This window comes from Dyella sp. 05T440 (genome assembly GCF_056395965.1).
This window is the reverse complement of record NZ_JBFTKN010000014.1, coordinates 57,397-115,067: the sequence shown is the minus strand read 5'-3', so window position 1 is coordinate 115,067 and position 57,671 is coordinate 57,397. Positions and strand designations below refer to the sequence as shown.

General features: G+C 64.7%; 45 protein-coding genes (2 of these 45 only partly in view). 14 read left to right on the top strand and 31 right to left on the bottom strand.

The window, feature by feature from the left end; translation table 11 throughout:
• From AC1DE1_RS17305 to AC1DE1_RS17280, 6 genes are all read right to left on the bottom strand, one after another.
• Positions 1–94: the beginning of an FUSC family protein gene (locus tag AC1DE1_RS17305; RefSeq protein ID WP_441604851.1), read on the bottom strand. Its footprint begins 476 nt before the window's first position; 94 of the gene's 570 nt are visible here — the first part of the coding sequence; it begins with the start codon at positions 92–94; its stop codon lies off the left edge, out of view.
• 8 nt (positions 95–102) lie between these two features.
• Positions 103–2,298: a DNA helicase II gene (gene uvrD / locus AC1DE1_RS17300; protein ID WP_441604850.1), complete on the bottom strand. Its 2,196-nt coding sequence runs from the start codon at positions 2,296–2,298 to the stop codon at positions 103–105.
• A 58-nt stretch (positions 2,299–2,356) separates the two neighbouring features.
• Entirely contained in the window at positions 2,357–4,312 is a 1,956-nt protein-coding gene (locus AC1DE1_RS17295; protein WP_477179159.1) for a serine hydrolase domain-containing protein, read from the bottom strand.
• 118 nt (positions 4,313–4,430) lie between these two features.
• Positions 4,431–5,603, bottom strand: a complete 1,173-nt coding sequence (locus AC1DE1_RS17290; RefSeq protein ID WP_441604848.1) for an FAD-dependent oxidoreductase — start codon at positions 5,601–5,603, stop codon at positions 4,431–4,433.
• Between the two features lie 181 nt (positions 5,604–5,784).
• Positions 5,785–6,003: a hypothetical protein gene (locus AC1DE1_RS17285; protein ID WP_441604847.1), complete on the bottom strand. Its 219-nt coding sequence runs from the start codon at positions 6,001–6,003 to the stop codon at positions 5,785–5,787.
• Positions 6,004–6,167: 164 nt separating this feature from the next.
• Entirely contained in the window at positions 6,168–7,784 is a 1,617-nt protein-coding gene (locus AC1DE1_RS17280) for an alpha-glucosidase family protein (RefSeq protein WP_441604846.1), read from the bottom strand.
• Positions 7,785–8,299: 515 nt separating this feature from the next.
• On the opposite strand from AC1DE1_RS17280, the gene AC1DE1_RS17275 reads away from it, so the two are divergent.
• The 5 genes from AC1DE1_RS17275 to AC1DE1_RS17255 all read left to right on the top strand — a co-directional run bounded on the left by AC1DE1_RS17275 (position 8,300) and on the right by AC1DE1_RS17255 (position 18,969).
• Positions 8,300–11,185, top strand: a complete 2,886-nt coding sequence (locus AC1DE1_RS17275; RefSeq protein WP_441604845.1) for a TonB-dependent receptor — start codon at positions 8,300–8,302, stop codon at positions 11,183–11,185.
• A gap of 176 nt (positions 11,186–11,361) precedes the next feature.
• A complete protein-coding gene (locus tag AC1DE1_RS17270; RefSeq protein ID WP_441604844.1) occupies positions 11,362–12,936 on the top strand; it encodes an alpha-amylase family glycosyl hydrolase in 1,575 nt (524 codons plus the stop codon).
• Entirely contained in the window at positions 12,936–15,269 is a 2,334-nt protein-coding gene (locus AC1DE1_RS17265; RefSeq protein WP_441604843.1) for a glycoside hydrolase family 31 protein, read from the top strand. The genes AC1DE1_RS17270 and AC1DE1_RS17265 overlap by 1 nt, the downstream gene beginning before the upstream one ends.
• A gap of 11 nt (positions 15,270–15,280) precedes the next feature.
• Positions 15,281–17,485 (top strand): alpha-L-rhamnosidase-related protein, encoded by a 2,205-nt coding sequence (locus AC1DE1_RS17260; RefSeq protein ID WP_441604842.1) that lies wholly within the window; start codon positions 15,281–15,283, stop codon positions 17,483–17,485.
• Positions 17,482–18,969 carry an MFS transporter gene (locus tag AC1DE1_RS17255; protein WP_477179158.1) on the top strand — a complete coding sequence of 496 codons (1,488 nt, stop codon included), beginning with the start codon at positions 17,482–17,484 and terminating at the stop codon, positions 18,967–18,969. Before AC1DE1_RS17260 ends, AC1DE1_RS17255 begins: the two co-directional genes overlap by 4 nt.
• A 99-nt stretch (positions 18,970–19,068) precedes the next feature.
• Here AC1DE1_RS17255 and AC1DE1_RS17250 read toward each other — a convergent pair whose 3' ends face one another.
• Positions 19,069–20,094 carry a LacI family DNA-binding transcriptional regulator gene (locus AC1DE1_RS17250; RefSeq protein ID WP_441604859.1) on the bottom strand — a complete coding sequence of 342 codons (1,026 nt, stop codon included), beginning with the start codon at positions 20,092–20,094 and terminating at the stop codon, positions 19,069–19,071.
• A gap of 457 nt (positions 20,095–20,551) precedes the next feature.
• A complete protein-coding gene (polA, locus tag AC1DE1_RS17245) occupies positions 20,552–23,341 on the bottom strand; it encodes a DNA polymerase I (protein WP_477176662.1) in 2,790 nt (929 codons plus the stop codon).
• Between the two features lie 153 nt (positions 23,342–23,494).
• Here polA and AC1DE1_RS17240 point away from each other — a divergent pair, with 153 nt between their 5' ends.
• Together AC1DE1_RS17240 and AC1DE1_RS17235 are read left to right on the top strand one after the other, a co-directional pair.
• Positions 23,495–24,028 (top strand): DUF2782 domain-containing protein, encoded by a 534-nt coding sequence (locus AC1DE1_RS17240; RefSeq protein WP_477176661.1) that lies wholly within the window; start codon positions 23,495–23,497, stop codon positions 24,026–24,028.
• 30 nt (positions 24,029–24,058) lie between these two features.
• Positions 24,059–24,490, top strand: a complete 432-nt coding sequence (locus AC1DE1_RS17235; protein ID WP_477176660.1) for an EamA family transporter — start codon at positions 24,059–24,061, stop codon at positions 24,488–24,490.
• Here AC1DE1_RS17235 and AC1DE1_RS17230 read toward each other — a convergent pair.
• Together AC1DE1_RS17230 and AC1DE1_RS17225 are read right to left on the bottom strand one after the other, a co-directional pair.
• Entirely contained in the window at positions 24,487–25,197 is a 711-nt protein-coding gene (locus AC1DE1_RS17230) for a glutathione S-transferase (RefSeq protein WP_477176659.1), read from the bottom strand. The two genes, AC1DE1_RS17235 and AC1DE1_RS17230, sit on opposite strands and share 4 nt — an antisense overlap.
• Before the next feature lie 208 nt (positions 25,198–25,405).
• Positions 25,406–26,287, bottom strand: coding sequence for a LysR family transcriptional regulator (locus AC1DE1_RS17225; RefSeq protein ID WP_477176658.1), 882 nt, complete (start codon positions 26,285–26,287; stop codon positions 25,406–25,408).
• Positions 26,288–26,383: 96 nt separating this feature from the next.
• On the opposite strand from AC1DE1_RS17225, the gene AC1DE1_RS17220 reads away from it, so the two are divergent.
• A complete protein-coding gene (locus AC1DE1_RS17220; protein WP_477176657.1) occupies positions 26,384–27,385 on the top strand; it encodes a bile acid:sodium symporter family protein in 1,002 nt (333 codons plus the stop codon).
• A gap of 91 nt (positions 27,386–27,476) precedes the next feature.
• On the opposite strand, the gene AC1DE1_RS17215 is transcribed toward AC1DE1_RS17220, so the two are convergent.
• The 13 genes from AC1DE1_RS17215 to AC1DE1_RS17155 form a co-directional block, all read right to left on the bottom strand.
• Positions 27,477–30,644 (bottom strand): ESPR-type extended signal peptide-containing protein, encoded by a 3,168-nt coding sequence (locus tag AC1DE1_RS17215; RefSeq protein ID WP_477179157.1) that lies wholly within the window; start codon positions 30,642–30,644, stop codon positions 27,477–27,479.
• A gap of 215 nt (positions 30,645–30,859) precedes the next feature.
• Positions 30,860–32,470, bottom strand: coding sequence for a bifunctional phosphoribosylaminoimidazolecarboxamide formyltransferase/IMP cyclohydrolase (gene purH, locus AC1DE1_RS17210; protein ID WP_477176655.1), 1,611 nt, complete (start codon positions 32,468–32,470; stop codon positions 30,860–30,862).
• A 132-nt stretch (positions 32,471–32,602) separates the two neighbouring features.
• Positions 32,603–32,890 carry a helix-turn-helix domain-containing protein gene (locus tag AC1DE1_RS17205; RefSeq protein ID WP_046970233.1) on the bottom strand — a complete coding sequence of 96 codons (288 nt, stop codon included), beginning with the start codon at positions 32,888–32,890 and terminating at the stop codon, positions 32,603–32,605.
• 292 nt (positions 32,891–33,182) lie between these two features.
• The gene (locus AC1DE1_RS17200) at positions 33,183–33,968 is read right to left on the bottom strand and encodes a zinc-ribbon and DUF3426 domain-containing protein (protein WP_477176654.1); all 786 of its coding nucleotides are present in this window, start codon (positions 33,966–33,968) and stop codon (positions 33,183–33,185) included.
• A gap of 101 nt (positions 33,969–34,069) precedes the next feature.
• On the bottom strand, positions 34,070–34,975 hold the full coding sequence (gene prmA, locus AC1DE1_RS17195; protein ID WP_477176653.1) for a 50S ribosomal protein L11 methyltransferase: 906 nt from the start codon (positions 34,973–34,975) through the stop codon (positions 34,070–34,072).
• Positions 34,976–35,172: 197 nt separating this feature from the next.
• Positions 35,173–35,529: a DUF7716 domain-containing protein gene (locus AC1DE1_RS17190; protein WP_477176652.1), complete on the bottom strand. Its 357-nt coding sequence runs from the start codon at positions 35,527–35,529 to the stop codon at positions 35,173–35,175.
• A gap of 49 nt (positions 35,530–35,578) precedes the next feature.
• Positions 35,579–36,946, bottom strand: coding sequence for an acetyl-CoA carboxylase biotin carboxylase subunit (accC, locus tag AC1DE1_RS17185; RefSeq protein ID WP_441604830.1), 1,368 nt, complete (start codon positions 36,944–36,946; stop codon positions 35,579–35,581).
• A 21-nt stretch (positions 36,947–36,967) separates the two neighbouring features.
• On the bottom strand, positions 36,968–37,420 hold the full coding sequence (gene accB / locus AC1DE1_RS17180; RefSeq protein WP_477176651.1) for an acetyl-CoA carboxylase biotin carboxyl carrier protein: 453 nt from the start codon (positions 37,418–37,420) through the stop codon (positions 36,968–36,970).
• Between the two features lie 70 nt (positions 37,421–37,490).
• The gene (gene aroQ, locus AC1DE1_RS17175; RefSeq protein WP_441604828.1) at positions 37,491–37,949 is read right to left on the bottom strand and encodes a type II 3-dehydroquinate dehydratase; all 459 of its coding nucleotides are present in this window, start codon (positions 37,947–37,949) and stop codon (positions 37,491–37,493) included.
• Positions 37,950–38,099: 150 nt separating this feature from the next.
• Complete coding sequence (locus AC1DE1_RS17170; RefSeq protein ID WP_477176650.1) at positions 38,100–38,642, bottom strand: TlpA family protein disulfide reductase; 543 nt, start codon at positions 38,640–38,642, stop codon at positions 38,100–38,102.
• Complete coding sequence (locus AC1DE1_RS17165; protein WP_477178509.1) at positions 38,639–40,843, bottom strand: protein-disulfide reductase DsbD family protein; 2,205 nt, start codon at positions 40,841–40,843, stop codon at positions 38,639–38,641. The genes AC1DE1_RS17170 and AC1DE1_RS17165 overlap by 4 nt, the downstream gene beginning before the upstream one ends.
• A gap of 93 nt (positions 40,844–40,936) precedes the next feature.
• Positions 40,937–41,854, bottom strand: coding sequence for a DMT family transporter (locus AC1DE1_RS17160; protein WP_477176648.1), 918 nt, complete (start codon positions 41,852–41,854; stop codon positions 40,937–40,939).
• Between the two features lie 171 nt (positions 41,855–42,025).
• Entirely contained in the window at positions 42,026–42,724 is a 699-nt protein-coding gene (locus AC1DE1_RS17155; protein WP_477176647.1) for a glutathione S-transferase N-terminal domain-containing protein, read from the bottom strand.
• Between the two features lie 110 nt (positions 42,725–42,834).
• Between AC1DE1_RS17155 and pdxR the strand changes: the two genes are divergently transcribed.
• The 3 genes from pdxR to AC1DE1_RS17140 all read left to right on the top strand — a co-directional run bounded on the left by pdxR (position 42,835) and on the right by AC1DE1_RS17140 (position 45,758).
• Positions 42,835–44,283: a MocR-like pyridoxine biosynthesis transcription factor PdxR gene (pdxR, locus tag AC1DE1_RS17150; protein WP_477176646.1), complete on the top strand. Its 1,449-nt coding sequence runs from the start codon at positions 42,835–42,837 to the stop codon at positions 44,281–44,283.
• Positions 44,284–44,373: 90 nt separating this feature from the next.
• Positions 44,374–45,381 carry a TlpA family protein disulfide reductase gene (locus AC1DE1_RS17145; protein ID WP_477176645.1) on the top strand — a complete coding sequence of 336 codons (1,008 nt, stop codon included), beginning with the start codon at positions 44,374–44,376 and terminating at the stop codon, positions 45,379–45,381.
• A 2-nt stretch (positions 45,382–45,383) separates the two neighbouring features.
• On the top strand, positions 45,384–45,758 hold the full coding sequence (locus AC1DE1_RS17140) for a cupin domain-containing protein (protein WP_477176644.1): 375 nt from the start codon (positions 45,384–45,386) through the stop codon (positions 45,756–45,758).
• Here the strand turns inward: AC1DE1_RS17140 and AC1DE1_RS17135 are convergent, their stop codons facing one another.
• The 3 genes from AC1DE1_RS17135 to AC1DE1_RS17125 form a co-directional block, all read right to left on the bottom strand.
• The gene (locus tag AC1DE1_RS17135) at positions 45,759–47,777 is read right to left on the bottom strand and encodes a tetratricopeptide repeat-containing sulfotransferase family protein (protein ID WP_477176643.1); all 2,019 of its coding nucleotides are present in this window, start codon (positions 47,775–47,777) and stop codon (positions 45,759–45,761) included.
• Positions 47,778–47,850: 73 nt separating this feature from the next.
• Positions 47,851–50,535 (bottom strand): TonB-dependent receptor, encoded by a 2,685-nt coding sequence (locus AC1DE1_RS17130; protein ID WP_477176642.1) that lies wholly within the window; start codon positions 50,533–50,535, stop codon positions 47,851–47,853.
• A 188-nt stretch (positions 50,536–50,723) separates the two neighbouring features.
• A complete protein-coding gene (locus AC1DE1_RS17125) occupies positions 50,724–51,881 on the bottom strand; it encodes an alpha-D-ribose 1-methylphosphonate 5-triphosphate diphosphatase (protein WP_477178511.1) in 1,158 nt (385 codons plus the stop codon).
• Here AC1DE1_RS17125 and phnF point away from each other — a divergent pair.
• Positions 51,857–52,708 (top strand): phosphonate metabolism transcriptional regulator PhnF, encoded by an 852-nt coding sequence (gene phnF / locus AC1DE1_RS17120; RefSeq protein WP_477179156.1) that lies wholly within the window; start codon positions 51,857–51,859, stop codon positions 52,706–52,708. The genes AC1DE1_RS17125 and phnF overlap by 25 nt on opposite strands.
• A gap of 3 nt (positions 52,709–52,711) precedes the next feature.
• On the opposite strand, the gene AC1DE1_RS17115 is transcribed toward phnF, so the two are convergent.
• The 5 genes from AC1DE1_RS17115 to AC1DE1_RS17095 all read right to left on the bottom strand — a co-directional run bounded on the left by AC1DE1_RS17115 (position 52,712) and on the right by AC1DE1_RS17095 (position 57,018).
• The gene (locus AC1DE1_RS17115; protein ID WP_477176639.1) at positions 52,712–53,896 is read right to left on the bottom strand and encodes a TIGR03364 family FAD-dependent oxidoreductase; all 1,185 of its coding nucleotides are present in this window, start codon (positions 53,894–53,896) and stop codon (positions 52,712–52,714) included.
• Positions 53,893–55,215, bottom strand: coding sequence for a DUF5690 family protein (locus tag AC1DE1_RS17110; RefSeq protein ID WP_477176638.1), 1,323 nt, complete (start codon positions 55,213–55,215; stop codon positions 53,893–53,895). Before AC1DE1_RS17110 ends, AC1DE1_RS17115 begins: the two co-directional genes overlap by 4 nt.
• An 8-nt stretch (positions 55,216–55,223) precedes the next feature.
• Positions 55,224–55,922, bottom strand: a complete 699-nt coding sequence (locus AC1DE1_RS17105) for an HAD family hydrolase (RefSeq protein ID WP_441604814.1) — start codon at positions 55,920–55,922, stop codon at positions 55,224–55,226.
• Between the two features lie 131 nt (positions 55,923–56,053).
• Positions 56,054–56,371, bottom strand: a complete 318-nt coding sequence (gene cutA / locus AC1DE1_RS17100; RefSeq protein ID WP_441604813.1) for a divalent-cation tolerance protein CutA — start codon at positions 56,369–56,371, stop codon at positions 56,054–56,056.
• Positions 56,371–57,018, bottom strand: a complete 648-nt coding sequence (locus AC1DE1_RS17095; RefSeq protein WP_441604812.1) for a class II aldolase/adducin family protein — start codon at positions 57,016–57,018, stop codon at positions 56,371–56,373. The genes cutA and AC1DE1_RS17095 overlap by 1 nt, the downstream gene beginning before the upstream one ends.
• A 274-nt stretch (positions 57,019–57,292) precedes the next feature.
• Between AC1DE1_RS17095 and groES the strand changes: the two genes are divergently transcribed.
• On the top strand, positions 57,293–57,586 hold the full coding sequence (groES, locus tag AC1DE1_RS17090; protein ID WP_121883670.1) for a co-chaperone GroES: 294 nt from the start codon (positions 57,293–57,295) through the stop codon (positions 57,584–57,586).
• A gap of 54 nt (positions 57,587–57,640) precedes the next feature.
• Positions 57,641–57,671: the 5' end (the start) of a chaperonin GroEL gene (gene groL, locus AC1DE1_RS17085; RefSeq protein WP_477166425.1), read on the top strand. Its footprint extends 1,613 nt past the window's final position; 31 of the gene's 1,644 nt are visible here — the first part of the coding sequence; it begins with the start codon at positions 57,641–57,643; its stop codon lies beyond the right edge, outside the window.

The window sequence follows — 57,671 nt, the reverse complement described above, 5'->3', positions numbered from 1 at the left end:
GCGTCCATGGCTGGTGGCGGTATACATAAGCCAAGCCCTGCTGGACGTCGACGAGGCGTCGCAGGTTGTCGCGCAGGGAGGGCTGGTCGCTCATGGGCGTGGCTACAGAGGTGTCAGATTGGCATAGGCATAGACCAGCCACTTGCTGCCGCTGTTGGCGAAGTTGACCTGGATACGCATATGCGCGCCGCTGCCCTCGGCCGTCACCACGATGCCTTCGCCGAAACTGGGGTGGCTCACGCGCTGGCCAAGCGTCAGCGGCATGCTCTCTTCCAGCGACTTCGATCCGCTGTTCGGACGTGCCCCGTAAAGCGGGCGGCTCACCTGCACGCGCGGGCGGACCTCGTCGATCAGTTCGGGCGGAATTTCCGCCAGGAAGCGTGATGGGCGCGCGAGCATTTCCACGCCATGCATGCGGCGCGATTCGGCATAGGTGATGAACAGGCGTTCGCGTGCACGCGTGATGCCCACGTAGGCGAGGCGGCGTTCTTCTTCCAGGCGGCCTTCGTCTTCCACCGAGCGCTGGCTGGGGAACAGGCCTTCTTCCATGCCGACCAGGAACACCACCGGGAATTCCAGGCCCTTGGCCGAATGCAGCGTCATCAGCTGCACGCAGTCATCCCAGGCTTCGCCCTGGCCTTCGCCGGCTTCCAGCGCGGCGTGCGAAAGGAAGGCCGACAATTCGCTCAGGCCTGCTTCCTCGTCATCGGGCGTCAGCTCGAAACGGCTGGCGACGTTGACCAGTTCGTCCAGGTTTTCCACGCGCGATTCGGCGTTGCCGCGGCTGTCCTTTTCGTAGAAGTCGCGCAGGCCGGTGTGGGTGATGGCGTGGTCGATCTGTTCGGCCAGGGCGAGCGCGTCGCCAACGCCTGCGCCCGCGAAGGCACGCGCCATGTCCTCGATCATGGTGAGGAAGGCCTTCACCGCGTTCTTTGCGCGGCCGGCCAGCTCGCTGCCGCCGCTGAGTTCGCTGAGCGCGGCCTCCCACATGGAGCTGCGTTCGGTGCGGGCACGACGGCGCAACACATCCAGCGTGCGATCACCAATGCCGCGCGGCGGTGTGTTCACCGCGCGCTCGAACGCGGCGTCGTCCTGCCGGTTGGAGGAGAGGCGTAGATAGGCCAGCGCGTCCTTGATTTCCGCGCGATCGAAGAAGCGCTGACCACCATAGACGCGGAAGCGGATATCCCGCTGCATCAGCTGTTCTTCGAAGTTGCGCGACTGCGCATTGGAGCGATAGAGAATCGCGCAATCGCGCGCCTGGCCATGCTCGGCGACGTACTCGCGGATGCGCTCGATGACGAAGCGTGCCTCGTCCTGTTCGTTGTAGGCCGCGTACAGCGCGATACGCTCGCCTTCGCCGCCATCCGTCCACAGCTGCTTGCCGAGGCGGCCGCCGTTGCGGGCGATCACGCTGTTGGCGGCTTTGAGAATGGTCGAGGTGGAGCGGTAGTTCTGTTCGAGCTTGATGGTCTTGGCGCCGGGGAAATCGCGCAGGAACTGCTGCACGTTTTCCACTTTCGCGCCGCGCCAGCCATAGATGGCCTGGTCGTCGTCGCCCACCACGAACACCTGGCCGGTGTGGCCGGCGAGCACGCGGATCCACGCGTACTGCAGCGTGTTGGTGTCCTGAAATTCGTCGATCAGCAGGTGGCGCCAGCGATCGCGGTAGTGATCGAGGATGGACGGGTTGTGCAACCACAGTTCGTGCGCGCGCAGCAGCAGCTCGGCGAAGTCCACCAGGCCGGCTCGGCGGCAGGATTCTTCATAGGCCTGGTAGATCTGCACCAGGGTGCGCGTCATCGGGTGGTCGCGATGCTCGATGGTGTCCGCGCGCTTGCCTTCGTCCTTCCATTGGTTGATCTGCCACGTCGCCTGGCGCGGCGGAAAGCGTGCCTCGTCGAGGCCAAGCCCGGCGATCACGCGCTTGATGATGCGCTGCTGGTCATCCGCGTCGAGGATCTGGAAACCTTCCGGCAGGCCCGCCTCGCGCCAGTGACGGCGCAACAGGCGATGCGCGATGCCGTGGAAGGTGCCCACGGTCAGGCCCTGGGTACCGCCCGGGATCAGCTGGTCCAGGCGGGCGCGCATTTCGCCGGCGGCCTTGTTGGTAAAGGTGACGGCGAGCACCGACCACGGCGACACGCCCACCACCTGGGTGAGCCAGCCGATGCGGTGCGTGAGCACGCGCGTCTTGCCGGAGCCGGCGCCCGCAAGCACGAGATAGTGGCCAGGAGGCGCGCATACGGCTTCGCGCTGCGCGTCGTTGAGCTTGTCGATCAGGTGGGAGACATCCATCCTGCCTATTGTACCGGGGGAGGCAAGGCCGTTCCCGCCAGGGTGCCCGAGTCGGGCCTCAGTAGTTGAGACCCGGGCTCAGCAGGTGCCAGCAGGCGATGAACGCGATGGCGGCGAGACACGTCAACAGCAGGATTGTGGCGCTGATCCGGCGCCACCAGCTGCCGCCACGGCGCCAGGCGCGCCAGCATTCCATGGCGACTCCCAGCGTACCCAGCACCGCCAGGATGCCGACCATGTGGAGCAGTCGCAGCCGCGTGTCCAGCTGGGCCACGCCCAGCCGCGGCAGCAGCAGGCACCAGCCACCCGCAAACAGCAGGTAGAGAATGGCGGTGAGCCGGCTGAGGCGATACCAACGCAGGTCCTGGTCCGTGAGCGTCGATATCTCGCGCCGACGAAGCAGCGCCACGACGGGCCACGACAAGGCGATCAGGGCGAACGCGCCGAGCATCGCGATGACCATGCCAAGGACACGCGAGGCCGGCCAGCCGCTGGCCGGCAGATACACCTCGATCGGCGACACCGTATCCACCGACAGCATGCTCACCTTGCCGTTGCGCACCAGCGCGCCGAGGTGCCGGCCGCTGGCATCATCCAGCCACAGATACGGCTTCACTTCACGCCAATGCGCTGCGCCGAACATCGGCGTAAGCAGCGTGCCGTCCGGCGCGATGCTGATGATGGTCTGGCGAAACAGGTTGCGCAGCGCGAGCAGGTTGTCGGTCGAGGTGATGCTGGAGGTATAGCGACCTGCCAGTTGCGCCGCATGTTGTTTGTCGGTGGCCAGCGTGGCCGGCTTCAATTGCGGCAACGGCGGAAAATAGCGATCGGAGAAGCGGTTCACCAACTCGCGCAGCAGAGGGTGGCCCTGGCCGCCATCGGTGGCGAGGAAAATGCCGGTGTGATGATCGGGAAACAACGCGAGCAGGCCGTTGAAGCCGGCATGGGAGCCGCCATAGCCGAGGATGATCTGGTCGCCATGATCCAGATGCGCAAAGCCCAGGGCCATACCAGGAAGACCGGGAATCGCCGCGCGCTGGTAGCTCTGCATCGTTTGCACGGTGGCCTGTTCGAGCAGTTGCGCGTTGCCGGAACGGCCGTACTGCAGGTGCGCGATCATGAAGCGCGCCATGTCCTCGCCGCTTGCAGACAAGGCCGCTGCCGGTACCGCCGTGCGCAAGTCGAACGGATGCGGCGGCGTATCCCGCTTGCCGTAATTGAGCGCCATGTCCGCCTGCAGCGGGGCCGGCAGCGGTTGTCGGAAGCTGGCGTGCTTCATCTCCAGCGGCGCCAGGATATGCCGCTCCATATAGTCGTTGAACGGCTGTCCGGACACGCGCTGCACGATGTATCCGGCGAGCGTGGCGCCGTAGCTGGAATACGCGGGAATTTCGCCTGCGGGATAGATGCGCGACGGCACCCACTGCTTCAACCAGGCGTCATAAGGCATCTGGGATGCGGGATCCGCGGCATAGCGATCCTTCAGCACATCCTCGAAGCCCGCTGTATGCGTCATCAGGTCGCGCAGTGTGATCGGCTTGCCATCGCGCGCGGGGATGCCGAAATCGAGATAGCGATTGATGTCGGCATCGAGATCGAGCTTGTGCTTCTCGACCAGCTGCATCACCGCCGTCCACGTGAACAACTGCGAGATCGAGGCAACGCGGAACATCGTGCTGGCCGGATCAACCGGCTTCTTCGCCTCGGCGTCCGCCTCGCCATAACCCTTGGCATAGRGGATTTCGCCGTCCTTCACCACCACCGCCACGGCGCCGGTCACCTCGCCCTTCTGCATCAGGGCGTTCATTTCGCCATCGAGCCAGGGCTGCAGGCTGCGGGCGTCGAGTTCGGATGCGCCCAGCTGGGTGACGGTGGCGTGCTTGGCCTCCGGCAGTGGCGTGATCTGGATCGGCGCCTGCGCCCACAGGCTGGCCGGCAGCAGCATCAGGGTCAGCGTCGCAGCGCATGTCCGCGAACGGAGACGGCTCATCACGGTGGACGCGATGGCGAGCATGCGGGACTCCTTGAAGCAGATGCGGCGGGGACGATGGGCAAGTATGCACCGCCCCTTGTGGCGTGGCGTCGCCGTGGCGTCAACGCGCGTCAGGTGGTTTTCAGCTGGAAGCGTGCGCTCAGTCGCGTTTCATCTGGGCAACGACATCGGCCAGTTCGCGCACCGCCGCTTCGGAAACCTCGCGCTGCGGCGTGATGTCCGGGTTGTTGTAGTTGCCGCCGTCGCCGATCACCTGGACCATGATGCCGTCGCTGCGTGGCACCACGCTGAGATTTTGCGTACGCAATCCGTACGTGACTTCGGGCTGCGGAATCAGCCTTGCCGTCTGCCCGCGCACGGGGATCACCGTATCGTCGTTGAACAGTGCGCGCGCACCGTAGCCCGTGGCATTGACCAGGGTGTGCTCGGGCAACTGTTGAAGCTGCTCGGCGTGTTCGAATTCGCGGATCTCGATCTTGCCGCCGGCCGCAAGATATTCGCTCATCAGATAGTTCGCATAGCTGCTGATATTGAACATCAGCGTGGTGTAGCGACGCACATAGGGTTCGGGGAACGGATGCTGGCCTAGTGATAATTCCACCGGGCGTGGCGTGAGATCGCGCACGCGGTCGGCAAATTCGCCGTACTCGGGTTCGTCCGCCACCTCACCGTGGAATTTGCCGAACGGCGCGTCGGCCAGCGAATACCCGTCGATCCATTCGATCGGCTGGCCCGGCAGGCCGAGCAGGCTCTGGTAACGCGCGTAGGAAATGCGCGTCATCATTTCCCAGCGGTCCGCCAGGGCGGGGGCGTGTGCGGCGTCGCAGATGCGCGAGTCGGGTGTCCACAGGCCCGATGCCCGCATGGAGAACACCTCCGGCGGCAAGGCCTTGGCATAGATGCGCGTGGCCAGCCCGGCGCGCTGGGCGAGCAGGGCGGTCGTGAGTCCAATCGCACCGCAGCCGACTACGCCCAATTCGCGTGCGCCGCTCGCCTGCACCATCTGCAGCGCCAGCGTGCCCGAGCCCCACGACAGCGACCAGCCGCTGCCGCCATGGCCATAGTTGTGCACCAACGTTTTCTTGCCGATTTTTTCCAGTTCGATGCGCGGACCTGCCGCACGGAACGGGCGCGTGCACACATAGACGCCGGTGATGCGGTCGGTGCTGGCGCGGATGGGGGCCAGCGATGGGGAGCAGGCGGTAGAGGCCGAGCGCGATTTCACTGCTGGCGCGGTGCAGGCGGCCAGTCCCGCGGTCGAGGCCACGGCGAGCGTGGCGCTGGCTTGGCGCAGGAATTGGCGGCGTTCCATGGGCGTTCCGAGAGGTTGCGGCGCGAAAAGCTTACACGCTCGTCATTCCGGCGCAGGCCGGAATCCAGTAGCGACGGGCAGCGGTCTTCGCGCGAACGTAAGAGATCTTCGACGCATCGCGAGAACCGAATGCACGGCAACTGGATTCCGGCCTACGCCGGAATGACGAGCTAAGGAGGCATCAGCCCTTCTTGAAGAACCCACCGAGCGCCAACAACGCGCCCACCACGATCCCCGCAATACCCACCCACTGCGGCAACGCCTTGTCATGCGTGGCGCTGACTTTAGCCGAGCCGATCTGCACGAGGGTGTCGGTGGTCTGATAGCTGCCATGGCCCAACAGGACCCAGATGCCGCCGGCCAGCAAAATGACGCCGAGGATGATCAGCACTGCACGCATGGAAAGCTCCTTGAAAAGGTGGACGGACGAAGAATCGCCAGAGCGCGTCACGCCGCTGTGAAACCGCGCCAAGTCGTCGACGCGCCACCATAGGAGCAGAGGGAAAGGGAAAAGTCGACGGCGGCGTGAAGCATGGCTGCCGCCGTCGAGAGGGGAAAGCGAGGTCAGTCCACGCGGGCGAACAGCGCGCCGTGGCCAGGCAGGCTCAGGCCATCGGCCGTCGCCGTGCCCTGGCTCAGTCCATGACCATCGATGGCAGTGAGCTTGCCCAGGCCGGCCAGCGGCAGCGCTGCCGCCGTCTTGGACAGGTTGAACGCGACCAGCAGCGTCTCATCGCCGTGCTTGCGGGTGAAGGCGAGCACGGGTTCGGGCGTATCGATGAACTGGATGCTGCCCCAGCGCAGCGCCGGCTGGGTCTTGCGCCATGCCATGAACTGACGGAAGCCGTTGAGGGTGGAATCGGGCGTCGCGTCCTGCAGCGTCACGGCCAGCGCGCGATGCTCGGCGGGCACCGGCAACCACGGATCGCCCACGCTGAAGCCGGCGTTGATGCCGCCGTTCCACGGCATCGGCGTGCGGCATCCATCGCGACCCTTGAAGGTCGGCCAGAAGGTGATGCCGTAAGGATCCTGCAGCGACTCAAACGGCACGTCCGCCTCGGTGAGGCCCAGTTCTTCGCCCTGATACACGCACACCGATCCGCGCAGCGAGCACACCATGGCGCTCAGCAGGTTGGCCAGCTTCGGCGAGGCATGGCCATTGCCCCAGCGACTGAGCACGCGCGACACGTCGTGATTGGAGATGGCCCAGCACGGCCAGCCTTCGAGCATCTGCGCCTCGAGGTTGCGCACCGTGCCGCGGATATAGCCCGCGCTGAAATCATCGGTGAGCAGCTCGAAGCTGTAACCCATGTGCAGGCGATTGCCGCTGGTGTATTCGGCGGTGGTGGCGAGCGAGTCTTCGGAGGAGATTTCGCCGATCGCGGCGACATCTTCGTACTGGTCCATCAAGGCACGCAGTTCTTCCAGGAACGCGATGTTCTCCGGCTGCGTGTTGTTGTAGTAGTGGTATTGGAACGCGTACGGATTGTCCGGGCTGAAGCCGCGGCCGACGCGCTTTTCCTCGGGCTTGGGCGGATTGTCACGCAGCTCGCGGTCGTGGAAGCAGAAGTTGATCGCATCCAGTCGCAGACCGTTGACGCCTTTGTCCAGCCAGTACTTCACCTCGTCGAGCACGGCGCGGCGCACGTCGGGGTTGTGGTAGTTGAGATCGGGCTGCGAGGTCAGGAAGTTGTGCAAGTAGTACTGCCCGCGGCGCGGTTCCCATTGCCAGGCGCAACCGCCGAACAGCGAGAGCCAGTTGTTGGGCGGCGTGCCGTCGGCTTTCGCATCAGCCCACACGTACCAGTCGGCCTTGGGGTTGTCGCGGTTCTCGCGGCTTTCCTTGAACCAGGCGTGCTCCATCGAGGTGTGGCTGAGCACCTGGTCGATCATCACCTTCAGGCCGAGCTTGTGCGCCTTGGCCAGCAGGCGGTCGAAATCCGCATTGCTGCCGAACAGCGGATCGACTTCGCGATAGTCCGCGATGTCGTAGCCGAAGTCGGCCATGGGCGAGCGGAAGAACGGCGAGATCCAGATCGCATCCACGCCAAGGCTCGCGACATAGTCGAGCTTGTCGACGATGCCCGGCAGGTCACCGACGCCATCGCCGTTGGTGTCCATGAAGCTGCGTGGATAGATCTGATAGGTGACGGCTCCTCGCCACCAGGGTGCTTCACTCATTCGCTTGTCCCGTTCCCGCCCAATGCCTGCGTCGCGCGCAGATCTAATCGCTCCGATTGCGAAGCGCGGGGGGCAGCTTAAAGGCAGAGTGCAAAGCGGACGCTTCGACTGCATACGTATTCAGAAAATCGGGATATTGCGATGCAGCAGGTAGCAAAAGGTTTCGTCGCGGAGCGGCGAAACTTGCGCTCGGCGAGGTGCGCTGAAGCTCCGCAAGCCGCGCCGTCATCCGTTTTCCGAGCGCAATGCGCAGTGGCGGCCAACCGTACGCAGACAACGGCCGTGAGACTCGCACCCCTTAGAATTTTGTCAAAGGTGCACAAAAAAACCGGGTCATGAATACGTATGCATAGGCCTGTTCGGGGTTTTTTGCAGCCCTACCATGGCCGCCACGCGACGGGGCCCTCCGAAGATTTCTCGGCTTGCACTGGCGCGTAGCCCGCGGCGGTCTGTGGGGATCGCTGCGGCAACTACAAAACCAAAGATGAAGTGCAAACCCGTGGGAGGGGAAGACGGTGGAACTGAAACGTAATGTGCTGGCCCTGGCGCTGGCGTCCGGTCTTTGTTTGACGGCGAATATTCATGCAGCGCCGGCGGATGCGGGCGCAAACGCGACCGGCACTGCCGCCGCCAACAGTGCGCAAGACGCAGGCCCGCAGACCAATCCGTCCACCAAGAAGGACGATCAGGGCAAGCCGACCCAGGACGAGCAGCTGGCCAAGAGCCTGTCCACCATCACGGTGACGGGTTACAACCAGGGCATGGAAAAGGCGATCGACTATCAGCGTTATGCCGATACGATCCAGAACGTCATCACCCCGGCCGACATCGGCGGTCTGCCTGACCAGTCCATTGCCGATGCACTGACCCGCCTGCCGGGCGTGTCCGCTGAGCGCATCGCTGGCCAGGCTTCGCAGATCAATATCCGCGGCCTCTCGGGCAACTTCATCCAGACCACGCTCAATGGTCGCGAGCAGCCGTCCACCAGCGGCAGCAACTACATCCAGTTCGACCAGTACCCGTCCGAGCTGATCAACATGGCCACGGTGTACAAGTCCTCGCAGGCTTCGCTGATCACCGGCGGCGTCGGCGGCACCATCGGCATGGAGACGGCCAACCCGCTCAATGCGCCGAAGGAGCAGAACCTCAACATCGACGCGCGCGGCAGCTACAACAGCCAGGCGGGCGATGTGGCAGGCGCCAATTCCACCGGCTATCGCGTGAGCGCGGCATGGCAGGGCAAGTTCCTCAATGACACCCTGGGCGTGGGCCTGGGCGTGGCGCAGATGTACCAGCCGCACGTGGCCGAGCAGTTCGTGGGCGAAGCCTCTGATGGCAACAAGGTCACGCTGCCCAGCGGTCAGCAGGCGTATCTGACCCAGGGTCTTCAGCTGCAGCAGAACGGCGGCACCGAGCGCCGCACCGGCGAAGTCGCCACCATCGTGTGGAAGGCCACCGACGAACTGCAGTTCGGCGCTGATGCGTTCTACTCCAAGTACAAGAACACCTCGTTCGGCTACGGTTTCCGTTCGCAGAACATGTACGGCAACCAGGCGCTGATCTCCAATGCCGTGCTTGGCCCCTACGGCACGATGACTGGCGGCACGATCACCAGCACCGGCGGCGGCAACTTCTCCAACGAGACCACGGCCGACAACTACTCCACCGACACCAGCGTGTTCTCCGGTGGCCTGAACATGAAGTGGAACCACGACCGCTGGCACGTCAACACCGACCTGTCGCTATCGCGCGCCACCAGCAACGAGATCAACGTGGACACCACGGCTGATCCGTACACGGGTCTTGGCACCGCCAACCCGCAGCTGATGGGACAGTCCACCACCTACCAGCTGGCTGGTCGCAGCCTCGGCACGGTGTCGTTCGCCAATCCGGGCGCGTACACCAACCTCAACGACCTGGCGCTGTCGCGTTACGGCGTGTACCCCTACATCTATCACGACAAGATGAAGGCGTTCCGCACCGACGTGAAGTACGACCTGCCCAACAGCGGCTGGTTCTCCGCGCTGGAAGCAGGTGTGTACGTCAACAATCACACCTACAACGCGGACCGCGAGGTCTACGTGTATGGCAATGAGTGGGGTGGCAGCGGCACCCTGCCGCTCACCATTCCGGCCAGCGCCGCCAAGGTCACCTGCTGGAGCGGCAAGTTCTCGGGCTACCCGTGCTTCATGCAGCTCAACGGCCCGGCGATTCTTGCCGCCCATGGCATCACGGCCAATCCGGTGAAGAACATCACCGACCAGAGCTGGTCGGAGATCCAGAGCGGCTCGGTCGACGAGAAGACCCGCGATGTCTACTTCATGGCGGACATCGATGCGCAGGACGTGTTCGGCCACGAGCTGACCGGTAACGTCGGCTTCCGTTACTCGCACCAGTCGCAGTACAGCAATGGCCTGCAGCAGGTGGGCAATGGCGCCGGTATTCCGATCACCGACGGCAACGGCAACACCAGCCTCGACTACGCGCCGCTCACCGTCGGCAAGACCTATTCCGACTGGCTGCCGTCGCTCAACCTGATCTACCACTTCACCGACGAAGATCAGATGCGCTTCGCCGCCGCCAAGGTGCTCGCGCGTCCGCCGATCAACCAGATGCTGGCCGGTTCGGGTTCGTGGGTGTCGACCGCAGGCAACCAGAACTATTACAACGTCTGGGGCGGCACCAGCCCGCTGCTCGATCCGCTGCGCGCGACGCAGTATGACCTGACGTACGAGCACTACTTCCAGGACTCCAGCGGTCTGGTCAGTGCCGGCGTGTTCTACAAGGACATCAAGTCGTTCGTCCAGGCAGTCACGTACAACAACTTCGACTTCGCCTCGGCAGGCATCCCGGTGCCGACCGATCCGACCACGGGCAAGCCGTACCTCAATGGCGAGTACCAGACGGCATTCAACGCCAAGGGTGGCGAAGTCACCGGCCTGGAAATGTCGTTCGCCAAGAACCACATCTTCCCGGGCATCTGGGAAGGTCTGGGTGTGCAGGCCAACCTCGCGCTGACCCACAGCACGGTGAGCAACCCGACCACGCTGGGCGGTCCGACCTCGTATATCGGTCTGCCGGGTCTGTCCAAGCGCGTGGCGAGTGCGGCGGTGTTCTATGACTACGGTCCGTTCTCGGCCCGACTGTCCGGCAACTACCGCTCGAAGTTCGCCTCCGACACGCAGATGTCGGTGACCAACCAGATGGTCACCTTCGCCGCTGAAACGGTGTACGACTTCCAGGCCTCGTACAACATCACCGACCAGTGGAGCGTGGTCTACCAGATGCTGAACCTCAGCAATCAGCCGACCCGTACCTACTTCGGTTCCGACCCGTCACAGACCGGCACGATCCAGTACTTCGGTCGTACCAGCTACCTCGGCGTCAACTTCAAGCTGTAAGCCACGATCGCGCCGGCCTCCTTAAGGAGTGCCGGCGCGATGCTTTCCGGTGCTGTGTGTTCTGCACGGCATCCACACACCGCGAGGCCCGGCGTAGCGGTTTCCGGTCCGATGCGATGTCTGCGTTCCGGTGTACCGTTCCGTCGATGGCCAGTCGCCTTCGAATGGAGCTCAGCATGTCCCGGAATCGCCTGTTCAGTTCTCTTGCGCTCGCCCTCTCTCTTGCGCTCGGCGCCGCGCCGATGGGCGCACGCGCAGCCGACGCAACACCGCCGCCTGCTTCCAATATCCAGCCATCGTCCGGCGTCTACTACGAGATCTTCGTGCGCGCCTGGTACGACACCAACGGCGACGGCATCGGCGATCTCAACGGCGTCACGGCCAAGCTCGATTACCTCAAATCGCTGGGCATCAGCGGTATCTGGCTGATGCCGATCAACAGCTCGCCCAGCTATCACGGCTACGACATCACCGATTACTACGGCATCAATCCGCAGTACGGCACGACGGCTGACATGGAGCATCTCGTCGCCGAAGCGCACAAGCGCGGCATCGCCGTGACCATGGACATGGTGATCAACCACACGGCCAAGGAACATCCGTGGTTTGTCGACGCGCAGAAGGCCGATGGCGCGCATCGCGACTGGTATAGCTGGACGTCCAAACAGCCGGATCTCAAGGCCATCAGCGCCACCGATACGCCGATCTGGCACGCCGGCAACGATGGCTGGTACATCGGTGTTTTCGGCGGCCATATGCCGGACCTCAACTACGACAATCCGGCCGTGCGCGCGGAGATGATCAAGGTGGGCCAGTACTGGCTGGGCAAGGGCGTGGACGGTTTCCGCCTCGATGCCGCCAAACACATCTACGTCGACTTCAAGTCGGACGTGCACAGCGCCAAGGCGCTGGACAAGAACGTGGCATGGTGGACCGAGTACCACGATGCGCTGGCCAAGACGCACCCGAACGTGACCCTGGTGGGCGAAGTCAGCGCCACCTCGCCGAAAGAACTCGCGCCCTACCTCAAGCCGCTGGGTTCGATTTTCGACTTCCCGCTGGCCGAGCAGCTGATCGTCAGCGCCAAGAGCGAGCGTGCGGGCCAGCTGGGCAATCTGCTCAAGGCCACCTACGACGCTTATAAAGTCGCTGGTGACACCCCGCATATCGACTCCACCTTCCTGTCCAACCACGACCAGGAACGCGTGATGAGCCGCCTCAACGGCAACGTCGAGCATATGCGCATGGCCGCCGCGTTGCTGCTGACCCTGCCGGGCCGGCCGTATATCTATTACGGCGAAGAGCTGGGCATGGAAGGCAAGAAGCCCGACGAGAACTTGCGCGAGCCGATGCGCTGGACGCGTGAAGCAGGCCCGGGCGAGTCTCGCTGGAAGCCTTCGAGTGTGAACCAGGGGCAGGCCGTGTCCGTGCAGGCCGAGCAGGACGATGCCAGCTCGCTGTACAACACCTATCGCACGCTGATTGGCTGGCGCGCCCAGAACGGCGCACTGCGCGACGGCGACCTGACCGTGGTCGCCACCGGCCTGCCCAACGTGGTCGCCTACTGGCGCAACGACGGCAAGCAGAAGCTGCTGGTGGTGCATAACCTTTCCGGCAAGAGCGCAGTGTGGAAACCTAAGGGGGATCTCCTGCCCAAGGACGCCGCCGTGCAACTGACCACCCAAGCCCACGCCGCACTGGACCATGGCCATCTCCAGCTCCCCGCCTACAGCACCGTCGTGGTGCGCTGATGCGGCCGCGCCTGCTTGCATTGGCGCTGCTGGGCGCCATGGCCGTCACGCCGGCGGCCATGGCCGTGCGTAACGACGCCAGCGCCGACCGGATGGAACTGAGCCTGCCCCAGGGCAAGCTGGAACTGCGCCTGCTGGCGCCGGGCATCGTGCAGTTGCGCGTGGACGGCACGCGCGAGCCGGCCACCCCGGTGATCGATCAGCAGGCCAGTTTCGATCCGGTCGAGGTGATGCGCGAGACGCAGGGCGACGAGCAGATCCTGCGTTCAGCGCAACTGACCATGCGCTGGAATTCGCGCCGCTCGCAACTTCAGGTGGAAGACCCCAAGGGGCGCTTGCTGCTCAGCGCCGATCTCTCGCACGCGATGGACGGCCGCTGGTCGCTGGCGCATACCAAGGGCGATCCGCAGTACGGCATCGGCGGCCTCAATGCCTTCGATGCGCAAACCGGCAATCTCCTGCGCAACAGCAAGCAGATCGCGACTGCAGGGAGGCAGGGCCATACCGGTGCGCCGTTCGTGTGGAGCACGGCCGGCTACGGCGTGCTCGCCGACGCGGAGCCGGCGCAGTTCGATCTGTCGGCCACCCGCATCGGCATCCAGGCCCCGCACACGGCGGTGCACACCATCTATCTGCTGGTGGGCGCGCCCGATGCGCTGTTCGCCCAGGTGCGCCAGATCAGCGGCGCGGCGCCGATGTTTCCCAAGTGGGCGATGGGTTTTACCAACAGCCAGTGGGGCATCGACCAGAAGGAAGCGCTGACCCTGGTGGACACCTACCGGGCCAAGCACATCCCCATCGACAACTTCACCTTCGACTTCGACTGGAAGGCATGGGGCGAGGACATGGGCGAATTCCGCTGGAACACCGACAAATTCCCGGATGGCCCCGACGGCAAGCTCAAGCAGCAGATGGACGAGCGCGGCATGCACATGACCGGCATCATGAAGCCGCGCGTGCATGTGGACACGGTGGAAGGGCGCGAAGCCACCGAACGCGGCTACTGGCTGGCGCAGTCGAAACTGGCCCCCGACTACTTCTCGCACAAGCCCGTGCGCGACGTGGATTTCGACAAGCCCGAAGTGCGCACGTGGTTCTTCAACGATGCGCTCAAGCATTCCTTCGAGACCGGCATCGTGGGCTGGTGGAACGACGAAGCCGACGACAGCGGCGTCGATACGCAATTTCTCAACATGCAGCGCGCCCTGTACGACGGTCAGCGCGGCATCAGCAATAAACGCGTGTGGTCCATCAACCGCAACTACTATCTGGGCGCCCAGCGCTACGCCTATGGCGTGTGGTCCGGCGATATCCAGAGCGGTTTCGCCAGCATGGCCGCGCAACGCCAGCGCATGCTCGCTGCGTTCGATGTCGGCGCGATGCACTGGGGCATGGACGGCGGCGGCTTCAAGGCGCCGATGCCGGTGCCCGAGAACTATGCCCGCTGGATCCAGTTCGGCGCGTTCACGCCGGTGTTCCGCGTGCACGCCGACTTCGGCCAGAAACGCCAGCCGTGGGTCTACGGGCCGATCGCCGAAAAGGCCGCGGCCGAGGCGATCCGCCTGCGCTACTCGCTGATTCCCTATATCTACAGCTATGAGTACCAGTCGCACGCCAACGGCGTGGGTCTGGTGCGTCCGCTGCAGTTCGTCTATCCGAACGATCCCGCCCAGCGCGATCGCATCGACGCATGGATGTTCGGCGATTACCTGCTGGTCTCGCCGGTGGTGGAGCAGGGCCAGACGGTCAAGCATCTGCAGCTGCCGCACGGACGCTGGATCAACTGGTTCGATGGCAAGGCGTACGAGGGCGATCGCGAGATCACGCTGAGCGTCGATGCCACGAACTGGAGCGATGTGCCGCTGTTCGTGCGCGAAGGCGCCATCATCCCGCAGCAGCCGGTGATGGACCATGTCGGCCAGCAGCCAGTGACATCGCTGGATGTGCAGGTGTTCCCGTCCGACAGCGAAACGGCTTTCAGCGTCTACGAAGACGACGGCGACACCTACGGCTACGAGCAGGGGGCTTACTTCCTGCAGGCGCTGTCGGTGCGTCGCGAGGGTAACGTGGTGAACTTCCATGCAGCGGCGGTCAGCGGCAAATTCAAGCCGGCGTTGCAGGATTACGTGCTGGCCATCCACGGCGCTCCGGCCGGCGCCGTGAGCAGTGATGGCAAGCCGCTGCCGGTACTCGGCAGTCTCGATGCCTTGCGCGCATCCACCAGCGAAGGCTGGGCGCATGGCCGTGATCGTTTTGGCGAGGTGACGTACGTGAAAGTGGAAGCGGGCAAGGCAAAGAACATCCAGCTGAACACGTCGGCGGTGCAGCCGTGAGTGGCGCGCCCATGCGTCGTGCGCGTCTCGCGCTGGCTTGCGCAGCATCGCTGCTTGCCGGCGTTGTCCATGCCCAGGCCATCACGCCCCACGGCGATGTGAGCTGGAAGGGCAAAACCGCCAGCATGAGCAGCGAGGCCAACGGCAGCTTCGTGCTCCATGCTCCAAACGGCGACCGCAGCATTGCCGCTCAGAAGTTGTCCGTGCATACGGCGAGCCCGCTGTTCGATGGCCTGTTCGCGATGGCGCAGGACGATCTCAGCCACGATGCGGTATCTGCCATCAAGGACGGTGCCTACGACCACGGCAAGGAAATTCCCTGCCGTTGCTACGCCACGGGCGAGAAGTGGCCGTATGTGTGGACGCGCGACGTCTCGTACTCGATTGACCTCGCACTGTGGCGCATCGATGCGGATCGAGCGCGCGAGTCGCTGCGCTTCAAGCTCTCCGATGTGCGCGAGCCCGCGGCCACGCAAGGCCTCTACGTGATGCAGGACACCGGTTCGGGCGGCAGCTGGCCGATCAGCACCGATCGCGTGGTGTGGTTCCTCGGTGCCAGGCATCTGCTGGGCCAAAAGGCGTTCGCCGAGGACACCTGGCGTGCGCTGAAGGACACGCTGGCGCAGGATCGTCTCTACGTCTTCGACAGCAAGCTGGGCCTTTATCGCGGCGAAACCTCCTTCCTCGACTGGCGCGAACAGACCTATCCCGCGTGGACCGAGAAAGACGTGCGCTATATCGGCGAATCGTTCGCGCTGTCCACCAACGTGTTGCACTACCAGGCCCTGCAACTCGCGGCGCAGCTGGCGGATCAGCAGCACGATGCTTCGGCCAAGGACTTTCGCGTGCAGGCGGCTGCACTGAAGCAGGCGATCAACGCGCACTTCTGGCGCACCGACCGCGGCATGTACATGAGCTACCTCGGTCCCGAAGCCATGCCGGTCGACAGTTACGACCTGCTCGGCATTTCGCTGGCGGTGACCAGCGGCGTGGCCGATACCCCCAGGGCGAAGCAGTCGCTGGACAACTATCCCGCCTGGCAGGCGGGCAGCCCGGTGATCTGGCCGGAGCGCAAGGATCAGCCGGTCTATCACAACCGCGCGATCTGGCCGTTCGTGAGTGCCTACGCGCTGCGCGCCGCGCGCACGGTGAACGACTCGACGCGCATTGCGCACGAGATGGATTCGATCCTGCGCGGCGCCGCGCTCGCCTCGTCCAATATGGAGAACTACGAGCTGGTCTCCCAGGCCGTGCATGTCGACGAGGGCAAGCTCAGTGGTCCGGTGGTCAATTCGCCGCGTCAGCTGTGGTCGGTGGCGGGTTATCTCGACATGGTGATCAGCGGTGTGTTCGGTCTCGACGATGGCGGGCACATTGAACCGAAGTTGCCTGCGTCGTGGGTAGCGCCGCTGTTTGGCGACAAGCAGAAAATCACGCTGGATCTGGCCGGCCAGCGCATCACCCTGGTGCGTCCGGCCAAGCTCGACGGTGATCTGCTGGTGACCCAGTCGCAGCATCGCGAGGGCGACGAGACCATCGTGCAGCTGAAGGCGATTCATTCCGGCGCAAAGCCGCTGCGCACCGATGCGCCGCTGTTCGCTGCGGAGATGCCCGATGCGCCCGCGGTTACCGAAAACGGCAATCGCTGGCAGGTCGGTTTCCAGGGCAAGGGCATGTTGTATCTGGACGGCCATCGCGTGGGCCCGATCGACGGCAGCCTCACGCTGCCCAAGGGCAACACGCGCCAGTGCTTCCAGCTCACGCGCGTCGGAGACGACGGTCTGGAATCCTTGCCGAGCATGGCCACCTGCAAGGGCGAGGAAACGCGCCTTGCAGGGCCAGGACCGTGGGAGTGGAAGGCGCCGAAGGATGGCTCGTTCAGCGTGTCATTCGACTATGTAAACGACCACGGGCCGATCAACACCGGCGTCACCGCCGCGGTGAAGTTGCTGGACGTGTCGTGCGATGGTGCAGCGCCACAGCGCGTACCGGTGGTGATGCCGCATAGTGTGGGCACGCAGCGCTCCGCCACGGCCACCTTCTTGACGCGGGCGGGTGCGATTTGCCGCTACCGACTGGACCAGGGATTCAACATGAGTGACTTGCGCCACAACGCGCACTACACCGGCGAGCAGGGCGGGGCGAGCGGCCCGGTCAACGATACCAAGGTCGAGGCCATGCTGGTGTCGCCGTCGCCGGTCACGGCCAAGCCATGACGCGCAAGCCCGAGCTGTCGTTCTGGCAGATCTGGAACATGTGCTTCGGTTTCCTGGGCATCCAGTTTGGATTCGCCCTGCAGAACGCGAACGTCAGCCGCATCTTCCAGACCCTGGGCGCGGACGTCGGCGATATCCCGGCGCTGTGGATCGCCGCGCCGTTCTCGGGTCTGCTGGTGCAGCCGATCATCGGTTACTTGTCCGATCGTACGTGGACAAAGTTGGGCCGTCGTCGTCCGTATTTCCTGATCGGTGCGGTGCTCACCACGCTGGCGCTGCTGTGCATGCCCAACTCGCCGGTGCTGTGGGTGGCGGCAGGGCTGCTGTGGATCATGGATGCCTCGATCAATATTTCGATGGAGCCGTTCCGCGCCTTCGTAGGCGACCAGCTGCCGCCGCGCCAACGCCCCGTGGGCTATGCGATGCAGAGCTTCTTCATCGGCGTGGGCTCGGTGGTGGCCTCGCTGCTGCCCTGGCTGCTGGCCAAGCTCGGCGTGAGCAATGTGGCGGGCGAGGGCGCCATTCCCGATACGGTGAAATACGCGTTCTATCTCGGCGGCGTGGTGCTGCTGGGCTCGGTGCTGTGGACGGTGCTCACCACGCGCGAATATCCGCCGGGTGAGCTGGAAGCTTTCACCGTTGGTCAGGTCGAGACCACCGTGACGAACGCGTCGGGAGCGTGGCGCTTCGGCGTGCTGCTGATCATCGCGGGCGCCGCGCTGCTGGTGGCGATCCGCCACTACGCGCTGGAGAAAGAGCTGTATCTGCTGGCGGGCGGCCTGGTGCTGTTCGGCGCACTGTTTTCATGGCTGTCCATCACACGCAGCAGCGGCATGCTGAAGCAGGTGATGGGCGATCTCTACGGCATGCCCGAATCCATGCGCCGGCTTGCCGTCGTGCAGTTTTTCTCCTGGTTTGCTTTGTTCGCCTTGTGGATCTACACCACGGCTGCGGTGACTTCAGTGCATTACGGCACCACCGATGTCCATTCGGCCGCTTATAACGAAGGTGCCAACTGGGTGGGCGTGCTGTTTGCCGCGTACAACGCCTTCGCGGCGGTGGCGGCTGCCGCCATTCCGTGGATGGTGCGTCGCTGGGGCCTGCGCATCAGTCATCTGCTCAATTGCGCGCTGGGCGGTGCGGGCCTGCTGTCGATCCTGGTGATCCGCGATCCGCAGTGGCTGTTGCTGTCGATGGTGGGCGTGGGTTTTGCGTGGGCCTCGATCCTGTCGCTGCCGTACGCGCTGCTGTCGGACAACCTGCCGGCGTCGAAGATGGGCGTCTATATGGGCATCTTCAATTTCTTCATCGTGATTCCGCAGCTGATGGCGGCCAGTGTGTTGGGCCTGTTGCTGAGGCTGTTCTTCCATGGCCAGGCGATCTGGGCGCTGGCGATGGGCGGGGCGAGCCTGCTGATCGCGGGGCTGTGCACGTTGCGGGTCGCAGAACCGTCGACGCGGTTGGACCCGGTAGTAGCGCATTAATCTCAAAATGTAGGAGCGCACTTGTGCGCGACCGCGGACTACCAGACGTCATCGCCATCGGGTTGTCGCGCACAAGTGCGCTCCTACAGTGGGATTTCTTCAGCGTTTGACGCTGGATTTCCGCACGATCAACTTCGCCGGCAACATCCCGCTTTGTGCCGGCTCGCCGCGAATCAGCGCGAGCAAATTGTCGACCAGGATCTCGCCTGCGAGCTTGGTGTCCTGCAATACCGTCGTGAGCGGCGGACTGACGAAGCTCGCCATCGGGATATCGTCAAAACCCGCCAGCGCCACATCGTCCGGCACGCGCAGACCGTGGTCGGCGAGCGCACGCATCGCGCCAAAAGCGATCAGGTCGCTGGCGGCGAACACCGCATCGAAGCTCACACCCCGCGACAGCAGCGTTTCCAGCGCGTCGTAGCCGGACCGCTCAGTGCTTTCCGCATTGACTTGCAGCAAGGGCTCAACGTGCAGCCCGGCGTCGCTCAGGGCGCGTGCATAGCCGCGATAGCGATCGAAGAATTCAGGATAGTGGCTGGAGGCGTCGCCCAGGAAGGCGATGCGGCGGCAGCCTTGTTCGAGCAGGTGCGCAGTGACCTCGCGGCCGCCGCTGAGGTTGTCGCAGCCCACGGATACATCCGGCTGATCGGGCAGCACCGCGCCCCAGCGCACGCAGCGGGTGCCCTGGTCCACCAGCTTCTGCAGCTTGTCGCGCGTGGCCAGGTAATCACCGTAGCCGAGCAGGATGATGCCGTCGGCCTTCATGCTGTCCGCGTAGTCGGCGTGCCAGTCGCGCGAAAACTGCTGGAACGAGATCAGCAGGTCGTAACCGCGCTGCGCGCTGGCGCGGGTGATCGAGCCCAGCATCGAAAGAAAGAACGGATTGATATGGGACTCGTCCGCGGTCGGGTCCTCGAACAGCAGCAGGGCCAGCGTGCCGGTGTGCTTGGCGCGCAGGCCCGAGGCGTTCTTGTCGACCTTGTAGTTCAGCTCATCGACCGCCGCCTGGATGCGCCGGCGCGTCTCCTCGTTGACCAGCGGACTGCCGCGCAAGGCGCGCGACACCGTGGACTGGGAGACCCCGGCCAGGTGGGCGATATCGAATGAGGTGACTTTTCCCTTGATCTGCACGCAGCGGTGACTCTTGAGTCAGTGCGCAGATCCTAGCGGCTTGTGTGCTCGCTGTCCTTTCATGCCTCTGGCCGGGATGACAGGCAAGAAAAAGCCCCGAGGATTAGGGGGGAATCCTCGGGGCCGGGGTGGAAAGCGAAACCCAGGGGAGAGGTTCGCCTTACCGTTTGGGCTCGTCCAGGGAGGTGGCGAGCCCGCGGATGCCGTTGCGTGCATCCGAGATATAAGAACGCGCCAGGCGGCGAAAGTTGCACTGCCGCATACGATTTTGGTTAGCAGGCGTTCATTTGACGAAAATCGAACATTTCGCTGCGCAGCCCCGCGCCGAAACTGTGGGAGCGCACCCTGTGCGCGACGACCCATCGGAGAGGAGACCTTCGGCGCCGCTGTCGCGCACAGGGTGCGCTCCCACAGGTGGAGGAAGAGGGTACTGGAGCACCCCATCTCACCCTCAGTGCGCCTCATCCCAATTCTTGCCAACTCCCGCCTCCACCAGCAGCGGCACGGACAGCTCCGCCGCTCCCGACATGCGTGAGACCACACCCGCACGCACCTCCTCGACCACATCCTGGCGCACCTCGAAGATCAGTTCATCGTGCACCTGCATCAGCATGTGCGCGTCGTCGCGCGGTTGCAGCCAGTCGTGCACGGCGAGCATGGCGCGCTTGATGATGTCCGCCGCGGTGCCCTGCATCGGCGCATTCACCGCGGCGCGTTCGGCCCCGGCGCGCAGTGCCTGGTTGCGCGACTGCAGGTTTTCCAGATACAGGCGGCGGCCGAACAGCGTCTCCACATAGCCATCGCGATGCGCCTGCTGGCGGGTCGCTTCCATGAAGGCATGCACGCCCGGATAGCGCGCGAAGTAGCGCGCCATATAGTCGCTGGCTTCGCCGCGATCCACGCCAAGCTGGCGGGCGAGGCCAAACGCACTCATGCCGTACATCAGGCCGAAGTTGATCGCCTTGGCCGCGCGGCGCTGGTTGGCGCTCACTTCGTCCGGCTTGAGGCCGAACACTTCGGCGGCGGTGGCGCGATGTACGTCGCCGCCTTCCTTGAATGCCTTGACCAGGCCTTCGTCGCCGGACAGGTGCGCCATGATGCGCAGCTCGATCTGCGAATAGTCGGCCGCCAGCACGACCCAACCCGGCGGCGCCACGAAAGCCTGGCGGATGCGGCGGCCTTCCTCAGTGCGGATCGGGATGTTCTGCAGATTGGGATCGGACGAAGACACGCGTCCCGTGGCCACCGAACCCTGGTGATAACTGGTGTGCACGCGTCCCGTGCGCGGATTGACCATTTCGGCCAGCTTGTCCGTATACGTAGAACGCAGCTTGGCGAGCCCGCGGTAGTCGAGGATCAGGCGCGGCAGCGCGTGATCGTCCGCGATGGCTGCCAGTGCTTCTTCGTTGGTGGATGGCTGACCGGTCGGCGTCTTCACTTTTGCCGCCAGTCCAAGCTCGTCGAACAGCACGGCCTGCAGCTGCTTGGGCGAATCGAGGTTGAACTCGTGCCCCGCGCCTTTCCATGCTTCCTGCTGCAGTTCCAGCATTCGCTTGCCCAACTGCTGGCTCTGCATGCGCAGCTCGTTGACGTCGATCAATACACCGCGCTGTTCCATCGAGGCGAGCACGGGGATCAGCGGTATCTCGATGTTCTCGTAGACCGAGCGCAGTGAAGGTTCGCCCTCCAGCTTCGGCCACAGCGCATGGTGCAGGCGCAGCGTGATGTCGGCATCTTCGGCGGCATAGCGGCACGCCGTATCCAGATCCACCTGCGAGAACGAAATCTGCTTGGCGCCCTTGCCGGCAACCTGCTCGTACTTGATCGTCTCCACGCCCAGGTATTTGCGCGCCAGCGAATCCATGTCGTGGCGCGTGGCCGTGGCATTCCAGATATACGACTCCAGCATGGAATCGTGCTTGAGGCCGCGCAGATGGATGCCGTAGTTGGACAGGATATTGATGTCGTACTTGGCGTGCTGGCCCATCTTGGGACGGGTCGCGTCCTCGAAGAACGGCTTGAGCGTGGCGAGCACCTGCTCGCGCGACAGCTGCGCGGGCGCGCCGGGATAGTCGTGCGCCAGCGGCACATAACAGGCATGGCCCGGTTCCACCGACAGGCTCAGGCCCACGATGTCGGCCTGCATCGAATCGATCGAGGTGGTTTCGGTATCGAACGACACCAGCGGCGCCGTGGCGATCTTTGCCAGCCAGCTTTCGAACTGCGCCTGCGTGGTGACCAGTTCGTATTGGCCGGCCATCGCAAGATTCGCCGCGTGCTCAGGCTCTTGTGGGAGCGCACCCTGTGCGCGACTGGCCGTGTCGGTAGCGTTGCCTAAGACCGCTGCGCCCGCGTCGCGCACAGGGTGCGCTCCCACAGGTGTGGTTGTTGCGCCGGCTTCGGCATCCATTTCCTTAAGCGCCGCCTTGAAGTCGTAGCGCGTGTACAACTCGCGCAATGCCTCGCTATGCCGTTCGCGGAACGTCAGCTGCGACACCGACTCATCCAGCGGGACGTCGAGCTTGATGGTCACCAGGTCGCGCGACAGCGGCAGCTGCGGCAGCGCGGCGCGCAGGCTCTCGCCAATCTTGCCGCCGATCTTGTCGGCGTTGGCAATCAGGTTATCCAGCGTGCCGTATTCGGCCAGCCATTTCGCCGCGGTCTTGGGGCCGCACTTGGGCACGCCCGGCACGTTGTCCACGGTGTCGCCGGTGAGCGAAAGAAAATCCACGATTTGCGAGGGCTCGACGCCGAACTTGTCCATCACGCCCGCGCTGTCGGTGGTCGTGTTGGTCATCGTGTTGACCAAGGTGACGCCCGGGCGCACCAGCTGCGCGAGATCCTTGTCGCCGGTGGAAATCTCCACCTCGATACCTTGCGCGTGCGCCTGCTCGGTGAGCGTGCCGATCACGTCGTCGGCTTCTACCCCGGCCACGCGCAGGATGGGAAAGCCGAGCGCGCCGACGATGGCGAGCATGGGGTCCACCTGCGCGCGCAAATCGTCCGGCATGGGCGGGCGATTGGCCTTGTACTGGTCGTAGAGCTGGTTGCGGAAGGTGGGGCCCGGCGCGTCGCTGACAAAGGCCACGTAGTCGGGCTTTGCCTTGAGCGTGGCGCGCAGCATGTTCACCACGCCAAACAGCGCGCCGGTGGGCTCGCCCTGCGAATTGGTGAGCGGTGGGAGCGCATGGAAGGCGCGGTAGAGGTAGGAGGAACCGTCGATCAGGATGAGCTTGGCCATGCCGCAATTGTCGCACGCGTGCACCGGGCTGCACGGCTGTGGGTTGAGGCGCGGCGCAACGCCGTCCCGGTCTCTCCGCGACGCTCCGGGGACGCTTCACGAGCCGTGCGGTTCGGCGCTGATATGCTCCACTCTCCACAGGAGGCCATCATCATGAAACCCGTCGCTTTGCTTGCCGTTCTTGGTGTGGCCATCGCGTCCCATGCGCTTGCCCAGTCGTCCGCCAGCCAGTTTCCGCCGGCCCCGCCGCCGCCGGGCATGAACGACCCGGGTGTGAAGGCGACGCCCCCGCCGCCGGCGCCCAAGACGGCTCCCGCGCCCAAGTCCGCGGCCACCAAGAAATCGGCATCGGGCAATGTCTCCGCGGATACGGAAGCCACGCTGAGCGCACCGGAGACTTCCTCCCCGGCCACCTCCGACGCCCAGCCGCGCGATGCCAACGGCAACGCACCGCCGCAGGTGAAGGTGGTCACCCAGGGCGACCAGACCATCCAGGAATACAGCCGCAGCGGCCAGGTCTACATGGTGGTGGTGACGCCCAAGAGCGGCATTCCGCAGACCTATATCGTCGACCAGAAGGGCGCCTGGTCCAATCAGGCTGGCGAGCCGGTGAAGCCGGTGATGTACAAGGTGATGGAGTGGGGCAAGAGCAAGTCCGCCGAAGACCAGGACAACGGCGGCCAGTAAGTCCGTGCGACTGCCAGCGGCGAGGACCGAATGAATCTGCGCGAGAGCTGGTTGCTGTTTGCGCTGGGTTCGGCGTTCTTCGCCGCGCTGACGGCCTTGTTCGGCAAGCTCGGCGTGGCGGGCATCAACTCCAACCTCGCCACTTTCATTCGCACCATCGTGATCCTGCTGGTCACGGCCGGCATTCTCAGCCTGCGCAACGAATGGGCGCGCCCCACGGGGTTGCCCACCAGCAGCTGGGTCTTCCTGGTGCTGTCGGGCATCGCCACGGGCCTCTCATGGCTTTGCTATTACCGCGCGTTGCAGCTGGGTCCGGTGAGCCGCGTCGCGCCCATCGACAAATTGAGCGTGGCCATCGCCATCGTGCTCGGCGTGTTGTTGCTGGGCGAGCAGGTGAGCTGGTCGCTCGCGATCGGCGGCGGTCTGATCGTGCTCGGGGCTATCATCATCGCGGTGTTCTAGCGCTCATCCAGCTCCGGGTAGTGGCGGAAGATGCCGTCCTCGTTGAATGCGATGCGCCGCTCCGAGGCGAGATAGACCGCGACGTTAGGGCGCTCCGCTACACGCTCCTGCAGTGCGCGCAGCTTGGTCGTGCGGCGACGGATCGACTTCATCGCATTGGGAAACGCATAGTCCAGTCCTGACATCAGCTGGAACAGCGACAGATCCACGTACGAGTGGCGGCGCCCAACCGCGTGGCGCCCATCGCCACGGTCGAGCACTTGCTCGAAATAACCAAGGAATTTCGGGATGCGCGCTTCGCAGAACGCGTTGGAACGTTGGCGCGCCTCGCTGCGCTGCTGCTCGTAGTACAGGTCACCGGAAATCGGATGATGCGTGTCGTGCACTTCGGCGACGATATCGGTCACAGTCTGCTGCAGTTGCATCGCATAGCGCTGCGCCGGTTCGGACGCAGGCACCAGCCCATGACGCGGCCCAAGGTAGGCGAGAATATTGGCGACCTGCGCAATCACCTCCTTGCCCGCGCGCAGAAAGGGCGGCGCGAACGGCAGGACGCCCGGATGTTTGCCTTGCAGAAACGGCATCATGATCTGGTCGCCTTGCTCGCGCGCGACATCGTCGTAGCCGGCACCGGCATCTTCCAGCGCGAGCCGCACGAATTCGCCGCGTCCCTGGATGCCGCTCCAGTAGTAAAGCTTGTAGCGCATGACGAGAGCCTCAGAAGAAGAGGGCGAGGCTAAGTGCTGCGCATTCAACGAAGCGTGATTCCGGCATCGCCTCGATCATCACTGTTCGACCCCCTCAAGAAAAAACTGTGGGAGCGCACCCTGTGCGCGACAAGCCCTCATGACACTGGAACGTCCGGTTCTAGCCGAGACGCCCAGTCGCGCACAGGGTGCCTCCCACAGGGCGCGGTTACATCGCCCGGGTCAACTCGCGCAACCGCTCCCACACCAGCATCGCCAACGGCGACAGCGACCGCTGCCGGCGCTTGATCAACACCACTTCACGACTTTCCTGCGGCGTCAGCGGTCGCGTCACCAGGGTGGGTGGCGGCGGCGCCAGTGCGGGGCTCACGCTGATGCCGAGCCCCGCTTCGACCATGCGGAACGTAGTGAACGTGTGGCCAGTCTGCTGCACGATGTTGGCCTCGATACCGCGGCTCGCCAGCGCGTGATCGATCAGGCGACGGCTGCCGGAGGAATAGTCGAGCAGGATCAATGGCTGCCCCTGCAACTTGCGCCAGGGCACGCGTTCGAGCTGCGCGAGCGGATGATCGGGCCGGCAGACCAGCACAAACGGATCGCGCAACAGGCGTTCGCTATCAAATTCGCCGGTGAGCGGAGGATCGATCGCCACGCCGAAATCCACTTCGCCGCCGCGCACGCTATCCAGCACCATGGTTTGCGCCTGGTCGTGCAACTGGATGGTGAGCTCGGGGTAGCGCAGGGCGCAATCGGCGATGCACCGCGGCATTAATCCCGCGGACAAAGTGGGCACCGAGGCCACATGCACCTTGCCGCGCTTGCGCTCGCTTTCCGAGTGCACGTGCGAGAGCACGCCCTCCAGTTCGTCGAGCACGCGCCCGATCGCGCTTTCCAGATAGCGGCCCGCCTCGGTGGGCAGCACCTCGCGGGTGGTGCGGTCGAACAGGCGGATACCCAGCTCCGCTTCCAGATCCGCGATATGGCGGCTCACCGCCGGCTGGCTCAGGTGCATGCTCTCCGCCGCCCGGCGGAAATGCTGCTGGCGGGCCACGGCAAGAAAGGCACGAAGCTGGCGCAGGCTGATATTCATGCCAATAGTGTATCAGTGGATCAGATAAAACGATTTGATTAATCAATGGTCTGGCAGTCCAATAGGCGCAGTCCCCGATTTGCGCGTGCCACGGCCATGTCCCTGAGTCGCTTCCTGCCCGACCGCTTCACCTGCGCCCTGATCGTCACGGTGGTGCTGGCCAGCCTGTTGCCCTGCCGCGGCACCACGGCGAGCGTGTTCAATGTGCTCACCGACATGGCCATCGCACTGCTGTTCTTCCTGCACGGCGCCAAGCTCTCGCGCGAAGCCGTGGTGGCCGGCATGACGCACTGGCGCCTGCATCTGACTGTGTTGGCCAGCACTTTCGTGCTGTTCCCGGTGCTGGGACTGCTGCTGCGTCCCGTGCTGTCCCCGCTGGTGACGCCTTCGCTTTACCTGGGCGTGCTGTTCCTGTGCACGCTGCCCTCGACGGTGCAGTCATCGATCGCCTTCACCTCGATGGCGCGCGGCAATGTGCCGGCGGCGATTTGTTCCGCCTCCGCCTCGAGCATGCTTGGCATCTTCATCACGCCGCTGCTGGTGGGCGTGATGCTGGAATCGCACGGGCAGGGCGGCATGAACTGGGATGCCATCGGTGCCATCGTGCTGCAACTGCTGGTGCCGTTCGTGGCCGGCCAGGTCGCGCAGCGCTGGATCGGCCGCTGGGTGGAACGCAACCGCTCGCTGCTGTCCTTCGTCGACCAGGGCTCGATCCTGCTGGTCGTCTATACGGCCTTCAGTGCGGCGGTGCTGCAGGGCTTGTGGAAGCAGATCCCACTGCCCGTGCTCGGCGGCCTGCTGATCGTCAACGCCGTGCTGCTCGCCATTGCGCTCATCGTTACCCGCTACGGTGCGCGTGCACTGGGCTTTAAGCGCGAGGATGAAATCACCATCGTTTTCTGCGGATCCAAGAAGAGTCTCGCCAGCGGTGTGCCGATGGCCAAGGTGCTGTTTGCCGGCCATCCGCTGGGCGCCATCGTGCTGCCGATCATGCTGTTCCATCAGATCCAGCTGATGACGTGTGCGGTGTTGGCGAAGAAGTATGCCCAGAGGGTGGAAGGGCGTAGCCGCAAGGTCGGTGTCGCCGCGGAAAGCTGAAACGCTGGAGCCGGCCTGCAATGTTGGTGCCGCCCAAGAAAAAGGGCGTCCTTGCTGGACGCCCTTTTCTTTTACCCGCGTGGTTTCCTGCTTACCAGCCCATCCCCACGCCCACGCCGACCGAGCTGTCGCCACCGGTGACCGAAGCACCGACGGTGATGTTGGCGCGCTTGCTGATGGCGCGCTGGTAGCCGACGGAAATCGCCTTGGAGCCGTTGGAGAAACCGGTGCCGGCGCCGAAGCGGTTCTGCGTCTCGATGCCGCCGAGGCTGGCCGCCATCGTCATCATGGAGGTGCTCATGGCGTTGTTGCCGCTGATGCGCTTGTTGACGTTGCGGAACTGGTCGTCCATCTGCTGCTGCATGCCGGCCACCTGTTTGGCGACGTTGCCCACCTGCTGATCCGTGTAGCTGTTGGCGCTGCTGGTGGCCGAGCTGCTTGCCTGGTTCATCTGGGCCACGTTCACCGCATCCGTATCGGCCGTGCCGGCCTTGACGTTGGTGATCTGGCGCTCGTTGCCCTGCGAACCCATCGACACGGTGTTGTCGCGGTCAGCCACAGAGCCGCCGCCAATCGCCGCCGAGTGCTCGCCGGTCGCCTTGGCCGCCGGTGCAGCGGCATCGTTGGAAGCGATCGCGTTCGACGTGCTGGTGGCCTGGGATACGACCGCGTTGAGCTGAGCCACGTTCACCGCATCCATCTCGCCCACGCCGGCCGCCACGTTATGGATGGTCGTGCCGCTGGCGGCCTGACCATTGCCCAGCGTGACGCTGCCATGGTTGGCCGAGCCGTCCGCGTTGCGGTCGTACGTCACGGCGGCATTGGCCGAGCCGTCGCCGTTGATCACGCCAGCGGCCTTCAGCTGCGCCACGTTCACGGCATCCGTATCGGCGGTACCCGCCTTCACGTTGGTGATCTGGCGCTCGTTGCCCTGCGAACCTACCGACACCGAGTTGTCGCGGTCAGCCACCGAACCCGAACCCAGCGCCACCGACTGGCTCGCCGTCGCCTGCGCACCGCCGCCCACCGCTACCGACTCGCGGCCCGAGGCGACGTAGTCGATGGCTGCCGAGTTGGCGTGGAAGAACTTCACGCCGTTGCCGCCGGTCGTGATGTTGTTGATCGACTGGCTCAGGCCGGCGATGGAAGCCGTGTTGCCGGCAATGGCGGCGGTGTTCTGCGCGACCTGCTGGTTGGTGGCGAACAGCTGGCTGCCGTTGACGGCGTCCTTGCTGGATGCACTCACGTCGCCCTCGGCCACGCCCGTCACCGTGCGCTCGCCATCTGTTCCCGCCATGTCCACCCGCTTGCCGCCGGTGTCCTTGGCCACCGTCACCACCTTGCTGCTGGCGTCCTGCTTCACCAGGCCGAGCTCGCCCTGGTTGATCTGGTTGGTGAGGTTGCTGACATTGCCTTCCACGTTCGTCACGCGGCCATCCAGCGAGGAGATGCTGTTGGTGTTCTGGGTGACGCGGGCGTCGATGTTGCTGACGTTGGTGTTGATCGTGCCGATGTCGCCCTCGTTGGTGGTGACACGCTTGTCCAGCGAGGAGATATCCGTGGTGTTCTGCGTCACGGCCGCATTGGTCGCGTTGAGCTGCGACATGTTGACGGCATCCTTGTCGTTCACGCCGGCTTTGACGTTCTTCAGCGTGCGGGCGTTGCCGTTCTTGTCGGCAAAGTCCACCGCCGCGCCATCGGTGGCGTTGCCCACCGTCAGGTCCGCACCGGGCGCAGCCTGCTGCACCATGCCCACCGAGCCGCTGTTGATCTGATTGGTGAGGTTGCTGACGCCGCCTTCCACATTCGTCACGCGGCCGTCCAGCGAAGAAATGCTGTTGGTGTTCTGGGTAACGCGGGCGTCGATGTTGCTGACGTTGGTGGTGAGCGAGCTGATGTCGCCTTCGTTGGTGGTGACGCGCTTGTCCAGCGAGGCGATGTCCGTGGTGTTCTGGGTGACGCGGGCATCGATATGGCTGACGTTGGTGTTGATCGTGCCGATGTCGCCTTCGTTGGTGGTGACGCGCTGGTCCAGCGACGAGATGCTGGTCGTGTTCTGGGTCACGGCAGCATTGGTCGCGTCGAGCTGAGACATGTTGACGGCATCGTTGGCGTTCACGCCGGCTTTCACGTTCTTCAGCGTACGAGCGTTGCCGCCCTGGTCGGCGAAGTTCACCGCTGCGCCATCGGTGGCCTTGCCCACGGTCAGGTCCGCACCGGCCGAGGCCTGCTGCACCATGCCCACCGAGCCCTTGTTGATCTGGTTGGTGAGGTTGCTGACGCTGCCTTCCACGTTCGTCACACGGCCGTCCAGCGAGGAGATGCTGTTGGTGTTCTGGGTAGTGCGGGCGTCGATGTTGCTGACGCTGGTGGTGAGCGTGCTGATGTTGCCTTCGTTGGTGGTGACACGGCTGCCCAGCGAGGTGATGTTCGTGGTGTTCTGGGCCACGTTCTGATTGGTGGCGTACAGCTGCGAGCCATTGACGGCATCGGTGCTGGAAGCGCCCACCGTGCCTGCGGCGACGTTGACGATCTTGCTGGTCGCCGACAAACCGTGCTTGGCGTCGAACGCGCCAGCGGCCGCATTCCAGTTCAGCGCGTCGAAGTTGCCCACCGCGGTCGCCGTGGCCTGCACGGCCGAGGTCATGTCGCTGTAGGTCGTACCGTTGACGGTGATGGACGGCGTACGGAGGGTGCCGTCGGCATTGACGCTCATGCCGCCGCCGATGGCGGAGGTCACGCTGTTGAGCTGCGACACGTTCACCGCATCCGTGTCCACCGTGCCCTTGGCCAGCCCCGTGACCTTGCCGGCGTTCAACGAAATGTTGGCTCCGCTAGTGGTGATCGTCAGGGCGTTCACGCCATCGGCCCCATTGATGTACTGGTAACCACCGACCGACATGGAGCTGCCGCTGATCACCACCGAATCGGTCTGCCTGGCGTTCTTGTAGTTTCCCGAGCTCAGGCTGTTCGAATCGCAGTTGGCGATGCTGACGAAGGTGTTAGTGCCGTCGCCGCCCAGGGCCTGACAGTTGCCTCCATCCGTCACATTGAAGCCAGTGTCATTCACGATGAGCGGCGCTTTGCCATTGGTGCTCAAGGCGAAGGCGGGCGCCACGGCTCCGATCATGCCGACGACGGCCAGGGTGGTCGCCATGCGCTTGGCTGCCGACGACTTCCTGCGGCCCTTGGCCAGTTCCGAGGCGACGACCCAGCGGCCGGTGACAGCGTTCCACACAATGCGATAAATGGCGTTCATGACAAGACCCTTAAGCGGAAGAGGAAAGTGATGGCCGTTTCCGTTTGGCTTGCCGGACTTCCTTGCCGTCCACGAAGCACATGGTCCGCTCGAGGGTCTGCGCGAAACATAAGAACTGTCTGATCTGGGGCGATATCAGATTTGTCTCAGGTGGGTATCCGCCAAGAAAAAAGGCGCCCAGGGGCGCCTTTTTTTTGTATCGCTGAGGTTGGGGATCAGTGCCTGAAATGGCGAATGCCCGTGAACACCATCGCCATGCCATGCTCGTCCGCTGCTGCAATCACTTCCGCATCGCGCATCGAACCACCCGGCTGGATCACGGCCTGGATGCCGGCGGCAGCCGCCGCGTCGATGCCATCGCGGAACGGGAAGAACGCATCGGACGCCATCACCGAGCCACGCACTTCCAGCTTCTCGTCGGCGGCCTTGATGCCGGCGATCTTGGCGCTGTACACGCGGCTCATCTGGCCCGCGCCCACGCCGATGGTCTGGCGGTTCCTGGCGTAGACGATGGCATTGCTCTTGACGTACTTGGCCACCTTCCACGCGAAGATCAGGTCGTCGATCTCGGTGGGCGTGGGTGCGCGCTTCGTGACGATCTTCAGGTCCTCGGCCTTGACCATGGCGCGGTCGGCGGTCTGGATCAGCAGGCCCGAACCCACGCGACGGCAATCGTTGCCGGGATGGGCCTTGCTCAGGTCGCCGTCGGCCGGCGGCGGAATTTCCAGCACGCGCACATTGGTCTTCTTGGCGAAGGCCTTGAGCGCTGCGTCTTCGTAACCGGGCGCGAGCACCACTTCCACGAACTGGCGATCCACGATGGCCTTGGCCGTGGCTGCATCCACCACGCGGTTGAAGGCGATGATGCCGCCGAAGGCCGAGGTGGGATCCGTCTGGTAGGCCAGATCATAAGCACGGCCGATGCCATCCAGGCTCACCGCCACGCCGCACGGGTTTGCGTGTTTGACGATGACGCAGGCCGGCTTGGTAAAACTACGTACGCATTCCCACGCGGCATCGGAGTCGGCGATGTTGTTGAACGACAACTCCTTGCCCTGCAGCTGGCGGAACGTGGCCAGCGTGCCCGGCGCGGGATACAGGTCGCGATAGAACGCGGCCTGCTGGTGCGGGTTTTCGCCGTAGCGCAGATCCATCATCTTCACGAAGCGACCGTTGGCCTGCGCGGGGAACGCGTCATGACCGGCAATGGCGTCGTAGTTGTCATTGAGCTTGAGTGCGGAGAGGTAGTCGCTGATCGCGCCGTCGTAGTTGGACACGCGATTGAACGCGGCCACGGCGAGCTTGAAGCGCGTGGCGCGCGTGAGGCCGCCATGCGCTTCGATTTCCGCGAGCGCCTCGTCGTACTGGTCGGGCGAGGTGAGCACGCCCACGTCGTTCCAGTTCTTGGCGGCCGAACGCAGCATCGCCGGGCCGCCGATGTCGATGTTCTCGATCGCTTCTTCCAGCGTGCAATCGGCGCGCGCCACGGTCTGCTCGAACGGATAGAGATTGAGCACCAGCAGGTCGATCGGCGCGATGCCCAGTTCGCTCATCACGGCGTCGTCCGTGCCGCGGCGACCGAGCAGGCCGCCATGCACCTTGGGATGCAGGGTCTTGACGCGGCCATCCATGATCTCGGGGAAGCCGGTGACGTCGCTGACGTCCTTGACCGGGATGCCCGCCTCACGCAACGCCTTGGCGCTGCCGCCGGTGGAAAGCAGCTCCACGCCAGCCTGGTGCAGGCGCTGGCCCAGCGCGATCAGTCCGGTCTTATCGGACACGCTAAGCAGCGCGCGACGAATGGGGGATACGGCAGAGGCAGGCATGACGGCTTCCAGGACGGGGAAGCCGGGCATTATAGCCGCCTGGGGCGGGCGCCGCCTGAAAGCGGGCGGTGCGCCAGTTGGATGGCCAAATGCAAGGGGATGCGCGCCGCCGGCGCGCATGACGCAGCAGTGTTACAGCAGGCCGTGTGCGGCGAGCTTCTTGCGCAGCGTGGCGCGATTGATGCCGAGTACGGCAGCCGCGCGACTCTGGTTGCCGTCGTGCCAGGCCAGCACTTCGCGCAGGAGGGGGCCTTCGACTTCGCGGATGACGAGCGCGTGCAGACCTTCGTCGCATTCCGTATCGCCGATATCGGCAAGATAGCGGCGCACGGTGCGGCTGACGCATTCGCTCAAGGCGCTCTGCGACGATGTCTCTTTCGGAGACTCGCTGGCAGGCAGTCGTACGGCGTTCACGGGCATTTCCCCTCACGTTCTAACGCAGCGACTACGTGGGCCGCTGCAGTGTTTATGGCAAATACCGCTGGCGGCGGCTCGCATGGAACGCCGGGTGCAGCACAAGACGAAGGAGCGAGTGTACCCTCGCGTGCCGAGAATTTTAAGTACCCGTTTGGCGGGACCGCATTTGGATCACGCAACCAAAATGTCCTATGGACATTCACTTGCATTGGTGGCACGACATGTGCCTGTGTAAATCCGGCGAACCGGCCTGAGACGATGCCGGCCGCTGCATGGCGCGCCATCAAATGGACGTCTATTCGAAATCGAACTCGAACGCCACGGCCTTGCCGCTGGGATCTTCCACTTCAAGCATCAAGGCCGCGCTGCCATCGGGCGGTATGCCTTTTTGCAGAGTGGCGTTGTCGCCGAGGTATTCGGTGGGCCGCAGCCGCCGCATGGCGAGCTTGCTGCCGTTCGCATCGGACAAGGTGATCGACACCACCGGATAAGGCTGTGCGAACGGCGCGTCGTTGTGCACGTTGGCGGTGATCAGCAGCGCACCCGGCACCGATGGATGGGCCTGCACGTCGCGCGCGACCAGGCTCAGCCGCGTAATGTCCTGCACGAGCGGCAGCTGGCAACCCATCGTGGCGCAGGCCTCTCTCAGCAGCGGGCCCGCCGTGTCGTCGCTGATCAGCGCATCGCGCTTGGCCCATGCCAGTTGCCCGCCCAGTGCCAGCAGCAGCAGGCTGCAGGCGGTGATCCAGGGCCAGCGGCGCTTCTTCTCCGGTTTGCGCGCGAAGCGCGGCGCCACCACCAGGTGGGCGAATTCGTCGAGCACATCGTGTGGTGCCGGCGCCTCCGCCACGACCGCCGGCTCCGCCGATGGCCGATAGACCGCCAGATCCAGCCGCGGTGGCGTCTCGGGCATGCGCGGGGGCAGGTGCTCGAACGGCTCCGGCGGCAGCTGGTCGCTCAGGCTGGCCAAGGCATCGAATACCGTCTCGCAATGTCCGCACACGACCTCGCCGCGCGCCTGCGCAAGCGTTTCCGTGTTCAGCGAGAACACGGTGAGGCATTCGGGACATTGGGCGTACATGCGGACCGTGGTGACCGGATTGCAACAAGCCTAGTGCACCGCGCGAGACAAATCACCCGCGGGCATGCCGGTATCGTGAACGGTCACTCAGTGGCTCTGTACTAGCGCGTCCCTGCGCGTCGGCCGCTGATGCGCACCCAGTCTTCCTGGGTATCCACGCGCAAGTCCTCGAACCACTCCGCATAGCGCGCCAGCAGCTCTTCTTCCTGGCCGTGCAGGATGCCGGAGATGGCAAACGGCGCGCCTGGCTTGGCGGCGGCGGCAAAGGTCGGCGCCAGTTCGCCCAGTGGACCGGCAAGGATATTGGCGATGAAGACGTCCGCCGGTTCTGCAATCAGATCTTCGGGCAGATACACGGTGAGGCGATCGGCCACCTCGTTGCGTTCGGCGTTGTCGGCCGAGGCGATGAGTGCCTGGGGATCATTGTCCACGCCCACCGCGCCGGCGGCGCCGAGCTTGAGCGCGGCGATGGCAAGGATGCCCGAGCCGCAGCCGAAATCCATCACGCTCTTGCCCTGCAGATCCAGGCTGTCCAGCCATGCCAGGCACAGCGCCGTGGTCGGGTGCGTACCGCTGCCGAAGGCGAGGCCCGGGTCCAGCCGCACGACCACGATGTCCTCATCGACGGGCGGCTCGATGTTCCACGGATAGATCCACAGGCGCCGGCCGAACGGCATCGGCTTGAACTGGTCCATCCACGCGCGTTCCCAGTCTTCGTCGGCCACGTCGCGGAACAGCATCTGCTCCGGCTCCAGCCACGGCAGCAGGTCGCCCAGGGCTTCGCCCAGGCCGCGCCGATCCGTCTCGGCTTCGAACAGCGCGTTGAGCGTGATCGTCGGCCACAGCGGCAGTTCGCCCACGCCGGGCTCGAAAATGGCCTGCTCGTCCGGCGTTTCCGCATCGGCGTCCTGCAGCGTGATCGAAAGCGCGCCCAGATCATCGAGCGCCTCTTCGACACGAGGCTGCTGTTCGGCGCGGACGGTGAGGGAGAGTTCAAGCCAGGGCATGGGGCGATCCTGCGATATCAGGCGTGCATTGTCGCCGAAGTGGGGGCGATGGTGCCTCTCCCTCTTTGTGGGAGCGCACCCTGTGCGCGACGGCAGTGGGTTATCGCCATGCGGATCGGGAGATTCAGCAGCCCAGAGGTACACCGATGCTCCGCGGTCGCGCACAGGGTGCGCTCCCACAGGGGTGTCGGTTGCTACTACGGCGCTACGCCCATAAAACTGTCGTGCTTGCGGTAATACTCCAGCGCACGCGCGAAATCCTCGAGCGTGGGCGATGGCTGCTGCCGCCGCTGCACAAACAGCACTTCGGCGAAATCCGCCGCTTCAAGAAAATGGCCCAGCTCATGTTGCGCAGCGAACTCAGGCAGCGCAGCGCCGTGATCGGCAATCAGCGCCTCTTCCTCATCGCCAACATGCGAGAGATACAGCCTGCACGAAGGCTCGGTGATCTTGCCGCGGATATAGACCCAGGCATAGCGATCCCAGCCATCGCCTTCGTCGAAGGCCTCAGTGATGGCGTCGATCGCTTCGCGCAGTGTGAGCAGGGCAGACATCGTGGTCAGGCAAACCGGCGAGTCGTCCAGGCGACTCGCCGGCCACAAATCAGCCGCCGTGGGCGGCCTTTTCCTTCTGTTCGGCCATGCGCTTTTCCAGGTAGTGGATGTTCTGTCCACCCTGCTGGAAACCGGCGTCGGCCATGATGCGTTGCTGCAGCGGGATATTGCACTTCACGCCTTCGATCACCGTCTCGGCGAGCGCCAGGCGCATGCGCGCGATGGCGGTTTCGCGATCCGGGCCGTGCACGATCAGCTTGCCGATCATCGAGTCGTAGTTCGGCGGAATGCGGTAGCCGTCGTACAGATGCGTATCCACGCGCACACCCGGGCCGCCCGGCGCCTCGAAACGTTTGACCGTGCCCGGCGAAGGCAGGAAGGAGTCGGGATCTTCCGCGTTGATGCGGCACTCGATCGCGTGACCGTGGATCTTGATGTCCGACTGCTTGATCGAGAGCTTTTCGCCGCCGGCAATCAGCAACTGCTCGCGCACCAGGTCGATGCCGGTGATCAGCTCGGTCACCGGATGCTCCACCTGGATACGGGTGTTCATCTCGATGAAGTAGAAGCGGCCGTCTTCGAACAGGAATTCGAAGGTGCCGGCGCCGCGATAGCCGATGCGCAGGCACGCATCCACGCACACCTTGCCGATCTGCTCGCGCAGTTCCGGCGTGATGCCCGGTGCGGGTGCTTCTTCGACCACCTTCTGGTGGCGACGCTGCATGGAGCAGTCGCGTTCGCCCAGATGGATGGCGTTGCCCTGGCCGTCGGCCAGCACCTGGATTTCCACGTGGCGCGGATTTTCCAGGAACTTCTCCATGTACACCTGATCGTTGCCGAAAGCGGCCTTCGCTTCCTGCTTGGTCATGGTGACGGCGTTGCCCAGGTGAGCCTCGGTGCGCACCACGCGCATGCCGCGACCGCCGCCGCCACCGGCGGCCTTGATGATCACCGGGTAGCCGATCTCGCGCGCAATGCGGATGTTCTCTTCCACATTGTCGCCGAGCGGGCCACCCGAGCCCGGCACGCACGGCACGCCGGCGGCCTTCATGGCGCGGATCGCTTCCACCTTGTCGCCCATCAAACGGATCACGTCCGCGGTGGGGCCGATGAAGATGAAGCCCGACTGTTCCACCTGTTCGGCGAAGTCGGCTCGCTCGGACAGAAAGCCGTAACCCGGGTGGATGGCCTGGGCGTCGGTGATTTCCGCCGCAGCGATGATGCGCGGGATATTGAGATAACTGTCGATGGACGGCGCCGGGCCGATGCAGATCGACTCGTCGGCCAGGCCTACGTGCTTGAGATTACGGTCTGCGGTGGAGTGCACCGCCACGGTCTTGATACCCAGACTGTGGCAGGCGCGCAGCACGCGCAGGGCGATTTCGCCGCGGTTGGCGATGACGACTTTTTCGAGCATGGGCATGATCGGTCAGCCGGCTCAGGCGATCACGAACATCGGCTGGTCGAATTCCACCGACTGGCCGTTTTCGAGCAGGATGGCGGTCACGGTGCCGGCCACGTCAGCCTCGATCTGGTTGAACATCTTCATCGCTTCGATGATGCCCAGCGTCTCGCCAGCCTTGACCTGCTGGCCGACCTTCACGAAGGCCGCTGCGCCCGGGCTGGACGAGGCGTAGAACGTGCCGACCATCGGCGCCTTCACCACATGACCGGCGGGCAGGGCGGCCTCGGCCGGCGCGGCTTCCACCGGCGCGGCGACGGCGACGGGCGCGGCCACGATCGGGGCGGCCTGCATTACCGGGGCGGCGGTCATGGTGCCCTTGGGAACGCGCGACAAACGAACGACCTCTTCGCCTTCCTTGATCTCAAGTTCCGCGAGGTTGGATTCCTCGAGCAGGTCGATGAGCTTCTTGATCTTGCGCAGGTCCATGGTTCAAACCTTTTTCGTTGAGGCCGCCGCAGCGGCCGGAATGGGAATATGTGGGCGACAGGCCCGGGATTCAGGAGGCGGACGCGCCAGCGCGGTCCAGCCGGTTCAGGGCGGCATCCAATGCCAGCCGGTAGCTGTCTGCGCCAAAACCGCAGATCACGCCCACGGCGATGTCCGAGAGGTAGGAATGCCGGCGGAACGCTTCGCGGGCATGCACGTTGGACAGATGCAGCTCGATGAACGGGATGGCCACGCCCGCCAGCGCGTCGCGCAGGGCGATGCTGGTGTGGGTGAAGGCGCCCGGATTGATCAGGATGATCGCCGTGCCGTCCAGGCGGGCCTGGTGGATGCGGTCGATCAGGGCGTGCTCGGCGTTGGACTGGAACGCTTCCAGGCCGTGTCCGGCGCTCTGGGCACGCTGCATCAGCGAGGCGTCGATATCGGCCAGCGTGTCGCGACCGTAAACCTCCGGCTCACGACTGCCCAGCAGATTGAGATTGGGTCCGTGCAGGACCAGGATCTTCGCCACGCCTTAACCTTGGGTTGTGCCGGCAGGGCCGGCGTCCGGCGCGGAGTGTGCGCGCCCCGGCGGATGTTGTCCAGTTCGGCGCAGTTCGGCGATGTTTGAAGGAGAAGTTAGCGTTAAACCGTGCGGCGACGTATGGGTGCCGAAACCGCGTCAGGGCGCGGCTGGCGCGGCCCAGGCCTTGAGGTCGTCGGCATCCAGGACACCCCGGCGACTGAACAGCACACGGCCGTTCTCGTCCAGAAGCACGCTGTACGGCAGCACTTCGCCGACGTTACCCAGCCGTAGCGAGGTGCTGGGGCTGTCGAGGCTGCCCAACAGGATCGGATAGTTCACCGGATGGGCGGCCAGGAAGGCTCGCACGTTGGCCGGATCGTCCATGGCGACCCCGACGATGATCGGGCCTTTTTCGCCGACGTTGGCCTGTGCCTGCACCAGCGCGGGCATCTCCTTCAGGCACGGCCCGCACCAGCTGGCCCAGAAGTTGATCAGCACACGACGGCCGCGGTACTCGGACAGCCGATGTTCCTTGCCGTCAAGGTCGCGCAGGGCCACGTCGGGTGCCATCGCTCCCACCTGGGCGACCTGCACGCCTTCCGGCACGCGGGCGCGCTGACTGGCGTGCTGCAGCCAGCCGCCTACTCCGGCGACCAGCACCGCGGCTCCAAGAATGATCCAGTTACTGCGACTGATCATGGGTTGGCGGCGACTGGCGTGCCGGCAGCCTTGGTCAGCGCATCCTCGACCAGCGACGAAGTGAGCACCGTCGGCAGCATGCGGCCTTCGCCGCCGTCCTTGGGGAATACCACGTAAAGCGGCACGCCCGGCGAGTGGTACTGCTGCAGGAAGGCGGCAATGGTCGGGTTCACATCGGTCCAGTCGCCCTTCATATAGACCGCGCCGGTCTTCTTGAGCAGGTCGCGGAAGGCGTCGGTATCGAGCACCGCGTGCTCATTGGCCTTGCAGGTGACGCACCAGTCGGCGGTCATGTCGACGAATACCGGCGTGCCGGCCTTGCGCAGCTCGGCGAGCTTCTCCGGCGAATAAGCGACCACGCCGTCGGTGGCGACCACGGCCTGCGTCGGCGCCTGCACCTTGGAGAGATAGAACAGCGGCACGATGGTGAGCGCGAGCAGGACAACGACGGCCACGCGGCTGAACCCGCCCCGCGACCGGCTGCGCTCGAACCACCACAGCGTGGCGGACAGCAGCACCACCGCCACCAGCACCAGACCCACTGCGTCGGCGCCACGCTGATGAGCGAGCACCCAGATCAGCCAAACCGCGGTGAGGTACATCGGGAACGCCAGCACCTGCTTGAGCGTTTCCATCCACGCACCCGGCCGCGGCAGCATCCGCGCCAGCGCCGGCACGAAGCCGATCGCCAGGAACGGCAGCGCCAGACCGATGCCCAAGGTCAGGAACACCAGCAAGGCATTGATCATCGGCGCGGCAAAGGCATAAGCCAGCGCGCTGCCCATGAAGGGCGCGGTGCACGGGCTGGCCACGGCCACCGCGAGTACACCGGTGAAGAAGTCGCCGGCATGGCCGGAGCGCGAGGCCAGGCCCGAGCCCACATTGCCCAGCGAAGTGCCGAACTGCACCACGCCCGACATTGACAGACCCACGGCCACCATCACGCAGGCGAGCACGCCCACCACCACCGGCTGCTGCAACTGCGCGCCCCAGCCCAGCGCATGGCCGGCCGAACGCAGCGCGACGATGGCGACGCCGATCAGCGCGAACGTGCTCAGCACGCCCGCCGTATAGAAGAGGGCGTGCGAACGCGCCTTGGTATGGCTCTCGCCACTTTCCAGCAGACCCACCGCCTTGATCGACAGCACCGGCAGCACGCAGGGCATCAGGTTCAGCACCAGGCCGCCGCCCAAGGCCAGCAGCAGCGCGGTGAGCAGGCTCACCTGCAGCGGAGTGGTGGCCAGGCCGGCCGGAGGCATTTCCGGCGCGGGCTCGGCGGCAGCGCCGCTGGTAGGCGTCGTCGCGCTCAGGTCGATGGCGAGCGCGCGGGTCATCAGCGGGTAGCAGATGCCGCCGTCCTGGCAGCCCTGGAAGCTGGCTTCCAGATTCACGCTCTTGAGCGCCGACGTATCGCCTTCAATGGCCACCGGCAATTCGATCTGGTCGAAATAAACCGTGGTCTTGCCGAAATGCGCGTCCTCATGTTCCACGCCGGCCGGCCACTCGGGCTTGGCCAGGGTCAGGCCGTTGGCATCCTTCAGCTTGAGCGCGGTCTGGTCGCGATAGAGGTAATAGCCCTTGGCCACGGTCCAGCGCAGCAGCAGGTGCTGGCGGTCCTTGGCGAGCGCCTCCAGATGAAAGGCTTGTTCGGCGGGGAGGGTGGCGCCACCGCCGCTCTTGCTGGAACCGAGCTTGCCCAGCGCCGCGCTCATCGCATCGCCGCCGCCGGCCACGCCCGCACCGGCCGGCACCGGCAGGCTCAGCTGCTCGGTATGCGGCGGATAGCAGATCTTGGGATCCACCTCGTGGCAGCCCTGGTACTGCACGCTGAGCTTCAGCTCGGTGGCGCCTGCCGCGACGGTGTACGGCACGGTCGCGTCGACGCCGTGGTGATAAGTCTCCACGTCGCCGAGATACTCATCGTGGTGCTTCTCGCCGTCGGGCAGCTGCGCCTCGCCCAGCGTAGCCCCGTCCGCCGCCTTGAACTTCATGCGGCCGCGGTAGAGGTAGTAGTCCGGCGCAATCGTCCAATGCAGCTTCACCACGCCGGGCGTGGAAGCGTCGGCGGTCAGCTTATAGGCCTCGGTCACCGGCAGCAGGCCGTCCAGGTCGTCCTGAGCCAGCGCGGGCAAGGCGACCAGCAAGAGGCAGAGCAGGCTGAGGAAGCGGGCGGCCAGTCGGCCAGGGTGGATCAGGCGCATTGCAGCTCCAACAAGGAGAGACCCGCGCCGGGGCGCAGGTGAACCGGGATTATGGCTCAGCTAGCCGGCGGGCCGGGGAAAACCTGCCGGAGCTCAGGAGTGTTCTACAACTACTTCGCTTGACGCGGGCACGCGGTTACGGTGCAGACGCAGCAAACCGGTGGTGAGTGCCACCCCGAGCAGGATAACGATGCATCCGCCGGCCATCGCCAGGGTGACCGGTTCATGCAGGAAGATCAGGCCCCAGAGCACGCCGAACACCGGGATAAGGAACATCACCACCATGCTGCGCGACGCGCCGACGCGGGCCATCAAGCCATAGAACAAGACATAGGCGAGCGACGTGCAGAGGGCCGCCAGGCCGAGCACCGCCAGCCATGCCGTCCACCCCGGGGTCTGGGCGGGCCACAGCCAGACGGTAAAAGGCAGCAGCAACACGGCGGCGGCGAGCTGGCTGCCCGTGGCGACGCTGAGCGGCGTGACGCCACTGCGCAGGCGGCGATGGCTGTAATGGGCGCCGAAGGTGTAGCAGACATTGGCGCCCAGGCAGGCAGCCATCGCCCAGCCCATGGCATGCGCGCTGCCATCAAAGCCCACCGTGCCCGCTACCAGCCAGACCACGCCGGTAAAGCCGACCAACAGGCCGCTGGCCTGCGTGGGACTCAGCTTCTCGCCCAGCAGCATCCAGCCCGACAGCGCGACCAGCAGCGGTGCAATAGCGTCCGAAATAGCCGAAACGCCTGCCGGCAGGCTCTTGGCCGCGAACGAAAACAGCACGAACGGCAAAGCCGAATTGGCGATGCCGACGATGGCGATGTCGCGCCAGTGGGTGCGCATCTCGGTCACCCTCGTGCGCGTGAGCAGCGGAATCGAGCAGATTGCCGCGCCGATGGCGCGCATGCCTGCCAGCGCCATGCCGCCGAATTCATCCGCGCCCATTCGCATGAACAGGAACGAGGCGCCCCATAGGGCTCCCAGTGCTACGAGTGCAGTGATGTCGGAGGTTTTCATGGGTTTGGCTCTTTTTTTGCCCGTCATTCCTGCGAAAGCAGGAATCCAGCGCCTTTGCTTTTGGAGGCCTGAAAGTCACTGGATCCCTGCTTTCGCAGGGATGACGAGCGGTAGGGTGACTATACGAATAGAAGTCTAGCCGCCCATCGCGTCAGAACCTGTCAGCAGTCTTCAGGCCTTCGGTGCCGCGCCCTGACCGAACAACACGCGACGCTCTTCCTCAGACAGCGGCTGCTTCGGGGTGTATGCATTCTCCACACCTTCATAGGTGCGCAAGGTGGCGGGGCGCAGCGAGATGGCAATGAACCAGCGCTCCAGGTTCGGAAAATCCGCCAGGTTCTGGCCGTGCGCCTCATGCGGCACGATCCACGGATAACAGGCGATGTCCGCGATGGAGAACTCGCCTGCGATGAACTCGCGCCCGGCCAGCCGGCGATCCAGCACGCCGTAAAGCCGCGAGACTTCGCGGGTGTAGCGGTCGATCGCATACGGCACCGGCTCGGGCGCGTACACCTTGAAATGCCCCGCCTGGCCAGCCATGGGGCCCAGCCCCGCCACCTGCCAGAACAACCACTCCAGCACCTCGATGCGGGCGAGGCTGTTGTTGGGCAGGAACTGGCCGATCTTCTCCGCCAGATAGAGCAGGATCGCCCCGGACTCGAACACCGTCACCGGCGCGCCGCCCCCGGCGGGAGCGTGATCGACGATGGCCGGGATCTTGTTGTTGGGCGAAATGGCCAGGAATTCGGGCTTGAACTGCTCGCCCTTGCTCAGGCTCACCGGGGTGATGAAGTACGGCAGGCCCGCTTCTTCCAGGAATAGCTTGAGCTTCAACCCATTGGGCGTGGCGGCAAAGTACAGCTCGATCATGGCGGGGGCTCCGTGGAGTGGATGGCGACAGTGTCGGGTTTTCACTGGTCTTGAAAAAGATCCAGAACAAGGGAATTCTTTAGGACCAGTCAGCCTTATCGGACACCGCCATGGAACAACCCCTGGCTTTCCCGCTGGATATTCCCCTGCGAGGCCGACTGCAGGGGCTGCATGGACAATTGCGGGCGGCGATCCTGGATGGCCGTCTTCGCATGGGTCAGCCCTTGCCCTCCACGCGCGCGCTGGCGACCTCGCTGGGCCTGTCCCGCAACACCATCGTGGCGGCTTACGACCGCCTGCTCAGCGAAGGCTACATCGTGGCCCGCCAGGGGGCGGGTTATCTGGTCGCCCATGCGGGGCCAACGCAGTCGACGGCACCGCGTTCGACCGGTGGTGAGGAAAAACGTCTGCAACCGCAATGGCGCGACGCGATCTTTCCCGCGCCGATGAATGCCTTGCCGCCTGCGCGCTACGACCTTCGGGTGGGCCTGCCCGATGCCTCCCGTTTTCCCTTTGAGGCATGGCGCAAATTGTCCGCTAGGGCTCTGCGCTCGTTGTCGCGCACGCCGTCGTTCTATGACGCGGCTACCGGGCGCGAGGCATTGCGCGAGGCTATTGCCGGGCATGTGTCGTTCACCCGTGCTGTCACCTGCAGCGCGGCGGACATCATGGTGGTCGGCGGAGCGCAGCAAGCCTTCGATCTGCTGGCGCGCATCCTTGTCACGCCGGGCCGCACGCTAGTGGCAATCGAGGATCCCGGTTATCCGCCGCTGCGTCAGACCTTCGAAGCCGCCGGCGCGCAGATCGTGCCCGTGTCGGTGGACGACGAAGGCCTGGTGGTCGAGCAGATTCCGCGCAACGCACGCGTGATCTACGTGACGCCGTCGCACCAGTTTCCGTCCGGCATGGCGATGTCACCCGCGCGTCGCGCGGCCTTGCTCGACTTCGCGCGACGAAACGACGCGGTGATCATCGAGGACGACTACGACGGCGAATTCCGCTACGGCGGGCGTCCGCTCGATGCACTGCAGACCTTGGATCGCGACGGCTCGGTGTTCTACATCGGCACGTTCTCCAAAAGCCTGTTTCCATCGCTGCGGCTTGGCTATGTGGTGGCGCCCGAGTGGGCGATGCCCGCACTGGCCTGCGTGCGGCAGCTCGGCGACCGGCACAGCGATGTGCTGGCGCAGGACACGCTGGCGCTGTTCATCAACGAGGGTCATCTCGCGCGGCATGTGCGCAAGATGCGACGCATCTATGCGGAGCGGCGCGAGGCGCTGCTCGAAGCGTTGGCGCGGCACGCGGGCGACGCCCTGCAGCCGCTGGCCTCGGATGCCGGGCTGCACATCGCCGTGCAACTGCGCTGGCCGGTTGCGGCGAGCCAGCTGGTCAGGGATGCGCAGGCGGTGAACATGCGTATCGAAGCGCTGGGCGATTACGCCATCGGCAGCACGCGGCCGAACGGCCTGGTGTTCGGCCTGGGCGGCATGCCGGCCACGCGCATGGACGAGGCCGCGCGCGTGCTGGCCCGGTTGCTCCAGGCACATCGCCCGGCTTAGCACTGGTTCTCTCATTTCCGCGAAAACTGGATCTGTTTAAGTACCACCGGGCAGCGGAACATGACCCTACCTCTCCGGGGATGCATCGCCATGCGTTATCTGATCCTTCTTTGCCTGCTCCTGGCCTGCGCGTCGACGCATGCTTCCGAGTCCGGCCAGTCGCGCGCGGAATCGGCCGGGCGCAGCCTGATCGGGCAGCCGGCGCCGCGCATGGTGGTCAAAACCATCGACGGCCAGACCATCGACCTGGGCGCGTTGTACGGCAAGAAAGCCGTCTATCTGAAGTTCTGGGCCACCTGGTGCGTGCCCTGCCGCGAACAGATGCCGCATTTCGAACGCACCTACGAACAGGCCGGCCCGGACATGGCGGTGATTGCGATCGACGTGGGTTTCGACGATAGCGTCGACGAAGTGCGCAAAGTGCAGAAGCAGCTGGGGCTCGGCATGCCGATCGTGTTCGACGACGGTTCGCTGGGCGAGGCCTTCCACTTGCGCGTGACGCCGCAGCACGTGGTGATCGGTCGTGACGGACGCATTGCGTATGTAGGTCATATGGCCGATGAAAAGCTCGACGCTGCATTGGCGCAGGCACGTCGTCCGGCGACCGCCAACCTCGCGTCTGCCGCCGTGCCGAAGGACGAACCGCATTACGACGTGGGCGACCGCGTGCCCGCATTCGAGCTGCACACGCTCGATGGGAAATCGCTGCCGGCATTCGAAGCAGCGCGACCGACCGTGCTGCTGTTCCTGTCGCCGTGGTGCGAGTCGTATCTGGCCAAGAGTCGTCCGGCCATTGCGCAGAGCTGCCGCAGCGCGCGTGAACGCGCCGATGTGCTGGCGCGCGACAGCCATGCGCGCTGGCTCGGCATCGCTTCGGGTCTGTGGGCGAGCCACGACGAGCTCGCCGATTACCAGCGCGAGCACAAGATCGCGATGCCGCTGGCGCTGGACGACTCGGGCGCCCTGTTCCGACGCTTCCGCGTGATGCACGTACCGACGCTGATCGTGCTGGATGCGCAGGGTAAAGTGATTCGTCGTACGGAAACGGTCGATGACGTGCTGCCGATACAGGCAGCGGCCACGGCCACGAGGCGTTGATCATGCGGACGACCCTGTTTCTCGCCGCGATGTTGATGCTCGCTGCCGCCGTGACCGCCAGAGCGACGCAGGACAATACCCTGCTCACAGCAGCGTTGACACAGGCGCCCGGCAAATCGCTGGAAGCGCTGCGAGTGAGCTATGCGCCCGGCGAGGCGTCCAAGCCGCACTCGCATGACCGCGATGCTTATGTTTACGTAGTGAGCGGCCACGTGCGCAGCCAGGTCGAAGGGCAACCGTTGCGGGTCTATGCGACGGGCGACAACTGGTTCGAGCCGGCAGGCGCCCGCCATCTCGTCAGCGCCAACGCCAGCAGCACGGAGCCTGCCACCATCCTGGTGGTGTTCGTCGGCAAGCCGCAGATACCGCACAAGTAGTCAGCGATTCGTGCGGTACCGTTCGAGCGCATCGCCGAGCTGTTCCCGCAGTGGTGCCAGATACGGCGCGTAGTGCGTCCACTGGTCGATGCCATCACGGAAGATCGGCTGGCGCACCTGCTCGGAGCTTGCTGTGCGCACGCTGCGCCGCGTTTCATGGAATGCCAGGCACGCGGGATCGAACGGCAGTCCGCAGAAATCCAGGATGGGCCGCACATTGCCTTCAAGATCGTCCACCACATCTTCGTGATGCACGCGCAGTACGCGGCCGGGCAGCACGCGGTCCCAGTGCTCCATCACATCGAGGTAGGTGCGGTAATAGCGCGCGATGTCCTCGATGCTGTAAGTGAACTCCTGGCCCGTCGCGAACAGTTGCTTGAGGTTGCTGAAGCAGCAGGCCATCGGCTCGCGTCGCGCGTCGATGATCTTCGCGTTGGGGAACATCAGGTGGATCAGCCCCAGGTGCCGGAAGTTGTTGGGCATCTTGTCGATGAAATAAGGCGCCGCGCCACGATAAGTGCGCGTGTCGCGCAGATAGGCCTCGCCCATCCTGCGGAATTGCTCCGGCGACATCTGCGCAAGCACGCCCGGATAGCGCGGGTCGTCGAGATCGGGGTCGCGGCCCTGCAGTTCCAGCACGATGCGCGGGATGTCCGCCAGCTCCTGCGTGCCGTCCACCAGTGGATGCGATGCGAGGATCTGCTCCAGCAGCGTGGAACCCGAGCGCGGCAGGCCCACGATGAAGATGGGATCGGCACTGGGGTCTCCCGCGCCGGCGCGTTCGGCGAGGAACTCGCGGGTGCACACCTCGATCTGCCGGCGCGTATTGGTTTCGATGATCTCGGGACGGTAGCGGCTTTCCGATCGCTTGAGCGCGTTGCCCTTGGCGTAATGCTGCCAGGAGGCGGCATAGTCGCCGCGGTCCTCCAGGGCCTTGCCGAGCGCAAAGTTCAGGTGATAACCATCCACCAGCGACGTAGACGGCATCGCGACCTGCGCGAGCATGGCGTCGATTTCTCCGTCGGTGAAACGGTAGGTCTTGAGGTTCGCCATGCTCCAGTAGGCATCCCCGAAATGGGGCCGCGCGGCGATGGCGGCGCGGTAAGCGTCGATGGCCTCGGCCTGGCGTCCCTGGGTTTTCAGTGAGTGGGCAAGCGACAGATGCAGGTCTGCCGCCTCGGGAACGATTTGCAGAAGTTCGCGATACAGCCCGATGGCGCGATCGTGTTCGCCCAGGCCGACGTTGGCACTGGCATGCAGCGCGCGATAGTCGAGGTGGTGCGGATCGATGGCGAGAAGCCGCTCCATCTGCACGCAAGCCTCTTTGTACCGATGCCGTTCGAACAGCACCTTGGCGTAGTCGAAGCGTGCGGCGTGGTGATCGGGGGCGAGCTGCAGCACGGCTTCCAGCAGGATGTCTGCGTCGTCGAGCACCTCGCGGGCCACGGCCACACGCGCGAGCAAGCGCATGCCTTCCACATCGTCGCCCACACGCTGCAAATGGCCACGAATGACCCATTCGGCCTGCAGCAGATCACCATCAGAGAACAGACTGGTGGCGTGCACCACCGCAGGAGCGAGGCGTTTTAGCGTCGCCACGTGGTCGGCGGCCAGTTGCGCGTTCGCATGGTCACCAGCCATGCGATAAAGCCCCTCGAGCAGATTCCAGCTTGAGGGCAGCGCAGGATTGATGTTCACCGCACGAAGCAAGGCATCGATCGCCTGCGTCGCATCGCGTCGCACGACGTGGCAGTGGCCGCGCTCTTCATGCAGCCGACTGAAGGCAGGATGGTGCTGCTCGAGCACGAGCAGAGTTTGCAGGGCGTCATCGACCTGGCCCAGATGACGCTGGCTGCGGGCGAGTAGATGCATCACGTCGCGGTTTTCCGGCAGCTCTCGCGCCAACCCCAAGGCCATTTGCAAGGCCTGCGGGTGCTGCCCCTCTTGCTGCAGTTGCCGCAGCTGCGCCACCTGCTGTTCGACGGACATCGTGATCGGATCAGTGAGCGCTGCGTTCATGCCTGGCCTGCGGGGAAGATGGGGTGGGCTTGCGCCCACCCCATGCTAACGACGCACTCGCGACGGGCAGATGTCAGAACTTGTAGCCAAACTTCACGCCCACCACGCGCGGGCGCAGCGGCACTTCGGACTTGATGAACTGTGCCGACGAGGTGAACACGCTGGCGTGGCTGTTGCTCAGGTTGGTGCCATAGAGGGACAGGTCCCACGCGTCCTTGGCGATGCCCAGCGAGGCGTCGTAGGTGGTATAGCCTTCCTGCAGGTAGCGCAGGTCCACCGTGGTCGGGTAGATCACGCCTTCGCCGCTGGGATAGGTCGCCGGCTGGTTGTACATCGAACCCATGTGGCTGCCACCCACCATGGCGAATGCCTTGTAGCCGCCGTTGAAGTCCCAGTCGTAGCGGGCGCGCAGGTTGAACTGCGAGCGCGGCGAGAAGGCCGGCACGCTGCCCTCTTCGCCGAACGGGTTGGCGAACGGCTGCAGGCCCTGGCCGGCGATCGTCACTTCGGTGATGCACGCGCCGTAGGACGGGGTATTGGGGATATTGCCCACCAGGCACGGCGAGGTGGTCTGCTTGGAACGGTTGAACGAACCCGAGCCCATCAGCGAGAAGCCCTGGGTGATGCGGGCATCGAACTGCAGCTCGATACCATCCACCTTGTAGTCGGGACCGTTGACGCCAAACGTGGTATTGCCCAGCACCAGCGGGTTGAAGAACTGCATCTGCACGTTGTTCCACTTCATGTGGTACAGCGAGCCGTTGAACAGCAGGTGGTTGTCGAAGAACTCGGTCTTGAAGCCGATCTCGTTATTGGTCAGCGAGTCAGGCGCGTAGCTGAGCGGTTTCTTGTACTGCGGGCCGTCCGGACCGGCGGCCACGGCCTTGGTGGTGCGGTTATAGGCACCGGGGCGGAAGCCCTGCGAGAAGGTGTAGTAGACCATCGCGTCGGGCGAAATGTGCCACACCAGGTTCGCGCGGCTCTTGAAGCCGTGATACGAACCGTTGAGGCCTTCCGCCGTCATATTGGTGGCATCGCCGCCCGTGCATTGTCCATTGGGCACGTTCACGCAGTTGGAGCCGGTGCCGTACTGCGAACCACGCTGATATTCGGAGTAGTGGTAATAGCGCGTGCCGGCCGTGGCGGTAAGCACTTCGGGAATGATGTCGTACGACAGCGACCCGAAGGCCGCGACCTGGCGATAACCACGCTGCTCGTCTTCCCCGAACGCGGTGCTGTCGCTGCGCTGGCCCGGATCCATCTGCGCCGTGCCGGGATAGGGCACTACGTTGGCCACGCACGGCGCACCGCCGGCAAGCGCGTTGGAAAGATTGACCGGCGTGCACGACGGGATCGTCTTGTAGTTGAAGTTCATGTCGTCGAGGATCTTGAAGTCCTCGAAATACAGGCCGCCGATGGCGCGCAGGCGGCTGTCTTCCGGCGTGCTGAAGCGCAGCTCGTGGCTCTGGTGCGTGCTCTTGACCTGGTCGTTCCAGTAGCCGATCGGCGAGTAGCAACGCGGCGTGGTGCCAGCACCAAGACCTGTGCCACCGGTGCAGCTGTAGTACCAGCCGCCCACGGCGCGCGCGTAGTTGGTGTAATCCTGCTGTTGGCTGATGTGGCGGTCGGTGTAGCCACCGGTGTAGACGACGGAGAGATCGCCGATCTTGCCGTTCACCGTCCATGCCGTGTTGGAGTAGCGGTCCTTGTCCCACGCCGGTACGAACACGGTGGTCTGCAGCGGTTGCAGCTGCTGGCCGTCCGAGCCGATCGGATAGGTCGACGACTGGCCTTCCGCATCCATCTCCTGGTAGCTCTGCGCGATCAGCACGTCCCAGTCGTCGTTGATCTTGTAAAGGCCGGAGATGCGCGCGCCCTGGTAATCGACCGGGTTCCAGTCCTTCCTCGCAACGGCGTTATTGTTGGCGACCGGGCTGCCCGGCACCGTGCAGTAGCCGGTCCGGGTGGGCAGGCCGTTCGGGCACAGGCCGCCGGTGGGCTTGATGTTGGCGTAGAAGTTGCCGCCGTCGCTGTTGTTGCGCGTGAACGTGCTCGGCACGTTGTCGATATAGCCGCCGCGGTGGTCGTTGTAGATCACGCCGCGCAGCGCGAAGGTGCCGGGGATGATCGGCAAGTTCAATACCGCGCTGGCCGAGTTGTTCGGACCGCCGCCGGCCGTGACGCCCGTGCTGGCCTCCACGTTGCCGCCGACCTTGTTCAGGTTGGGCTTGTTGGTGATGTAACGCACCGCGCCCGCCTGTGCACCGCCGCCGAACAGCGTGCCCTGCGGACCTTCCAGCACTTCGACGCGCTCCATATCGACCATGTAGATGTCGAGGTTGCGCGCGGGGAACTGCATCGACTGGTCGTCGAGATACACCGCGACATTCGGGAACGGCGCAATCGACGCGCTCGACTGGTTGCCGAGGAAGCCCGTGCTCAGTCCGCGCATATAGATGTTGCCCTGGCCGGGGCCGTTCGCGGCAAAGGTGACGTTGGGCAGGTATTTGATGATGTCGTCGAACGTGCTGACATTGAGCTGCTGCAGCGTCGTTCCGGTGAACGCCTGCATGGTGATCGGCACGTCCTGCATGTCCTCGTTGGCATGCTGCGCCGTGACCGTGATGGATCCCAGCGTGGACACCGAAGAATTTTGTGCCGCCGGTGCGGGCGCGGCCGGCGCCGCGTCGTCGGCATAGGACACGCGGGTGACCGCAAGCGCGGCAAGCACCGCGCAAGTGATGGCATTGATCTTCAAGACGCACTCCCCGAGGTTTGATGTCGCCGACCAGCGTCGGCAGGCTTATGGCTACTCGGGCCGGCAGGCTAGGGAGGGGCGATGAAATGCCCGTGACTCGGACTAGGCAACGAATGCCCGCTGTCTATGCTTTCGAAGGGACGGCCCAGAGTCGGAGCCGCTGTGCGGAGGACGGAGCGTGACGACCGTCACAACCGTTGCCTGCCCGCCACCCACGCCGAGCGCACCACGGGCTCGTCCTGGTGCATGCGTACGCGCAGCAGGTCGGCGCGCAGGCCTTCGGCAAGTTGGCCGCGGTCATCGAAGCCAAGCGCAGCGGCGGGCGTCGTGGAGACTGTAGCGATGGCATCCGGGAGGGACCATCCCGCTTGCCGGTGCAGGATGAAGGCGCCGGGAAGCAGGCTGGTTGGCATGTAGTCGGACGAAAGGACGTCCAGACATCCGCAACGCGCCAGCGCCATGGCGGCGACATTGCCGGCGTGCGAGCCACCGCGCACCAGGTTGCTGGCGCCTGCAACGATAGTGAGTCCGTGTTCGCGCGCAGCCTGTGCCGCGATGAGCGTCGTGGGAAATTCGCAGATCCTCGCACCGAGGAGAACCGCTTCGTCCACGTGTTCAAGATCGGTATCGTCGTGGCTGGCGACCAGTACGCCGTGACGGCGCGCCAGCTTCATCACGCCAGCCAGCTGCAGGTGGCGATGGCGGCCCTGCTGCTGGCGACGCTGTTCGAGCACGGCGGTAAATTCCTCATCGCTCCAGGTGATGCCGCTGCGGCTGTAGTACGTACGGTACTGGCGCACGTCGTGATACTGGCGCTGGCCAGGCGTGTGATCCATCAACGACAGCAGGCGCAAGTCCTTGCGGGAGACCAGGGGCGCAGCCAGCTCGAGCAGGCCTGGCCAGCTCAGTTCGCAGCGCAGATGGAGATAGTGCTCGCAACGCAGCAGGCCGTGACTGCGCGTTTCATCGAGCGCGGCCAGTGCGCGGTGCAGCGTGTCGATGCGGCCGCCGTCTTCCTCCAGATCGCCCAACGACATGGCGTCGAGCACGGTGGTGATGCCGGCTGCGAGCAGCTGGGCATCGTGCGCCAGCATGGCCGGCAGGGCGGGCCATGCCGCGCCGGCGCGTGGCAGCAAGTGCTTCTCAAGGTTGTCGGTGTGCAGTTCGATGAGGCCCGGCAGCAGGAAATCGCCCTCGAAATCGACGGCGTCGCGCGGACACTCGTCGCCCGGCCCGAGCCATTGGATGCGTTCGCCCTCGATAACCGCGCCGCCGACGATGACCTGGTCGGGCAGCACCAGTCGCGCGCGTGCAATGCGCCATGAACGCTCTTGCCCTGATGTCATGTCTGCGAAAACTGGCCTGCCCATACTCCCTGCTCGATCACCGCTTCCCATGCAGTCTGTGTCAGGAACATGCAGGAATGATGGCAAACCACTTTGAGCCACTGGATCGGTCATGCGATGTGCCCGTGTGGCGGCAGATCGAACAACAGGTATTGCAGCAGATCCGCACCGGCGAACTTCGAGGAGGCGCAAAGCTCCCTTCGGCACTGGAACTCGCCCGGCGCCTCAATGTGAATCGGCACACCGTGCGCCGGGCGCTCGACTCGCTTGAGCAACGCGGCGCCATTCTTGCCGACCCCAGTCGCGGCTTGCGCGTGCGCGAGGAGTGCTACGACTATCCCATCGGTCGTCGCACCAGCTTCAGCCGCAACATGCATAACCTCAACGTCAGCTCGGGCAACAAGGTGTTGGCCACGGCGCTGGTCTTGCCACCGCAGCGCGTGGCCGAGTCGCTGGCCCTGGCGCGTGGCGAGCGCGCGTGGTGGATCGAGTCCTCCGCACACGCGGAGGGTCGCGTGCTCGATCATGGTCAGGCATGGTTCCCGGCGGCACGTTTCCCCAAGCTTGGCGACGTGTTTCAACGCACCGGCTCGGTGAGCCGCACGCTGGAAGAGTTCGGCATCGCCGATTATTTCCGCAGCTACACCCGCGTGACCGCGCGACCGGCCGGGACGACCACCGCACGTGTACTGGAGCAATCGCCCGAGCTGCCCGTACTGGTCGTGGAATCGCTCAACGTCGACGACAAGAATCAGCCCGTGCAATACGGGCTGACCTGTTTTGCGGCGGAACGCGTGCAGCTGGTGATGTCCACTGCCGAGCGCTGAGGTTCATCGCGCCTCGGTCGACGGGATTTCAACCTGCTCGGCAGGCAAGCGCCCGCTCACCACTTCTTCGGCCAGGCCGAACGACAGCGTCATGCCCAGGCCGCCTCCGCCCACGCCGTTGACGATGACGACGCCCGGCTCCGCTTCGACCACCAGCTCGCTGCGCTGCCCATCGGTGAGCTTGGCGTAGCTGCCGTGCCAGCTTTGCTTCACGTGCCAGCTCGGAAGATCCAGCACGCTGCGCAGATAGTCGACGATCTTGTGGTTGATGGCGCTTTCGTCGAAGGGCTCGTACGTATGCCCGTACTCATGCGAGTCGCCAACGGTGATTTCGCCCAGCCCGTTCTGCGCTGCCATCACGTGGATGCCCAGCGCCAGCAGGTCGGCGTATTGATCAGCAAGGCGCTCGCGCAGGCGGTCAATGCTGGGCGTGGCGTGGAAGCCGCTGTAGTGCGCCATGGTGAGGCCGCCGCACACGACCGGACCCAGCTTGAACGGCGCGGGCTGCGCCTCAAGCCGCAGCATCTGCAGCTTGCACTTGGTGATGGCAAGACGTTCGAACAGTTCCGGATACAGGGTTTCGAAATCCGTACCGCTGGCGACATAGATCACGTCGGCGGTGTAGCGCCGGCGACCGCTCCACACATAGGGATGTTCGATGCGCGTGATCGCCTGTCGCCAGTGGAACTCGACGCCATGGCGCTCCGCCAGCCAGGCCGGCAGTTTGCGGATCGCTTCGCGCGGATCGACCACCATCTCATCGGTGCTCAGCAATGCGCCACGCAAGTCGGCGGCCACGACGCCGGGCGCCTGCTCGCGCACCTGTGCAGCGTTGAGCATGCGGCATGGTCGCAGCCCCTCGTTCATCGCCGCGTATTCGTTCATCACCGCCCACTCGTCCGCGTGGAACGCAGCGATCAGGCTGCCGCTCGGCGCCTGCCAGGTATCGGTGGCGTTGCAGAATTCGCGCCAGATCTCGCGCGAACGCAAGGCACGTGCATACAGCGGCCCGTTCGGCACGCCGATCGGCCAGATCGTGCCGAAGTTGCGCACCGAGGCGCCTACCGCGCGCTCATGGCGATCGAATACGGTGACGCGGTAGCCGTCTTCCGCCAAAGCGCGCGCCATGGCCAACCCGACGATGCCTGCACCGATCACGATCGCGGTGCGTGTTTCCGACTTGCTCATAGACGGCTGCTTTCCATCTCAAGAGGTGACAACGATGCCGCTGCGTGTCCGTTCTGTTGGCCATGCCGCCAGAACCAGCGCGCAGCCAGCGCGGTAAGCACGAGTCCCAGCAGGCTGCTCGCCAGCACGGCGCGTTCGAAAAACTGCGTCCAGTTGAGCTGCAAGGCGAGGAACTGGCGGACCAGCAATACCGCGACGCTGCCCAGGTAGCCGGAGGCATCGGCGATATACATCACGAACGACGCGGTGCCGCTGATGCGGAAGGTGGCCATCAGCCGCTCGAAGAACATGCCGTTGAGCGGGATGTAGCCAAGGTAGAGACCAAAACCGACCAGCGTCATCCACAACAGCGGTGGCAGTTCGCCGTGGGCGAACAGCAGCGTGCTGATGCCCGCGCAGCACAGGCCGCCGCCGATCAGTACATGGTTGAGCATGAAGGCGCGCATGTTGTCCCGTACGAGGGTCAGCGACGCGGTAAGCATCAACACGCCGATCCCAATCGGCGTATCCACTTCACCGAACACGATGGCGCTGCGGCCGTAGCCCAGGTCGCGAAAGATTTCGGTGTCGAAGTTCTCGCGGAAATCGCGCAGCACGGTCAACAGCACGTACAGCGGCACGATCAGCAGCAGGCCCGGCAGAAAGCGGCGCACGAAGGCGTGCCGAGCCTCGCGATCCATGCGTCCACGTGGTGCGCGGGCGGCAACGTCGTCGGCGCTGGGCGGCGGCAGGCGCGTGAGTACATGCAGCGACAACAGCAGCGGCGGGATGAACACCAGGCCGGTGAGAAACGGCATCCAGTGCTCGCTGACGCCGGCCAGCAACATCGCCTTGCCCACGCCTTTGACTACGCCCGAGGCGAAGATAAAACTTGAGGCGAGGATGGCGCCCATCAGCTCCGTCGCCTGCCGACCCTCGATGTATCCAAACACCAGGCCCCACACCATGCCCAGCGGCAGGCCATTGAGGAACAGAAACACGATCCCCGGCACCGGCGGCGACAGCGCAAAACCCAGCAGCGCCAGCCACGACAGGCCGATCAACACCAGAATCGCCACGGCGCGGCGCGATGTCTGCAGCTCGGGCACGAGTCGGATGCCCCACACCTTGCTCAGTGCGTAGCCCATCACCTGGGCGATCACCAGCCAGATCTTGTAGTCGACGCCCAGCCAGCTCATGCCCTCGTAGCTGCCGGCGCTGAACGGTTTGCGGAAGGCATACATGCACGAGTAGGTGCAGAACGCCGCAAAGCCCGCGACCAGCGGCAGCATCGAGGGCGACCAGGGCGACCACGCCCGGCGCGATGGAGGCAAGCGCATGGGTTGCGTCACGCCGGGTTCGGCCGGCCGGCACGAACGAGCAAAGCGGGCAGCTCATCCAAGCTGTCGAGCACGGCATCGGGCTGATAGGCCAGCAACTCGTCGCGGTGATAAGCGCCCGTCGTCACCGCCACCACCAGGCCGCAGCCCGCCGCGCGACCTTCGCGAATATCCACTTCGGTATCGCCCATCTTGATGACGCGCGTGGCATCGCTGACGCCGCACGTCGCCATCAACGCGCGGATCATGTCGGGCGCGGGCCGACCCTGGGCAACGCGATCCGCCGAGATCGCGGCATCGATCAGGCCGCGCTGGCGCCAGCCGAAGCGTTCGATCAGGCATTCGGCGATGTCTTGCGAAAACGCCGTGTTGAGCGCGATCTTCACGCCCTGCTGCCGCAACCAGGCGAACAGCTCTTCTGCCCCGGTCATCGGGCGCACGGCGTCGTGTGTCCGGTAGCAATCGAGCATGCGCTGGACGAAATCCGCGTGCACCTGCGCCACCTGTGAGTCGTCCGCCGGCAGGTCGTGCGCCGCCAGCAAACTGCGAATGGCGGCCGGCTTGGTGTAGCCCATCAGGGCTCGCAGATCCGCCAGCGACGCGTGGCAGCCAGCCTGCGCCAGCGCGTCCTGCAGCGCCTGCGCCACCAGGTCCGGATCGTAGACCGTGGTGCCGGCCATATCGAAAACCGCCAGTTCGAACGTCATATCGCCTCCCGTGATGGAGAGGCATGCTGGCGAGCGGCGATGGCGCGCCGGTGACGCGGACATCGACAGTCGGCGCCGACTGTCTAGTCAATGCGGCGCAGTGGGAATCCCGTCACGCGCGACGCCAAACATCAGCCTGGATTGCGCACCCAGTCGAGGTAAGGCGCATGCCCCTCGGTCACCGGCACCGCGATCAGCTCGGGCAACTCATAGGGATGCAGGCTGAGCAGGCGCTCTTTGAGCGCGGCGAACTGCGCGGCCGTGGTCTTGATCAGCAGCAGTTCTTCATTGTCGGTGACCACCTTGGTCTTCCAGCGATAGGTGGACGACACCGCGGGGATGCGGTTCACGCAGGCAGCCAGGCGTTCGCCCACCAGGGCCTCGGCCAGGTGCTGCGCGCTGGCCACATCGGGACAGGTGCAATAGCAGAGCAGGACGGTTTCAGACATCACGACCTCGACATCAATCCGTAGTGGGCGAATTTCTCCAGCACCGCGGCCACCTCCTCATCGGTGAGCATGACCGGCGTGCCGACCTGCAAGGACAGGGCGTACTGGCGGGCGAGATTTTCCACCTCCACGGCGCGCCACATGGCCTGCGCCAGCGAACTGCCCAGCGCGATCATGCCGTGGTTGGCCATCAGGCAGGCCAGTCGGCCCTCCAACGCTGCCACCACGGCATCGGACAGGGCCTGGGTGCCATAGGTGTGGTAGCCGGCGCAGCGGATCGAGTCCCCACCACCCACGGCGATCATGTAGTGGGCGGGCGGAATGTCCCGGCGGCACATGGCCAGCGCCGTGGCATAGGGCGGGTGCACGTGGACGATGGCCTGGGCGTCGGGCCGGGCCAGGTAGATGTCCCGATGGAAGCGCCACTCGCTGGAAGGTCGCTGCGAGCCCGGCCACTGGCCGTCCCGATCCACCAACACGATACCCTCCACCGTGATCTCCTCATACGGCGTGCCGCTGGGCGTGATCAGAAAACCCTCGCCGCAGCGGGCACTTAGGTTCCCCGAGGTGCCTTGGCTGAGGCCGCTCACGGCCAGCCTGGCACCCTGGTTCACGAGCTCCTGGCGCAGCGTAGGCTCATCGCTCACGGGCGGGTCCTGGTGGGGGGCAGGCCGGCATGGTCGGCCGTCCGCAGGCCTCTGTCGATAGCACGATCGGTGACTTTTCGGCCCAATGCGCCTTGAAAGGCCCCCGCCGCTCCCCCATTGGAAGACTCAGCCATCGGACGGGCGCCTCTTGCAGGGGGCATTTGCGTCGTTAGAATTGGCACTCACCTCCGGGGAGTGCTAACAAGCGCCACCCAGGCGCCGCTCCGGGGTCCCGAATCTTGTTCAACCATCCAAACGAAGCTGGAGCCCACCCATGAGCAAACTGCGTCCGCTGCACGATCGCGTCATCGTCAAGCGCCTCGAAGAAGAGCGCGTCTCCGCTGGCGGTATCGTCATTCCCGACAGCGCCACCGAAAAGCCGACCCGCGGCAAGGTCATCGCTGCCGGCTCCGGCCGCATCCTGGAAGACGGCAAGGTCCGCCCGATGTCCGTGAAGGAAGGCGACACCGTGCTGTTCGGCAAGTACGCCGGCCAGGAAATCAAGATTGACGGCGAAGAGCTGGTCTTCCTCAAGGAAGACGACATCGTTGCGGTGATCGAAGGCTAAGCGCCTCTCCCGCACCTCTTCCCACCTACTCAACGCATTTGAAGGAATTACGAAATGGCAGCTAAAGAAGTCCGCTTCGGCGAAG

Excerpts from the sequence above, each read along its gene's own strand:
- AC1DE1_RS17270 (WP_441604844.1), top strand. The coding sequence starts at position 11,362 with ATGTCCCGGAATCGCCTGTTCAGTTCTCTTGCGCTCGCCCTCTCTCTT.
- AC1DE1_RS17135 (WP_477176643.1), bottom strand. The coding sequence starts at position 47,777 with ATGAACGCAGCGCTCACTGATCCGATCACGATGTCCGTCGAACAGCAG.
- accC (WP_441604830.1), bottom strand. The coding sequence starts at position 36,946 with ATGCTCGAAAAAGTCGTCATCGCCAACCGCGGCGAAATCGCCCTGCGC.
- AC1DE1_RS17280 (WP_441604846.1), bottom strand. The coding sequence starts at position 7,784 with ATGAGTGAAGCACCCTGGTGGCGAGGAGCCGTCACCTATCAGATCTAT.
- AC1DE1_RS17235 (WP_477176660.1), top strand. The coding sequence starts at position 24,059 with ATGAATCTGCGCGAGAGCTGGTTGCTGTTTGCGCTGGGTTCGGCGTTC.
- AC1DE1_RS17190 (WP_477176652.1), bottom strand. The coding sequence starts at position 35,529 with ATGTCTGCCCTGCTCACACTGCGCGAAGCGATCGACGCCATCACTGAG.
- AC1DE1_RS17230 (WP_477176659.1), bottom strand. The coding sequence starts at position 25,197 with ATGCGCTACAAGCTTTACTACTGGAGCGGCATCCAGGGACGCGGCGAA.
- pdxR (WP_477176646.1), top strand. The coding sequence starts at position 42,835 with ATGGAACAACCCCTGGCTTTCCCGCTGGATATTCCCCTGCGAGGCCGA.
- AC1DE1_RS17240 (WP_477176661.1), top strand. The coding sequence starts at position 23,495 with ATGAAACCCGTCGCTTTGCTTGCCGTTCTTGGTGTGGCCATCGCGTCC.
- AC1DE1_RS17265 (WP_441604843.1), top strand. The coding sequence starts at position 12,936 with ATGCGGCCGCGCCTGCTTGCATTGGCGCTGCTGGGCGCCATGGCCGTC.
- uvrD (WP_441604850.1), bottom strand. The coding sequence starts at position 2,298 with ATGGATGTCTCCCACCTGATCGACAAGCTCAACGACGCGCAGCGCGAA.
- AC1DE1_RS17115 (WP_477176639.1), bottom strand. The coding sequence starts at position 53,896 with ATGAGCAAGTCGGAAACACGCACCGCGATCGTGATCGGTGCAGGCATC.
- AC1DE1_RS17145 (WP_477176645.1), top strand. The coding sequence starts at position 44,374 with ATGCGTTATCTGATCCTTCTTTGCCTGCTCCTGGCCTGCGCGTCGACG.
- AC1DE1_RS17125 (WP_477178511.1), bottom strand. The coding sequence starts at position 51,881 with ATGACATCAGGGCAAGAGCGTTCATGGCGCATTGCACGCGCGCGACTG.
- AC1DE1_RS17225 (WP_477176658.1), bottom strand. The coding sequence starts at position 26,287 with ATGAATATCAGCCTGCGCCAGCTTCGTGCCTTTCTTGCCGTGGCCCGC.
- cutA (WP_441604813.1), bottom strand. The coding sequence starts at position 56,371 with ATGTCTGAAACCGTCCTGCTCTGCTATTGCACCTGTCCCGATGTGGCC.
- AC1DE1_RS17220 (WP_477176657.1), top strand. The coding sequence starts at position 26,384 with ATGTCCCTGAGTCGCTTCCTGCCCGACCGCTTCACCTGCGCCCTGATC.
- AC1DE1_RS17205 (WP_046970233.1), bottom strand. The coding sequence starts at position 32,890 with ATGCCCGTGAACGCCGTACGACTGCCTGCCAGCGAGTCTCCGAAAGAG.
- polA (WP_477176662.1), bottom strand. The coding sequence starts at position 23,341 with ATGGCCAAGCTCATCCTGATCGACGGTTCCTCCTACCTCTACCGCGCC.
- phnF (WP_477179156.1), top strand. The coding sequence starts at position 51,857 with ATGAACGCTCTTGCCCTGATGTCATGTCTGCGAAAACTGGCCTGCCCA.
- groES (WP_121883670.1), top strand. The coding sequence starts at position 57,293 with ATGAGCAAACTGCGTCCGCTGCACGATCGCGTCATCGTCAAGCGCCTC.
- AC1DE1_RS17200 (WP_477176654.1), bottom strand. The coding sequence starts at position 33,968 with ATGTACGCCCAATGTCCCGAATGCCTCACCGTGTTCTCGCTGAACACG.
- AC1DE1_RS17215 (WP_477179157.1), bottom strand. The coding sequence starts at position 30,644 with ATGAACGCCATTTATCGCATTGTGTGGAACGCTGTCACCGGCCGCTGG.
- purH (WP_477176655.1), bottom strand. The coding sequence starts at position 32,470 with ATGCCTGCCTCTGCCGTATCCCCCATTCGTCGCGCGCTGCTTAGCGTG.
- AC1DE1_RS17285 (WP_441604847.1), bottom strand. The coding sequence starts at position 6,003 with ATGCGTGCAGTGCTGATCATCCTCGGCGTCATTTTGCTGGCCGGCGGC.
- AC1DE1_RS17290 (WP_441604848.1), bottom strand. The coding sequence starts at position 5,603 with ATGGAACGCCGCCAATTCCTGCGCCAAGCCAGCGCCACGCTCGCCGTG.
- AC1DE1_RS17170 (WP_477176650.1), bottom strand. The coding sequence starts at position 38,642 with ATGATCAGTCGCAGTAACTGGATCATTCTTGGAGCCGCGGTGCTGGTC.
- AC1DE1_RS17155 (WP_477176647.1), bottom strand. The coding sequence starts at position 42,724 with ATGATCGAGCTGTACTTTGCCGCCACGCCCAATGGGTTGAAGCTCAAG.
- AC1DE1_RS17160 (WP_477176648.1), bottom strand. The coding sequence starts at position 41,854 with ATGAAAACCTCCGACATCACTGCACTCGTAGCACTGGGAGCCCTATGG.
- AC1DE1_RS17165 (WP_477178509.1), bottom strand. The coding sequence starts at position 40,843 with ATGCGCCTGATCCACCCTGGCCGACTGGCCGCCCGCTTCCTCAGCCTG.
- AC1DE1_RS17260 (WP_441604842.1), top strand. The coding sequence starts at position 15,281 with ATGCGTCGTGCGCGTCTCGCGCTGGCTTGCGCAGCATCGCTGCTTGCC.
- AC1DE1_RS17105 (WP_441604814.1), bottom strand. The coding sequence starts at position 55,922 with ATGACGTTCGAACTGGCGGTTTTCGATATGGCCGGCACCACGGTCTAC.
- AC1DE1_RS17255 (WP_477179158.1), top strand. The coding sequence starts at position 17,482 with ATGACGCGCAAGCCCGAGCTGTCGTTCTGGCAGATCTGGAACATGTGC.
- prmA (WP_477176653.1), bottom strand. The coding sequence starts at position 34,975 with ATGCCCTGGCTTGAACTCTCCCTCACCGTCCGCGCCGAACAGCAGCCT.
- accB (WP_477176651.1), bottom strand. The coding sequence starts at position 37,420 with ATGGACCTGCGCAAGATCAAGAAGCTCATCGACCTGCTCGAGGAATCC.
- AC1DE1_RS17140 (WP_477176644.1), top strand. The coding sequence starts at position 45,384 with ATGCGGACGACCCTGTTTCTCGCCGCGATGTTGATGCTCGCTGCCGCC.
- AC1DE1_RS17110 (WP_477176638.1), bottom strand. The coding sequence starts at position 55,215 with ATGCGCTTGCCTCCATCGCGCCGGGCGTGGTCGCCCTGGTCGCCCTCG.